Source organism: Sorangiineae bacterium MSr11367, from assembly GCA_037157805.1.
Classification (GTDB): domain Bacteria; phylum Myxococcota_A; class Polyangia; order Polyangiales; family Polyangiaceae; genus Pendulispora; species Pendulispora rubella.
This window is the reverse complement of record CP089983.1, coordinates 8,790,588-8,848,258: the sequence shown is the minus strand read 5'-3', so window position 1 is coordinate 8,848,258 and position 57,671 is coordinate 8,790,588. Positions and strand designations below refer to the sequence as shown.

The following is a 57,671-nucleotide window of genomic DNA, read 5'->3' as shown; positions in this document are numbered from 1 at the left end:
ACCCCGTGTCGCAAGGCAAGCTGGGGCTCGGCGGCGGCGAGTGCGGCGGGCAAGGCCTGTGCGGAGGCGTCGGAGCCATCGGTATCGAGAAGGCAGATGCCCCTGTCGGGATGTTCGGCGTGTGCGGAGCGCACGAGGCCCCAGAGCGGAGCATGGTGCAAATCGACGGATTCATCCTGCGTGGCGACGGCGCCCTGGGTGAGGAACACGAGGCGGCACGCCGCGAGTCGCTCGTCGGCGAGCCAGGCCTGAAGGAAGGCGAGCGCCCGGGCGGTGGCGGAGCGGGTAGCCTGCACCGCATCGTTCTCCGCGTCGGCCACCCACGGCACGATGACCATCTCTGGTGCCGGCGCCCCTCCATCCAGAGCATCCCGGAGTGCTGGCAGATCGGCATAGGCCCCGTCATGCCCCAACCAGGCCGCCGCCGGCGCGGGAGCGCGCATGGCCAAGGCGCGTGCAGCCCAATCGAGCCGGAAAAGCGCATCGTGCAGGCTCGCGGCGGCACCTTCGAGCTGCGCCCTCGACACGACCCGCGTGTGCAGCGCCTCGACGGAGGCAACCGGCTTCCCCGTGCCATCGGCGATCGCAAGCGAGATCGCGCCCTCGCGTTCCACACGAAGGCGCACGCGAAGCTCGGAAGCACCTTCCGCGTGCAACGCCACACCCGACCAGGAGAAAGGAAGGAGCACGTCGCCCACCTGCTCCGAGCGCAAGGCGGCAAGCCCATGGAGTGCGGCGTCGAGGAGCGCGGGATGGAGACCGAACCCACTCGCCTCGTGCGCGAGCATCTCCGGGAGGCGGACGTGGGCAAAAAGCTCCTCGCCGCGCACCCACGCGGCCGCAAGCCCTCGAAACGAAGGACCATAGACCAAACCGGCCTCGCCGAGGCGCTCGTAGAGGCCCTCCACGGCGAGCGGCTCGGCGTCCGCGGGAGGCCAGATGCCCATGTCGACGAACGACGGGGGAGACGCCGCGGCAGGATCCAGAATGCCCGTTGCGTGCCGCGACCAGGAGGAATCGGCCTGCTCCCGTCGCGCATGGATGGACAGCCGCCGGCGCCCGTCCGAATCGGCCGCGTCGACGACGAGCTGCAGGTGGAGTGCGCCTTCGGCCGGCACGACGAGCGGTGCCTCGAGGGTCAACTCGCCCAGCCGCTCGAGCCCCACGTGGTGCGCAGCGGCGTGCGCCATTTCCACGAAGGCCGCACCCGGAAGGAGAATCGTCCCGAACACGGCATGATCCGCGAGCCATGGGTGACTCTCGAGGGAGATGCGCCCGAGCAAGAGGGATCCATCGCCCTCGGCGAGGTGAACGGCGCCCCCGAGAAGCGGATGGTGTGCCCCGCCCAGACCGGCCGATGCCAGGTCCTCCATCTTGGGCGGTGCGAGCCAGTAGCGCTCACGCTGGAAGGCATAGGTGGGGAGCGGAATGCGCCGAGGCGCAAACGGTGCGAAGAAGGCACCCCAATCGACCTCGGAGCCTCGAGCATGCAGGCCCGCGACGGTGGCACCCAGCGTTTGCAGCTCCGGCCGCTCGTCCTGGAGCGCGCTGGAAAAGCTCGCACGGGCCTCCTCGGCGAGACCGAGTCGAGCCATCGTCGCGAGCACGGCGTCGGGCCCCAACTCGACGAACGTGGAGACGCCTTCCGCCTCCAGGGTTCGAACGCCGTCGTAGAAACGCACAGCCTCGCGCACATGCCTCACCCAGTGCTCGACCGATCCGAGCTCCTCGGCCGTGGCCCGTTGGCCGGTGAGGTTCGTGACGATGGGAATGCGCGGCGGCCCGAACGAAAGCCCGCGGACGACCTCTCGAAACGCATCCAGCATTCCATCCATGTGGGGCGAGTGAAATGCGTGTCGGACCCGTAGGCGCGCGATCTTCCGTCCCATCGCTTCGACGCGGCGCCCGAGCTCGAGGACGACCTCCTCGTCCCCGGCGATCACGGTGGACGAAGGGCCATTGACGGCCGCGATGCTCACGCGGTCCGCGTTTCCTTGCAGCAGAGGGCGCACCTCCTCTTCGGACGCCCGAAGAGCGAGCATGGCGCCGCCGGGCGGCAAGGCTTGCATGAGGCGGGCGCGCGCCGCCACCAAGGTGCACGCGTCCTTCAAGGAGAGTACGTCGGCCACGTGCAGGGCGACCAGCTCGCCGATGGAATGGCCGAGCAAGAAGTCGGGGACGATGCCCCAACCCTCGAGCAACCGAAAGAGCGCCACTTCGAGCGCGAAGAGCGCCGGCTGCGTGTACGCCGTCTCGTCGAGCCGCGCGGCATTCTCGGAGCCCGGCTCCGCGAAGAGCACGGCGCGCAGGGGAACCTCCAGGTGCGGGTCGAGCTCCGCCACGACGGCGTCGAGCGCATCGCGGAAGGTGGGAATGGCCTCGTAGAGGCCGCGGCCCATGCCAGGTCGCTGACTGCCTTGACCGGTGAAGAGGAACGCGAGCTTGCCGGCACTTCGCGTGTGGCCGAGCACCGCGCCCGGTGGGAGCCCACCTTGGGCCAGCACGCCCAAGTCATGGCCGAGCGCTTCCCGATCGAGCGCGACGACGGCGGCGCGCCGCTCGAAGTGCGAGCGCGTGGTGGCGAGCGAGTACGCCACGTCGACGAGCGAAAGATCGGGGTGCGCGTCGAGGTGCTCGCGCAGATGCCGGGCCTGCGCCTCGAGGGCCGCTTCGGATTTGGCCGAAAGGAGGAAGGGCACCGGAGCGGGCACGGGAGCGGGCGCGGGAAGAGCGCGCGGCGCCTCTTCGAGAACGACGTGCGCGTTGGTGCCGCTGATGCCAAAGGACGAAACGGCGGCGCGCCGTGGCCGGCCGTTCGCTATCCATGGAACGGGCTCGCTCGCGAGGCGGACGGCGCCGGAAGACCAGTCGACGTGGGGCGAAACCGCGTCGGCATGCAGCGTCTTGGGCAAGAGGCCGTGCTGCATGGCGAGGACCATCTTGATGACGCCGGCGACACCCGCGGCGGCCTGGGTGTGGCCGAGGTTGGACTTGATGGATCCGAGCCAGAGAGGCTGCTCGGGGGAGTGGGCCTGGCCATAGGTGGCAAGAAGGGCCTGGGCTTCGATGGGATCGCCGAGTGAGGTTCCTGTTCCATGGGCTTCGACGGCGTCGATGTCGGCGGGGGTGAGGCGAGCGTTGGCGAGGGCTTGCCGGATGACGCGCTGCTGGGCGGGGCCGTTGGGTGCGGTGAGGCCTTGGCTCTTGCCGTCTTGGTTGACGGCGGAGCCGCGGATGACGGCGAGCACGGGGTGCCCGAGGCGCGTGGCCTCGGAGAGGCGCTCGAGCAAGAGCATGCCGGCGCCCTCCGCCCAGCCCACGCCATCGGCACGCTCGGAAAAAGCTTTGCAACGGCCATCGCGGGAGAGCCCGCGTTGTCGGCTGAACTCGACGAACGCACCTGGCGTGGCCATGACGGTGACACCGCCGGCGAGGGCGAGGGAGCACTCTCCGTGGCGCAGCGCCTGGCAGGCGAGGTGAAGGCTCACGAGGGAGGAGCTGCAGGCGGTATCGAGGGTGACCGCGGGGCCTTCCAGGCCGAAGGTGTAGGCGATGCGCCCGGAGGCGACGCTGGGAGCGCTGCCGATGCCGACGAAGCCCTCGAGGTCCCCCGGTGCGCGCGAAAAGCGCGCGGCGTAATCGCTGTACATGACGCCGACGAAGACGCCGGTGAGCGAGCCATGAAGCGAAGCAGGCGGGAGCCCCGCACGCTCGAGGGCTTCCCAGGAGGTCTCGAGCAGGAGGCGCTGCTGGGGATCGATGGCCAGCGCTTCACGCGGACTGATGCCGAAGAAGGCGGGGTCGAAGTGGTGGGCGTCGTGGAGAAAGCCGCCTTCGCGGACGTAGGAGGTCCCCTTCTTGTCGGCGTCCGGGTCGGGATGGAAAAGCGCGTCGAGGTTCCAACCGCGATCGCGTGGAAAGTCGGAGACGGCGTCGGTGCCCTGGACGAGAACCTCCCAGAGCTCGGAGGGGCTTCGCACGCCGCCCGGGAAGCGGCAGCTCATGGCGACGATGGCGATGGGGTCGTCGGTGGAAAGGGAAGGCGATGGGGCGAGGGCTTGGTGCGCGGCGGCGCGGCCGAGCAACGCGTGGCTCAGTTGGCGTGCGAGTGCATCGGGGGTGGGATGATCGAAGAGAAGGGTGGCGGGCAGTTGGAGGCCGAAGGCTGCGGCGAGGCGATTGCGCAGCTCGACGGCCAAGAGGGAATCGAGTCCAATCTCGTGGAGGGGGCGAGTGGGTTCGATGGCGTTGGGCGAGGGGTGACCGAAGACGGCGGCAATCTCGCCGCGGACGAGGTCGAGCAGGAGACGTTCGCGTTCGGGGAGAGGGAGCTCGGCGAGGCGCCGGGCGAGGTTCGTGTTGGGGGCGGACTTGACGCGTGCGGGAGCGCGGACGTCGAAGCGAGCGGGGACGAGGGAGGCCTCGGGGCGGGTGAGTGCGTTGTCGAAGAGGGCGAGGCCATCGCGCTCGGAGAGCGGGCGCACGCCGAAGCGTTGCAAGCGCGCTCGCTGGGAGTCGGAGAGGTGGGAGGCCATGCCGGTGGGCTCGTCCCAGTAGCCCCAGGCGAGGGAAAGAGCAGGAAGGCCGCGAGCCCTTCGGTGGTGGGCGAGAGCGTCGAGGAAGGAGTTGGCGGCGGAGTAGCTGGCTTGTCCGGCATTGCCGAGGACGCCCGCGAGGGAGGAGAAGAGGACGAAGAAGGCGAGGTCGTGATGTTCGGTGAGCGCGTGCAGGTGCAGAGCGGCATCGACCTTGGGTCGGAGGACGAGCTCGAGGCGGTGGGTGTCGAGGTCGCGCAGGAGGGCGTCGTCGAGGGTGCCCGCGGTGTGGAGCACCCCAGTGAGCGGATGGTCGGGCGAGATGCCGGCGAGCAGGCGCTGGAGCGCGCTCTTGTCCGAGGCATCGCAGTCGGCGATGGTGACGGACGCGCCTGCGGCGGTGAGCTCGTCGCGGAGAGCTTCGGCGCCGGGGGCGGAGAGACCTCGGCGAGAGGTCAACAGCAGATGGCGCACGCCATGGTGGGCGACGAGGTGACGGGCGAAGCGCGCGCCGAGGGCCCCTGTGCCGCCGGTGACGAGGACCGTGCCGTCGGACCGAAGGGGACGTGCCTCGATGGACGCGGAAGTCGGTCGTGCGAGCTTGGGCACCAACGCGACCCCGTGTCGCAAGGCAAGCTGGGGCTCGGCGGCGGCGAGTGCGGCGGGCAAGGCCTGTGCGGAGGCGTCGGAGCCATCGGTATCGAGAAGGCAGATGCCCCTGTCGGGATGTTCGGCGTGTGCGGAGCGCACGAGGCCCCAGAGCGGAGCATGGTGCAAATCGACGGATTCATCCTGCGTGGCGACGGCGCCCTGGGTGAGGAACACGAGGCGGCACGCCGCGAGCCGCTCGTCGGCGAGCCAGGCCTGAAGAAAGGCGAGCGCCCGGGCGGTGGCGGCATGGGCGGCCTGCGCCGCATCGTCCTCCGCGTCGGCCGTCCACGGCACGATGACCATCTCTGGTGCCGGCGCTCCACCATCCAGAGCAGCGCGGAGCGCTGGCAGATCGGCATAGGCCCCGTCATGCCCCAACCAGGCCGCCGCCGGCGCGGGAGCGCGCGGGGTCAAGGCGCGTGCGGCCCAATCGAGCCGGAAAAGCGCATCGTGGAGGCTTGCGGCGGCACCTTCGAGCTGCGCCCTCGACACGGCCCGCGTGTGCAGCGCCTCGACCGATGCCACGCATCCGCCCATCGCATCGGATATCGCGAGCGAAATGGATCCCTCCCGCTCGACGCGAACGTGCACGCGAAGCTCGGAAGCCCCCGCGGCGAACAGCGACACCCCCGACCAGGAGAACGGAAGAACCACGCCGTCGTGCGATTCCGCCCCGGCGACCGCATGGAGCGCGGCATCGAGCAGCGCCGGATGGAGTCCATATCGCCCGGCATCCCCGGCCGAGCCATGCGGGAGGCGGACCTCGGCGAAGAGCTCCTCTCCACGCGTCCACACGGCGGTCAGCCCTTGAAACGACGGGCCATAGGCCAACCCGGCATCCGCGAGGCGATCGTAGAGACCCTCCACGGCCCGGGGTTCGGCGCCCGGAGGCGGCCAGTCGCTCATGCCCACCGGCGGCCGTGACACCGCGGCAGGACCCAGGACGCCCGTCGCATGCCGCGACCACGATGCGTCGGCCAGCTCGCGTCGCGAATGAATGGACAGATGCCGGCGCCCGGTCTCGTCGACCGCACCGAGCGCGAGCTGCAGCTGCACGGCTCCCTCCGCGGGGACGACCAGCGGTGCCTCCAAGGTCAACTCGTCGATCCGGTCGAGCCCCACGTGGTGCCCGGCGGCCAGCGCCAACTCGACGAACGCCGTACCCGGGAAGACCACGGCGTCGAACACGGCATGGTCGGCGAGCCATGGATGGCTCTCGCGCGCGAGGCGCCCCGTGAAGACGACGCCACCGCCCTCGGCGAGGGAAACGGCCGCACCGAGAATCGGATGCTCCATCCGGCCGAGCCCCGGCGAAGAAACGTCGGCGCTCGCGCCCTCGGTGGATTCGAGCCAGTAGCGCGCGCGCTGAAACGCATACGTGGGGAGCGGAACGACCCGCGGAGCCAAGGGGGCGAAGAAGCCCTTCCAATCCACCCCGTGCCCGCGGGCGTGCAACCCGGCCATGGTTGCCGTGAGGTTCTGGAGGTCCGATTCTTCCTTGTGGAGTGCACGCAAAAAGACCGCGCGCGCCTGGCCCGCTTCGGAAAGGCCGAGTTGGGCCATCGTCGAGAGCACGGCGCCGGGCCCCAGCTCGACGAAGGTGGCGACGCCCTCGGCCTCCAGGGTCCGAACGCCATCGAGAAACCGCACGGTCTCCCTTGCATGGCGCACCCAATACTCGGCCGACCCGAGCTCGTCGTTCGGCTTGCCGGTGAGGTTCGAGAGGATGGGGATGCGCGGCGGCTCGAAGGTGAGGCCGCGAACGACATCCCGAAACGCCTCGAGCATGCCGTCCATGTGCGGTGAGTGGAAGGCGTGGCTGACCCGCAAGCGCGAGGTGCTCCGCCCCATCGCCTGGACGTGCTGCGCGACCTCGAGGACCGCATCCTCATCGCCCGCGACCACGGTGGACGCGGGGCCGTTGACGGCGGCGATGGCTACGCGGCCTTCTCGTTCGCGGAGCAAAGGACGCACCTCGTCTTCCGAAGCGCGAAGTGAGATCATGGCGCCGCCCTTGGGCAACGATTGCATGAGACGGGCGCGCGCGGCGACCAGGGTGCACGCATCGGGAAGCGACAGCACGCCGGCCACGTGGGCAGCGACCAGCTCCCCGATGGAATGACCGAGCAAGAAATCGGGCACGACGCCCCAGCTTTCGAGAAGCCGAAAGAGCGCCACCTCGATCGCGAAGAGCGCCGGCTGCGTGAACGCCGTCTCGTCGAGGCGCGCGGCGTCTTCCGAGCCCGGTTCGGCGAAGAGAACCTCGCGCAGGGGACCCGCGTCCATCTGCTCGAGGACCGCGTCGAGCGCATCGCGGAACGCCGGAAACGTCTCGTAAAAGACGCGACCCATGCCGGGGCGCTGGCTTCCCTGACCGGTGAAGAGAAACGCGAGCTTGCCGCCCGCGTGGGCATCGGCGAGCAGGGCGCCGGGCGGAACGCTGCCTCGTTCCAACGCGCCCAGGCTCTCGCGGAGCGTTTCGCGATCGCCCGCGACGAGGGCGACGCGCCGCTCGAAGTGCGAGCGATGCTCCGCCGCGGTGTACGCGATGTCGTGCATCGACGCGTCGGGGTGCTGCCGGAGCCACTCGGCCCACCGCCCCGCCTGCGCTCGCAGCGCCGTCTCGTTGCGACCCGAGAGAACGATGGGAAAGCTCCCCCACCCCGACCCCTGCGTTGAAAGTCGGCCGCCGCGAGCGGCGGACCTCCGGCGTGGGGGGGAGGGAGCCCTTGCGGGCGCGTGTAAGGCCGACGGCACTCCAGGGCTCCCTCCCCCTCGGAGGTCCGCGGCTTGCCGCGGCCGACTTTCAACGCAGAGGGAGGGTTGGGGTGGGGGAGGCTCTTCCAAGATGACGTGGGCGTTGGTGCCGCTGATGCCGAAGGACGAAACGGCGGCACGCCGCCGCCGGCCGTGCGGGGCTTGCCACGCCGGCCCTTCGACGCCGCCGTTCGCGATCCACGGAACGGGCTCGGTGAGCAGGCGGAGCGCGCCGGACGACCAATCGACATGGGGCGAGCTCGCATCGGCATGCAGCGTCTTGGGCAAGAGGCCATGCTGCATGGCGAGCACCATCTTGATGACGCCGGCGACACCCGCGGCGGCCTGGGTGTGCCCGAGGTTGGACTTGATGGATCCCAGCCAGAGCGGCCGCTCGGAGGAACGATCTTGCCCATAGGTGGCGAGAAGCGCCTGGGCCTCGATGGGATCGCCGAGCGTGGTTCCCGTACCGTGGGCTTCGACGGCGTCGACGTCGGCGGCGTGGAGGCGAGCGTTGGCGAGCGCCTGCCGGATGACGCGCTGCTGGGCAGGCCCGTTGGGCGCCGTGAGGCCTTGGCTCTTGCCGTCCTGGTTGACGGCGGAGCCGCGGATGATGGCGAGAACGGGATGCCCGAGGCGCGCGGCGTCGGAGAGTCGCTCGAGCAAGAGCATGCCTGCGCCCTCCGCCCAGCCCACACCATCGGCGCGCTCGGAAAAGGCCTTGCAGCGGCCATCGCGCGCGAGCCCGCGCTGGCGACTGAACTCGACGAAGACCGCCGGCGTGGCCATGACGGTCACGCCACCCGCGAGGGCAAGGGAGCACTCGCCGTGGCGCAGCGCCTGGCAGGCGAGGTGAAGGCTCACCAGGGAGGAACTGCACGCGGTATCGAGCGTGACAGCGGGCCCTTCGAGGCCGAAGGTGTAAGCAATGCGCCCAGACGCGACGCTGGGAGCGCTGCCGATGCCGACGAAGCCCTCGAGCCCTTCGGGCGCGCGCGTCAGCCGGCTCGCGTAATCGCTGTACATGACGCCGACGAAGACGCCCGTGGGCGAGCCATGAAGGGAGGCAGGCGGGAGTCCCGCGCGCTCGAGCACTTCCCACGAGGTCTCGAGCAGGAGGCGCTGCTGGGGATCGATGGCCAGCGCCTCGCGTGGGCTGATGCCGAAGAAGGCGGGGTCGAAGTGATGGGCGTCGTGGAGAAAGCCACCTTCACGGACGTAGGAGGTCCCCTTCTTGTCGGCATCCGGGTCGGGATGGAAAAGCGCGTCGAGGTTCCAGCCGCGATCGCGCGGAAAGTCGGAGACGGCGTCGGTGCCCTGGACGAGAACCTCCCAGAGCTCGGAGGGGCTTTGCACGCCGCCTGGGAAGCGGCAGCCCATGGCCACGATGGCAATCGGCTCGTCGACCGACACCCCGGCATGCTGCGCCGGCAGGATCTCCGCCGAGCGGCCGAGCAACTCGGTGCCCAATTGGCGTGCGAGCGCCGCGGGCGTCGGATGATCGAACAAGAGCGTCGCTGGCAGACGCAAGCCACTGGCCGCGCCGAGACGATTGCGCAGCTCGATGGCCATCAGCGAATCGAGACCGATCTCCTGCAGCGGGCGCGCCGGCTCCACCGCGTTCGAAGAAGCATGGCCGAAAACCGTGGCAACCTCGCCGCGCACGAGATCGAGCAAGAGGCGTTCGCGCTCGTCCTCCGCCATCTTCGCGAGGCGCCGCGCGAGCGTCGACGTCGTGCGCGAGGCCTCCGGTCGTGGCGCGGTGTGGCCGACGAGCCCTCGAAACAACGGCGGCAGCGCCTCGGCCTGTGCGCGCAAGGCCGCCATGTCGAAGCGCGCGGGAACGAGCGTCACCTCGGACCGTTCGAGGGCCCGGTCGAGGAGGTCGAGCCCCTCGTCGGTCGAGAGCGCGCCGATGCCGTAACGGGCGATGCGCTTTCGGTCGGCATCGGTCAGATCGCCCGCCATGCCCCCGCCCGCGGCCCAAAAGCCCCAGGCGAGCGACGTCGCCGGCAGGCCTCTCGCTTGGCGGTAATGGGCCAGCGCATCGAGGAACGCGTTGGCGGCGGCGTAGTTGCCTTGCCCCGGACTGCCGAGGACCCCGGCGAACGACGAAAAAAGCACGAAGGCCGCCACGTCGCGTTCTCGCGTCAGTTCGTGCAGATGCACCGCCGCGTCCACCTTCGGGCGCAGCACGTGCGCGATGCGCTCGGGCGTGAGGGAGAGGACGACGCCGTCGTCGAGGACACCCGCCGCATGGACCACGGCCGTCAAGGGATGCTCGGCAGGAACGGAATCGAGCAGTCGCTCGAGCTGATCTCGGTTCGCGACGTCGCACGCGTGGAGTGTGACCTTGGCCCCTGCGGCGGATAGCTCGCGGAGCAGGGATTCGGCCCCGGGCGCATCGTGGCCTTGCCGCGACACCATGAGCAGATGCCGAACGCCGTGCTTGCCGACGAGGTGCCGCGCGACGATGGCGCCCAGCGTCCCCGTGCCGCCCGTCACGAGCACCGTGCCCTCGGGGTTCAGGGGCCGCCGCGTCTCCGAGGCCCCCGACGCCGCCGCGCGAACGAGCCTCGGAACCCACCACGCACCGTCACGCTGCGCAAGTCGAGACTCTCCGGCTGCGGGCAGACGTTGCATCGCGGCCAGCGAGAGGTCGCGATCGTCGACGTCCACCAAGACGATGGCCCGCTCGGGATGCTCCGCCTGCGCCGCCCGAACGAGGCCCGCGAGCGCCGCACCCGCCACGTCGACGACGTCCTCGCCGCTTCGGATGGCCAGCGCGCGCTGGGTCCGGAAAACGAGCTTGCACCCGGCAAAGCGCTCCTCCCGCAGCCAGGCTTGCAGCACGGCGAGCCCGCGCTGAACCGTCGCATGCACCGCCTCGATGGGACGCGACGGATCGCCGCATTCATCGACGACGATGACGTCGGGCACGCCCTCGCCCCGGGCGAGCGAGGCTTGGAGATCTGCCCAGTCGGTGTACGAACCTCCGGGCCCCACGAGGGCCCAGCCCGAGGCCGGCGCCAAAGCTTCCCGGTGGGCGAGGGGCACCCAATCGACGCGATGGAGCGCATCATGGCGCGAGGCGAGCGCGCTGCGGATCGACTCCGCCGACGCGGGCCGCAGGAGCAGACCCTCGATGGACGCCACGGGCTCGCCGGCGCCGTCGGCGAGGGCGAGGGACACGCGGCCGTCGTGGACCGAGATGCGCGCACGCAGCGCGGGAGCCGCGGTCGCGTGCAGCGTCACCCCGGTCCACGAGAACGGGAGCATCACGCCCGTCCGTCCTTCGGCGCCTCGTGCGAGAACATGCAGCGCGCCATCGAGCAACGCGGGATGAAGAAGGAATCGCGCCGCATCCGGCTCGGATCCCTCCGGCAGGCCCACCTCCGCAAACAGCGTATCGCCATGCCGGAATGCCGAACGCAGGCTGCGAAAATGAGGCCCGAAGGAGAATCCCTCCTCCTCCATGCGCCCGTAGAAGTGCTCGAGGTCGAGCACCACGGCGTCCGCCGGCGGCCACTCTCGCAGATCGAACGAGGCCGTGGCGACCGCCGGACCGAGCGTGCCCGTGGCATGGCGGGTCCACGGCGCGTCGGACACCGCACTCTCCGGCCGCGAGTACACCGCGAGGGCTCGCCGTCCATTCTCCTGCCGGGCGCCGACGGCGAGCTGGAGATGAAGGGCCGAGGTAAGAAGCAGCGGGCTCTCGATGGTCAGCTCGTCGATGTGCTCGAGCCCCGCCCGGCGTGCGGCGACGAGCGCGAGCTCGACGAACGCCGTACCGGGCAAGAGCACCGTGTCGAAGACGGTGTGATCGGCGAGCCAGCGAGGATCGTCCGGCGAAAGGCGACCGGTGAGCAGCACCGCGCCCTCGGCGGCGACCGAAATCACGGCACCGAGAAGCGGATGGTCGGCGGAGGCGAGACCCGCGGAGGCCATGTCGGTGGGCGCGGCCTTGGGCGGGTCGAGCCAATACCGTTCGCGTTGGAACGGATACGAAGGCAGCGCCGCGTGCGGCAACGCCAAGGGCCCGAAGAAGCCGGCCCAATCGACGTGATGACCGCGCACGTGCAAGCCCGCCACCGCGGCGACGAGCGTCTCGACCTCCGAACGATCCGCGCGCATCACCGACGAGAAGGCCGCGCGCTCACGGACAGCCTCGGAGACGCCGTCGTGCGCCATGGCGGAAAGAACGGCCTCGGGCCCGAGCTCGACGAACGAGGTGACGCCTTCGGCCTCGAGCGCACGAACGCCGTCCGCGAAGCGCACCGCATGCCGAACGTGACGTGCCCAGTAGTCGGGGGAGGAGAGTTCGTCGTGCCCGAGGCGCTGGCCGATCAGGTTGGAAACGATCGGAATGCGCGGCGGATGGAAGGTGGCCCGTGCGGCCGCCTCCCGAAACGCCCCGAGCATGCCGTCCATATGATGCGAATGGAACGCGTGGCTCACCACGAGCTGCTTGGTCTTGCGGCCGATGGCCTCGAAATGCCCCGCGAGCTCGAGGACCGCCTCGCGATCGCCCGAGACGACCGTGGCCAGGGGGCCATTGACGGCCGCGATCTCGATCCCCCGCCGCTCCGCGAGCCGCGCTTGGACTTCCTGCTCGGAGGCTCGAAGCGAAACCATGATCCCGCCCGTGGGCAGCGATTGCATGAGGCGCGCGCGCGCCGCCACGAGCATGCACGCGTCCTCGAGCGTGAGCACCCCGGCCACGTGTGCCGCCGAGAGCTCCCCGATGGAGTGGCCGAGCACGAAGTCTGGTTGAATGCCCCAGCTCTCCAGCAGGCGGAAGAGCGCGACCTCCAGGGCGAAGAGCGCCGGTTGCGCGAAGGCCGTTCGATCGAGCTGCGACCCTCGTGCCGCGAAAAGGACGTCGCGCAACGGATGCTCGAGGTGGGGGTCGAGCTTCGCGCAGACTCCATCGAGCGCCTCGCGAAAGACCGGGTAGGCCTCGTAAAGCGCGCGCCCCATGCCCGCTCGCTGACTCCCTTGACCGGTGAAGAGGAACGCCAACTTTCCCCGCCCCCTCGCTTCGCCGCGGACCGCGATCGAGCCTTGCCGAACGAATCGATCCAGCGCATCCCGAAGCGCTTCCCCATCCGCGACGACGAACGCCGCGCGCTGCTCGAAGTGTGTCCGCCGGGTGGCGAGGGAATAGGCCGCGCCGGTGAGCTCCTGCTCGGGATGCGACGCGAGGTGCACGCGCAGCCGCTCCGCCTGCGCACGCAGCGCGGCTTCGGACTTGGCCGAGAGAAGAATGGGCAGAGCGGGAGGGGGAGTGGGAGCGGGAGCGGGAAGATCGCGGGGAGGCTCTTCCAGAATGACGTGGGCGTTGGTGCCGCTGATGCCGAAGGAGGAAACGGCGGCGCGCCTCGGCGCTCCGTTGGCCTTCCAGGGGGCGGGCTCGGTGAGGAGGCGGAGTGCGCCGGACGACCAATCGACGTGGGGCGAGGCCGTATCGGCATGCAGCGTCTTGGGCAAGAGGCCGTGCTGCATGGCGAGGACCATCTTGATGATGCCGGCGACACCTGCGGCGGCTTGGGTATGCCCAAGGTTGGACTTGATGGTCCCGAGCCAGAGAGGCCGCTCGGCGGAACGCGCTTGCCCGTAGGTGGCGAGAAGGGCCTGGGCTTCGATGGGATCGCCGAGCGTGGTTCCCGTGCCGTGGGCTTCGACGGCATCGATGTCCGCGAGCTCGAGGTTGGCGTTGGCGAGGGCTTGCCGAATGACGCGCTGCTGGGCGGGCCCGTTGGGGGCGGTGAGACCTTGGCTCTTGCCGTCCTGGTTGACGGCGGAGCCACGGATGACCGCGAGCACGGGGTGCCCGAGGCGCGTGGCCTCGGAGAGGCGCTCGAGCAAGAGCATGCCTGCGCCCTCGGACCAACCCACGCCGTCGGCCCTCGCGGAGAAAGCTTTGCAGCGGCCATCCAGGGCGAGCCCCCGTTGCCGGCTGAACTCGATGAACGCGCCCGGCGAGGCCATGACGGTGACGCCGCCCGCGAGGGCGAGGGAGCACTCGCGATGGCGCAGCGCCTGGCAGGCGAGGTGAAGGCTCACGAGGGAGGAACTGCACGCCGTATCGATGGTGACCGCGGGCCCCTCGAGGCCGAAGGTGTAGGCGATGCGCCCGGAGGCGACGCTCGGCGCGCTGCCGATGCCGACGAAGCCCTCGAGATCTTCGGGGGCGCGCGTCAGCCGCGCGGCGTAGTCGCTGTACATGACGCCGACGAAGACGCCGGTGAGCGAGCGTTGGAGCGAGGCCGGATGGATGCCTGCGTGCTCGAGCACCTCCCACGAGGTCTCGAGCAGGAGGCGCTGCTGCGGGTCGATGGCCAGCGCCTCGCGCGGACTGATGCCGAAGAAGGCGGAATCGAAGTGGTGGGCGTCGTGGAGAAAGCCGCCTTCGCGGACGTAGGAGGTTCCCTTTTGCTCGGGGTCGGGGTGGAACAGCTCGTCGAGCTTCCAACCGCGGTCCTGGGGAAACGCGGAGATGGCGTCGGTGCCCTGGACGAGAACCTCCCAGAGCTCGGAGGGGCTTCGCACGCCGCCGGGAAAGCGACAGCTCATGGCGACGATGGCGATGGGCTCCGACGATGCGCTGGCAAGTTCGCGGTTTCGTTGCCGCAGGCGCTCGACTTCTTTGAGCGATGCCCGAAGTGCTTCGACGATTTTGTCCGAGGGGTTAGCCACTGCACGTGCTCCAATCGTGTTTCACGAAGTCGGCGTCGAAGGAGGAATCAAACTTCATCGAGTGCCATCCGAACGAGATCGTCGACGTCCATCGCATCGATGCGCGATAGGTTGTTTTCTTCGGGTGCCTGCGGTGCCGCGCTGGCCTTCGCGAGGCGCAGCAAGCCCTCGAGGAGCCCTGCCTCGCGGAGCCGCGCGATGGGGATGGACGCCATGGCCTTGCGGAGCACCACCTCGTCCGGCTCGGCGAGCGTCTCGGGTTCGCCCCAGAGATCGCTCCGCAGCCGCTCGGCGAGGGTCTCGGGGGTCGGGTGGTCGAAGAGCAGGGTCGCGGGGAGGCGCAGGCCGGTCGCCGCGCCGAGTCGATTTCGAAGCTCGACGGCCATGAGGGAGTCGAGCCCGAGCTCCTGCAGCGGACGGGCCGCCTCGATCGCGCTGGACGAGGCATGCCCGAACACGGCGGCAATTTCCCCGCACACGAGATCGAGCAACGCCTGCCGCCGCTCCGTCTCGGTGAGCGGTGCGAGGCGCTGCGCCAGGCTGGGGCCGGCGACACCGTTCGTGGCGCGCCCGCCCGTGCGAACGAGCCCGCGGAACAACGGGTGCATGGCCTCGGCGTGCCCGCGCAGCGCGCGAAGATCGAAGCGAGCCGGAACGAGCGAGGCCTCGGTGCGTGCGAGCGCCGTGTCGAAGAGGGCGAGCGCGTCGTCGGTGGAGAGCGCACCCATGCCAAGCCTCGCGATGCGCTGGAGTTCCGCGTCGCCCAGGTGTCCGGTCATGCCCGTGCGCTCGGCCCAGTAGCCCCACGCGAGGGAAAGCGCCGGCAGACCCCGTGCCCTCCGATGCTGCGCAAGGGCATCGAGGAACGAGTTGGCCGCGGCGTAGTTGCCTTGGCCCAAACTGCCGACGATGCCCGCCAGCGACGAGAACAGCACGAAGAAGGAGAGATCGAGCCCGCGCGTGAGCCGATCCAGATGGACCGCCGCATCGACTTTGGGTGCAAAAACGTGGTCGATCTTCTCGGGCGTGAGGGAGAGAAACACCCCATCCTCGAGCACACCCGCGGTGTGGATCACGCCGGTGAGCGGGTGCTCCGGAGCGATCGTGCCGAGCAACTGGCCGAGCGCACCCTCGTCGGCGACATCGCACGCCGCGATGGTCACGTGAGCCCCAGCGGCGGTGAGCTCGCGCTGGAGCGCCTCGGCCCCCGGCGCCGAGAGCCCCCGGCGCGACGTGAGAAGAAGGCGCCGCACCCCGTGCTTGGCGATGAGGTGGCGCGCGAACACGGCGCCCAGCGAGCCCGTGCCTCCGGTGATCAGCACTGTGCCTTCCGGACGGAGAGACGGCACCTCGGCGATCTCCCGAGGACGGAGCCGAGCCAGTCGGGGGACGAGCACCTCCCCGCCGCGCAGGGCCACCTGGGACTCCCGGCAGAGAATGGCCCGGGTGAGCGTCTCCCACGATGGATGCGACCCGTCCCGATCGAGCAGGGTCACCGATCGGTCGGGGTGCTCCGATTGAACCGTGCGCACGAGGCCCCAAAGGGGCGCATGCGCCAGGTCGGCGACCGCGTCGTCGGGCCGTGCCGCCACCGCATGCCGCGTGATGAACACGAGGTGGCACGCCGCGAGTCGTTCGTCGGCGAGCCACGCTCGAAGCCACGCGAGCGCCCGTGCGGTGACCTCGCGTGCGGCGGATGGCCGTGCGGTGCCTTCCACGGCACTCCACGGAACGAGCACGATGTCGGGCGCCTGGTCCCCGCGGTCCAGCGCGTCCCGGAGTGCATCGACATGAGGGTGCTCGATGAGGCGAACCGAGGACGCCTCGGGTCTCGAGAGCGCAGCATCCTCTCCGACCAAGGCCCATGTTCCGAGGAAGGGCGGCGCCGGCGGTTCGCGAAGCGTCGACCACTCGACCTGGTAAAGCCCGTCGTGCCCCGCAGCGCGCGCACCTGCAAGCTGCTCCTTGGACACCGCCCGCGTGTGGAGCGCTTCCACGAGGGCCACGGGCTCGCCCGCCGCGTCCGCGAGGGAGAGCGCCATCGAGCCGTCCGCCGCGCGCCGAAGGTGCACGCGAAGGGCCGACGCTCCGCGCGCGTGGAGCGTCACCCCCGACCAGGAGAAGGGAAGCTCCACGTCGTTCGTCTGCGCCGCCGCGGCCAGCGCGTGAAGGGCGGCGTCGAGCAGCGCGGGATGGAGACCGAAGGGATCCGCGGCTTCGTGGAGACGGACTTCGGCAAAGAGATCCTCGCCGCGTTTCCAGAGGGACAAGAGCCCCTGAAAGGCAGGCCCGTAATGGAGCCCGATGTCGGTGAGGCGATCGTAGAAGCCATCGAGCGCCACGGCCTCGGCGCCGGGCGGAGGCCAGTCCCGCAGATCGAGCCGGGGTGCCGAGGCGGCGGGACCCAAGCTGCCCGTGGCATGGCGCTGCCAGGGAGCACCCTCGTCGGAAGGCCGCGAATGCACGGTGATTCCCCGGCGCCCCTGATCGTCGGGCCCACGGAGTTCCACCTGGATCTCCACCCCGCCCTTGGGCGGCAGGACCAACGGAGCCTCGAGCGTCAGCTCGTCGAGGTGCTCCAGGTCCACGTGGCGTGCGGCCTCCAGGGCCAGCTCGACGAACGCCGTGCCGGGCAAAAGCACCTGCTCGAACACGGTATGGTCGGCGAGCCACGGATGGCTCTCGAGGGACAGGCGGCCGGTGAAGAGAACGCCATCGCCGCCCGCAAGCGAAACGGCGGCGCCCAGCAGCGGGTGGTCCGCCGCCGTCCATCCGTTGGCAACGACGTCCTTTGCCGCCGGTGAGGGGGTGAGCCAATGCCGCTCGGGTTGGAAGGCATACGTGGGCAGCGGGACCCGGCGGGTGGTGAAGGCGGCGAAGAAGTTCGTCCAATCGACCTCGTGCCCGCGGACGTGCAACCCGGCGATGGCCGCGAGGAAGGTGTCCGGATCGGATCGATCGGAGCGGAGCGCGGGAAGGAAGGCAGCGCGGTCCTGGGACGGCTCGGAGAGACCGTCGTGGGCCAGCGCCGAAAGCGTCGGGTGGGGGCCCAGCTCGAGAAAGGTGGAGACACCTTCCGCATCGAGGACGCGGACGGCATCGGCAAAGCGAACCGCGTGACGGACGTGGCGGACCCAATAGTCGGGCGAGGAGAGCTCCTCGTGGGAGAGCACCTGACCGGTGACGTTCGAAAGAATGCGCAGGCGCGGAGGATGGAAGGTGAGGCCTTCGGCCACGCGCCGGAAGTCGTCGAGCATTCCGTCCATGCGCGGGGAATGGAAGGCATGGCTGACGGCAAGGCGCTTGGTCTTGCGGCCCAGGGCTTCGACATGGTTCGCGATCTCGAGGACCGCCTCGAGCTCTCCCGATACGACGGTGGAGCGCGCGCCGTTGACCGCGGCGATGTCGACGACGTGTTCGCGGCCCGCGAGCCGGGGTCGGATCTCGGCCTCCGACGCTTGCAGCGAGACCATGGCACCGCCCGCCGGCAAGGCCTGCATGAGGCGCGCGCGCGCGGCGACGAGGCGGCACGCATCCTCGAGCGAGAGCACGCCGGCGACGTGCGCCGCGGTGAGCTCGCCGATGGAGTGCCCGAGCAAGAAGCTCGGTACGACGCCGCCGCGTTCGACGACCCGGAAGAGGGCCACTTCGAGCGCGAAGAGCGCCGGCTGGGTGAACGCCGTCTGGTGGATGCGCGCCGCGGGCTCGGGGGCCTCGGCAAAGAGGACATCGCCCAGGCGCACCTCGAGATGGGGATCGAGGTGGGCGGACACTTCGTCGAAGGCCGCGCGGAAGGGAGGCAGGCTCTCGTAGAGGCCGCGGCCCATGCCAGGGTACTGGCTTCCCTGTCCCGTGAAGAGGATGGCCAGCTTGGCCTGCTTGCCTGGCGTCCTGGCTTCGCCGAGAACGGCCCCGGGGGCACCCTGGCCTCGTGACAGAGAGTCCAGCACGCCGAGGAGTCCTTCGCGATCGCGGGCGATCATGGCCGCGCGGCGCTCGAAGTGCGAGCGGGCGGTGGCGAGGGAGAACGCGACATCGGCGATGGTCAACTCGGGATGCGCGGCGAGATGGTCGCGGAGCCGCACGGCCTGCGCGCGAAGGGCTTCGTCCGTCTTGCCCGACAGGAGAAGCGGCCATCCGGTGAGCAAGGACGCGGGGGCCTCCGTCGTTTCTCGGGGAGCCTCCTCCAGGACCACGTGGGCATTGGTCCCACTGATGCCGAACGACGAGACGCCCGCGCGCCGGGGCACGCCATCGGGGCGGCGCGGCCACGGACGCAGCGTATCGACGACGTGAACGGGGAGGGCCTCCCAATCGACGTGCGGATTGCGCGGCGACGTGTAGAGGGTCGGGGGCAGAGCCTCGCGGCGCAGGGCCGCGACCATCTTGGCGACGCCGGCGAGCCCCGCGGCGGATTCGAGGTGCCCGATGTTGGTCTTGACGGCGCCGAGCAGGAGCGGCTGCTCGGAGGAGCGGCCTTCACCGTAGACGGCGGCCAAGGCTTGCACCTCGATGGGATCGCCCAGCGACGTGCCGGTGCCATGGCACTCCACGACGTCGACATCGGTCGGGCCGAGGCCGGCGTCTTGGAGGGCTGCCCGCAAGACCTTTTGCTGCGAGGTGCCGTTGGGGGCCGTGATGCCATTGCTCGCACCATCGTGGTTGACGGCGCTGCCTCGGAGGACCGCGAGCACCTCGCGACCTTTGGCGCGGGCATCGGAGAGGCGCTCGAGGGCGAGAACGACGACGCCCTCACCGCGGCCATATCCATCGGCCCGCGCGGAGAACGTCTTGGAATGGCCATCGGCCGCGAGAGCCCGCGTGCGGGAGAGAAGCACGAAGCCTTCGGGGGCGACCATGATCTGCACACCCGCCGCGAGCGCCAGATCGCACTCGCCACGGCGGAGCGCCTGGGAGGCGAGATGAAGGGCGACCAGCGAGGACGAGCAGGCCGTGTCGACGGAGAGGGCCGGTCCTTGGAGCCCCAGCGTGAACGCCAGCCGTCCGGCCGCAAACGACGAGTGCGTCCCCAACGCCGCATACGCCTCCGCCTCGGCGCTCGAACTTTGGAGCAGTTCGTATTCGCTCGGGCCGATGCCGACGAAGACGCCCGTCGAGGAATCTCGAAGCGAGGCGGGAACGACCCCCGCGTCTTCCAGGGCGCTCCACGAGGCCTCGAGCAAGAAGCGATGCTGCGGGTCGATGTGCTTGGCCTCGCGCGGGCTGATGCCGAAGAAGGCCGCGTCGAAGAGATCGATGCGCTCGAGCAAGGCTGCGTGCTTGACGTAGCTCTTTCCCTTTGCGTCGGGATCGGCGTCGAAGAAGACGTCCGCGTCCCAGCGCTCCAGGCCAATGGGCCCCACGGCATCGAAGCCCTGCTCGAGGCGGGTCCAAAAGCCATCGAGGTCGACGATGGCGCCCGGCAAGCGCAGGCCCATGCCCACGATGGCCACCGGCTCGTCACCGCGGTCGTGCGTCATCGTCTTTGGTTTCTCTCGGGTCGAGGCCGCGCGGCCGAGCGCGGGCGTGAGCGACTCGTGCAGAAAGACGGCGAGACGGTGGGGTGAGGGGTGGTCGAAGGCCAAGGTCGCGGGCAGCGTCAATCCGCTGGCGCGCTGCAGCCGCTGGCGAAGCTCGACGGCGGTCAGCGAATCGAGTCCGAGCTCGGCGAACCCCGTGTGCGCATCGAGCCGCGATGCCTCGGCGTGGCCGAGCACCGTGGCCGTTTCGGCCAAGACGAGATCGAGCAATGCCCGATGGCGCTCCGGCTCCGTCCGCGACGCGAGGAGTTGCCCGAGCTTGCGCCGCTCGCGGGCGCGCCCCGCGTCAGCTGGCCGCGCGCCCTGCACCAACGCCGCGAACAGCGGCGGAAGGTCGTCCGCGTGGGCGCGGAGCGCCACCAGATCGAAGCGCGCCGGCACGGCCAGGGCATCGGGCCGCGCGAGGGCGAGATCGAAGAGGGCCAGGCCGTCGGCCGTGGAGAGCGCCCCCATCCCGAGGCGGGCCATGCGCTGGAGATCGGCGCCGTCGAGGTGGGCGGTCATGCCCGTGCGCTCGGCCCAGTAGCCCCAGGCCAGCGAAAGTGCGGGAAGCCCCGACGTCTTGCGGAGTTGCGCCAGGCCGTCGAGGAAGGCATTGGCGGCGGCATAGCTGCCCTGGCCCGCGTTGCCGGTGATGCCTGCAATGGAGGAGAAGAGGACGAAGAAGGAGAGATCGAGATCACGCGTGAGGTCGTGCAGATGGGAAGCGGCGTCGATCTTGGGCCGGAGGACGCGTGGGAGCCGCTCGGGGGCGAGGGAGAGCAGAAGTCCGTCGTCGAGCGCGCCGGCCGCATGAACGACGCCGGTCAGAGGATGCTCGAGGGGAATGGTCGCGAAGAGCTGCTGGAGGGCCGCCTTGTCGGCGACGTCGCACGCGGCGATGGTGACGTGGGCGCCGGCCGCCGCGAGCTCGGCTTGCAGGGCGTCGGCCCCCGGTGCTGCGGGCCCTTGCCGTGAGGCGAGCAGCAGATGGCGAACGCCATGCTCGCGCACGAGGTGCTTGGCGAAGAGTGCCCCGAGCGTTCCGGTCCCGCCGGTGACGAGCACCGTGCCTTGCGCGGAGGGCGCATGGGGCACGGAGAAGACGACTTTGCCGACGTGTCGGGCCTGTCCGAGAAAGCGGAAGGCATCCTGGGCCTGGCGGATGTCCCAGCAGGTGATGGGTAAGGCCTGGAGCTCACCGCGTTCGAAGAGTTCGACGAGGGCGGCGAACATCTGCTGGATGCGGTCGGGCCCGGCGTCGAGAAGATCGAAGGCCTGGTACGCCACACCGGGGTGGTCCGCGGCGACGATGACGGGATCGCGAACATCGGTCTTGCCCATCTCGACGAAGCGGCCACCGAGGGGGAGCAGGCGGAGCGAAGCATCGACGAACTCGCGCGCGAGCGAATCGAGGACGACGTGCATGCCGCGGCCGTCGGTGGCGCGAAGGAATTGCGGCTCGAAGTCGAGGGACCTGGAGGAAGCAATGCGTGCATCGTGCACACCGAGGGAGCGCAGCGTGCCCCACTTGCCGGGGCTAGCGGTGGCGAAGACCTCGGCGCCGAGGTGACGGGCGAGTTGGACGGCGGCCATGCCGACGCCGCCTGCGGCCGCATGGACGAGCAAGCGCTCCCCGCGCTGCAGATGGCCGAGGTCGACGAGCGCGTAGTACGCGGTGAGAAAGACGACCGGGATCGCGGCCGCCTGGGCGAAGGACCACCCGCGCGGGATGGGGGCGAGCATGCGATGGTCGGCGACGGCGATGGGGCCGAAGGCGCAGGGGAACAAGCCCATGACGCGATCGCCGGCGGCGAGGCGGGAAACGCCGGGGCCAACCTCGAGGACGATGCCGGCGCCTTCGAGCCCGAGTTCGCCGGCCTCGCCCGGATACATCCCGAGGGCGTTGAGCACATCGCGGAAATTGAGACCGGCGGCACGAACCGCCACGCGCACCTGGCCGGGCCCGAGCGGCTCGAGGGCGTGAGGCGCCGCCACGAGGGCGAGGTTCTCGAAGGTTCCCTTGCCCGAAATGTCGAGGCGCCAACCCGCGGTGCCCGGCGGAATGGTCAGGGCGTGATCGGCCCGAGGACGCGCGAGCCTTGGCACGAACGAGACTCCCTGGCGGCGCGCGCATTGCGACTCGCCCGACGCGATGGCCGCCGCCACGGTCTCGTCGGAGGCGTCCTCGTCGAGGTCCAAAAGGACGATGCCGCGCTCGGGATGCTCGGATTGAGCGGTGCGCACGAGACCCCAGAGGGCGGCTTGCGCGGCATCGAGCATGCCGTCTCCCGCCACGACGGCGACGGCGCCGCGCGTGACGAAGACGAGGCGGCGGGAGTCCGAGCGCGCTTCGGCGAGCCAGGTCTGAAGACGAACGAGGGCGCGCGCCAGGACATCGCGGACGCCACCGGAGGCATCGAGCCGGACGCACTCGACGTCGAGCGCGGGCGACGCAATCTCGGGCAACGCCGTCCAATCGAGCTGAAAGATCGCATCGTGGCGAACACCGCGAAGCTTCTGCGCGGAAGCCGGCCGCGTATGCAACGCCTCGATGGACACCACGGGCTCGCCCGTGGTGTCGGCGATCGCGAGCGAAACCGAGCCCCCAGCCCGCCGCGAAAGCCGCACCCGCAGCGAGGATGCGCCTGGACCATGCAGGCTTACTCCCGTCCAGGAAAAGGGGAGCGTCACCTCGGCTCCATCCCCGAGTGCCAGCGCATGGAGGGCCGCGTCGAGCAGCGCAGGGTGCAGGGCGAAGCGAGAGACGTCCTCGCCGTCGGGCAAGCGCGTCTCCACGAAGAGATCCTCGCCCTGCGTCCAGGCCGCCGAGAGGCCGCGAAAGAGAGGGCCGTACGACAGTCCCGCCGCGGCGAGGCGTTCATACAGGCCCTCCAGCGCGATCTCCTCGGCGCCGGCGGGAGGCCATGCGCGCATGTCGAAGGACGGCGCATCCTGGGGCCCGAGCGAGCCCGTTGCATGACGCGTCCAGGCCACGTCCGCGCGATCGGCGCGGGCGTGCAGGCTCCACGCCCTGCGCCCGCCTTCGCCGGCCGCACCGAGGGTGAGCTGCACATGGACGGCTCCTTCGGCGGGCAACGCGAGGGGGGCTTCCAAGGTGAGTTCCTCGATCCGCCCGAGCCCTACGTGACGGGCCGCGACCAGACCGAGATCGACGAACGCGGTACCCGGCAGGAGAACGGTTTCGAACACGGTATGGTCCGCGAGCCAAGGATGGCTCTCGAGGGAGAGGCGCCCGGTGAAGAGGTAGCCATCGCCGTCGGCAAGGGGCACGGCGGCGCCCAGCAGCGGATGGTCCGCCGGGGCGAGGCCCGCGGAGGCGACGTTCGCGTGTCCGTCCGGGGGAGGCTCGAGCCAATAGCGTTCGCGTTGAAACGCGTACGTGGGAAGCGGAACGGGCCGCGGCGCGCGGGGGCCGAAGAAGGCATTCCAATCGAGCGTGTGCCCGTGCACGTGAAGGCCGCCGAGCATCGCCACGAGGGTTTCCACCTCCGGCCGCCCCTCGTGCAGTGCAGGCAAGAAGGCTGCGCGGTCCTGGGCCTCTTCGGAGAGGCATGCCTGGGCCATCGCCGAGAGCACACCGTGGGGCCCCAGCTCGAGGAACGTCGAGACCCCTTCGGCCTCGAGCGTCCGCACGCCCTCGAAAAAGCGCACCGCCTGCCGCACGTGCCGCACCCAATGCTCGGGAGAACCCAGCTCCTCGGCGCGGGCGCGCAGCCCCGTGAGGTTCGAGACGATGGGAATGCGCGGTGGGTGGAACGACAGCCCGCGGACGACGCTTCGAAACGTATCGAGCATCGCATCCATGTGCGGCGAATGAAACGCGTGGCTGACCGCGAGCTCCTTGGTCCTTCGGCCCAGGGCCTCGAACTGCCTCGCCACCTCGAGCGCGGCCTCACGATCCCCGGAAATGACGGTGGCATGAGGGCCATTGACCGCCGCAATGTCGAGCAACGACGCGCGTGACTCCAGCCGCGGGCGGACCTCGTCCTCGGAGGCCTGCACCGCAATCATCGCGCCCCCGGCCGGCAGCGATTGCATGAGCCGCGCGCGCGCCGCCACGAGCGTGCACGCGTCCTTCAGCGAGAGCACACCGGCGACGTGCGCCGCGACGAGCTCGCCGATGGAGTGACCGAGCAAGAGATCCGGCACGACGCCCCAGCTCTCCATGAGTCGGAACAGCGCGGTCTCGAGTGCGAAGAGGGCCGGCTGCGCAAAACCGGTCTGGTCGAGGCAATCAGCCTCCTCGAAAAGGACATCGTGCAGCGGCCGCTCGAGATGCGGATCGAGCTCCGCACGAACGGCGTCGAGGGCGTCACGAAAGACCGGAAAGGCTTCGTAGAGCGCGCGCCCCATGCCGGCGCGCTGGCTGCCCTGCCCCGTAAAGAGCACGGCAAGCTTTCCGGCGTGCTTCGCATTCGACGCTACCAACGCTGCCAATTTCCTCTGCGCCTCGTCACGATCGCGCGCCACGAAGGCGGCCCGCACCTCGAAGTGCGAGCGCGTGGTGGCGAGCGCATGGGCGACGTCCGCGAGACGAAGATCGGGATGCGCCTCGAGGTGCACGCGGAGTCGCGCGGCCTGCGCGTCGAGCGCCGTTTCGGAGCGGGCCGAAAGAACAACGGGGAAGCACCCCCACCCCGACCCTCCCCCTGAGGGGGAGGGAGCCCTTGCGGGCTCCCCCGGTGCCTGTGAGGCAGACGGAACTCCAGGGCTCCCTCCCCCTCCGGGGGAGGGTTGGGGTGGGGGTGCCTCTTCCAAGATGACGTGGGCGTTGGTGCCGCTGATGCCGAAGGAAGAAACCGCGGCCCGCCGGGGGGATCCCTGGGGCTTCCAGGGTGCGGGCTCGGTGAGGAGGCGGAGTGCGCCGGACGACCAATCGACGTGGGGCGAGGCCGTATCGGCATGCAGCGTCTTGGGCAAGAGGCCGTGCTGCATGGCGAGGACCATCTTGATGATGCCGGCGACGCCTGCGGCGGCTTGGGTATGCCCAAAGTTGGACTTGATGGTCCCGAGCCAGAGAGGCCGCTCCGCGGAATGCGCCTGTCCGTAAGTGGCGAGAAGGGCCTGGGCTTCGATGGGATCGCCGAGCGTGGTTCCCGTGCCGTGGGCTTCGACGGCATCGATGTCCGCGAGCTCGAGGTTGGCGTTGGCGAGGGCTTGCCGAATGACGCGCTGCTGGGCGGGCCCGTTGGGGGCGGTGAGACCTTGGCTCTTGCCGTCCTGGTTGACGGCGGAGCCACGGATGACCGCGAGCACGGGGTGCCCGAGGCGCGTGGCCTCGGAGAGGCGCTCGAGCAAGAGCATGCCTGCGCCCTCGGACCAGCCCACGCCGTCGGCCTTGGCCGAGAAGGCTTTGCAGCGACCATCGAGCGACAGTCCGCGCTGCCGACTGAACTCGACGAACGCACCCGGCGAGGCCATGACGGTGACGCCGCCCGCGAGGGCGAGGGAGCATTCGCCGTGGCGCAGCGCCTGGCAGGCGAGGTGAAGGCTCACGAGGGAGGAGCTGCACGCGGTATCGATGGTAACCGCCGGCCCCTCGAGGCCGAAGGTGTAGGCGATGCGGCCCGAGGCCACGCTGGGCGAGCTCCCGATGCCGAGAAAGCCTTCGAGATCTTCGGGGGCGCGCGTCAGCCGCGCGGCGTAATCGCTGTACATGACACCGACGAAGACGCCGGTGAGCGAGCCATGAAGCGAGGCCGGATGTATGCCCGCGCGCTCGAGCACTTCCCACGAGGTCTCGAGCAGGAGGCGCTGCTGGGGGTCGATGGCCAGCGCCTCGCGCGGACTGATGCCGAAGAAGGCCGGGTCGAAATGGTGCGCGTCGTGCAGAAAGCCGCCTTCGCGGACGTAGGAGGTTCCCTTCTTGTTGGCGTCGGCGTCCGGGTGGAAAAGCTCGTCGAGCTTCCAGCCACGGTCCCGAGGAAATGCGGAGATGGTGTCGGTGCCCCGGACGAGAACCTCCCAGAGCTCGGAGGGGCTTCGTACGCCGCCCGGGAAGCGGCAACTCATGGCGACGATGGCGATGGGCTCGTCGTTGGAAAGGGCGCGTCGTGGGGCCGGGCCCGCGCCGGCGTGCACGGAATGGCCGAGCAAGTCGGCCGCCAGTTGGCGTGCGAGCGCAACGGGGGTCGGATGATCGAAGAGAAGCGTGGCTGGCAAGCGCAAGCCCGTGGCCGCGGCGATCCGATTGCGCAGCTCGATGGCCGTGAGGGAGTCGAGGCCGATCTCCTGCAGCGGCCGCGCGGGCTCGATCGTGTCGTGCGATGCGTGGCCGAACACCGTGGCGACCTCACCGCGGACGAGATCGAGGAGCACCCGCTCGCGCTCGGATTCGGAAAGCGCCGCCAGACGCTGCCGGATGGCGGAGCTCGCCGCCATCCCCGGGCGACGTGCGACCGTGCGCACGAGGCCTCGAAACAACGGTGGAAGCGCATCGCCGTGTCCGCGGAGCAAGGTGGCCTCGAAGCGCGCCGGAACCAGCGATGCTTCGGTTCGGCCGAGCGCCACGTCGAAAAGGGCAAGCCCTTCTTCGGCGGAGAGCGCGCCCATCCCCAAGCGCGCCACGCGCTGCAGGTCGACGGCACCGAGGTGCGCGGTCATGCCCGTGCCCCCGGCCCAGTGTCCCCACGCCAGCGACACCGCCGGAAGCCCTCGCGCCTTGCGGTGGTGGGCGAGCGCATCGAGGAACGCATTGGCCGCGGCATAGTTGCCTTGGCCGGAGCTGCCGATGACGCCGGCCAGCGACGAGAACGATACGAAGAACGCGAGCGCATGTCCTCGCGTGAGCTCGTGCAGATGCAACGCGGCCAGGGCCTTCGGCCGAAGAACGCGTTCGAGCCTCTCGGGGGTCAGCGCGAAAAGCACGCCGTCGTCGACGGCGCCGGCCGCATGCACGATGCCCGTGAGGGGATGCTCCGGCGGGATCGAATCGAGCAGCCGCCGGAGCGCCTCTTCGTCGCCGGCATCGCAGTCGGCCACCGTCACGCGGGCGCCCGCCGCCGTGAGCTCGGCCTCGAGCGCCTCGGCCCCCGCGGCCGAGCGCCCTCGGCGCGATGCGAGCAGGAGATGGCGCACGCCATGTTTTGCAACGAGGTGGCGTGCGAACAGGGCACCCAGCGCACCCGTCCCACCCGTGACCAGGACGGTGCCCTCGGGGTTCATCGGGACGGTTTCGCCGGCCGAGGCGCGAGCAACCCGCACCAACCGGGGAACCCGCATCTCCCCGTGCCGCAAGGCAAGCTGCGATTCACCGGAGGCGATGGCCGCCGGCAGGGCGCTCCACGAAGCCTCGGTGTCATCGAGATCGAGAAGCGCCACACTCCGATCGGGGTGCTCGGATTGTGCGGCACGCACGAGACCCCAAAGCGCCGCCCGTGCCAGATCGGGGACGTCCTCGTCGGGCCGGGCGGCGACGGCGCCGCGCGTGACGAACACGAGACGGCGGGATGCAAGCCGCTCCTCGGCCATCCACGCCCGAAGAAGCGCGAGCGCTTGGCACGTCGCATCGCGTACGGCGGCCGCCGTGGCATCCTGCGCGGTGCCTCCGAGGCTTACGGCGACGACCTCGGGAATGGGGGCCCCTGCCTCGATGGACGCCACGAGGGCAGTGGTATCGACCAGTTCGGCGAAGGAGCCCGCTGCGATCCCCGCGGCATGCTCCGGCCGTGCAACCCAATCGACACGATGGAGCGCATCATGGGATGCGGCGCTGCCGAACGAATCCCGCGAGGCGATCCGCGTGCGCAACGCCTCGATGGAGGCCACGGGCTCGCCCGAGCCATCCGCGATGGAGAGCGCGATGGCCGCCTCGTCCCTCCGGAGGTGCACGCGAAGACGGGACACCCCGGCCGTGCGCAGCGACACCCCGGCCCACGAGAACGGCAGCGGCACCTCCGTGTTCTCCGGCGACGCATCGAGTGCAAGCGCGTGGAGCGCACCGTCGAGAAGCGCGGGATGAAGCGAGAACGCGCTGGCGTCCTGCTCCAGGAGGTGAACCTCGGCAAAGAGTCCCTCGTGCGATCTCCACGCGGCGGAGAGCCCTTGGAAGCTTGGACCATAGAGAAGCCCCGCGTCGGCAAGGCGCTCGTAGAGTCCCTCGAGCGCGATTGGCTCGGCGCCCGCGGGAGGCCACGCCCGGAGGTCGAACGCGAGCTCCCGCATCTCCGCGTCGAGCGTGCCGGTGGCATGGCGGATCCAGGGGGCATCGTCCGGCTCGGCGTCTTCCCGCGAGTGCACGGTCAGGCGTCGCTGGCCCGATCCATCCGCAGCGCCGACGGCCACTTGAAGGCGGACGGCGCGTTTCGGATTCAGAACGAGCGGCGCCTCGAGGGTGAGCTCCTCGATGCCCCCCGCGCCCGTGCGATGGGCGGCGGCCAGGGCCAGCTCGACGAACGCGGCGCCCGGCAGGAGCACGGTGTCGTAGACGGCGTGATCGGCGAGCCATGGATGGCTCTCCCGCGAGAGCCGGCCGGTGAAGAGAAACTCGTCGGCCCCCGCCACGTGGACGATGGCGCCGAGAAGCGGATGCTCCGCCGCGGTAAGGCCTGCCGCGCCGACATCGCCATTCGGCGTGGGCGCGAGCCAGTAGCGCTCTCGCTGGAACGCATACGTCGGAAGCGGCACCCGGCGTGCGGCCAAGGGCTCGAAAAAGCGATTCCAATCGACGAAATGGCCGCCCCGATGCAAGTCCGCCGCGGCGGCCACGATCGCGTCCACCTCGGGCCGATCGCCCCGCAACGCGGACGCGAACACGGGATGGCCATCGCCGGATCCTGACCATGTGTCTTGCGCCATGGCCGAGAGAACGGCGCTCGGTCCGAGCTCGAGGAAGGCCGACACGCCTTCGGCCTCGAGCGTGCGCACGCCCTCCGCAAACCGCACCGCATGGCGGACGTGGCGCGCCCAATAGTCGGGCGAGGCGATCTCCTCGTCCGAAAGCCGCTGCCCGGTGAGGTTGGACAGAACGGGGATGCGCAGGGGCTGGAACGTGATGCCCGCCGCCACCCGCCGAAACGCCTCGAGCATGCCTTCGACGTGGGGCGAGTGGAACGCGTGGCTGACGCGGAGTCGTTTGGTCTTGCGCCCCATCGCTTCGACGTGAGCCCCCACCTCGAGCACTGTGTCGGCGTCGCCCGAGATGACGGTGGCGCGCGGGCCATTCACGGCGGCGATGTCGATGCGGTGTTCGCGCCCGGTGAGGAGTGGGCGGACTTCGTCCTCCGAGGCCTGGAGGGAGAGCATTGCGCCGCCGGCGGGCAAGGCTTGCAGGAGGCGGGCGCGCGCGGCGACGAGGGTGCACGCGTCCGCAAGGGAAAGCGCGCCGGCAACGTGGACGGCCACGAGCTCGCCGATGGAGTGGCCGAGCAAGACGTCGGGCGTGATGCCCCAGCGTTCGACGAGCCGGAACAGGGCCACTTCGAGGGCAAAAAGCGCGGGCTGCGTCGAACCCGTGGCGTGCAGCCGCGTGGTTTCCTCGGGGGCGAAGAGCACGTCGTGCAGCGGCGTCTCGAGGTGCGGATCGAGCTCCGCCGAGATCGCGTCGAGGGTCTCACGGAAGACCGCGAACGCCTCGTAGAGCGCGCGCCCCATGCCCGCGCGCTGGCTCCCCTGGCCCGTGAAAAGGAAGGCCAACTTGCCGGGCGCCCTGGCATCGCCGATCGGATGCTCCCCGCGCGCGAGCGCGTCGAGCGACTCCACGAGCGCGGCGCGGGTTTCGACGACGAAGGCCGCGCGCCGCTCGAGATGCGCCCGCGCGGTGGCGAGCGAGTACGCCAGATCGACGAGCGCGACCTCGGGCTCCGCCGCGAGGTGCATGCGCAGCCGATTCGCTTGCGCCGCGAGGGCCGCCTCCGACTTGGCCGAGAGAAGCACCGGCAAGGCAGCCACCGCCGCCACGGGGGCGGACGTCGGAGCGGGAGCGGGAAGGGGCGCTTCCTCGACGATGAGGTGCGCATTGGTCCCGCTGATGCCGAACGACGAGATCCCGGCCCGCCTCGGAGCGCCATTGGCTTTCCAAGGCATGCTGTCCGAGAGCAAACGGACCGTACCCGGCGTCCAATCGACGTGGGGGGAGGGCGTCTCGGCGTGCAGCGTCTTCGGCAGAAGATCATGCTGCATCGCCAGCACCATCTTGATGACCCCCGCCACGCCGGCGGCGGCCTGGGTGTGCCCCAAGTTGGACTTGATCGTACCGAGCCACAGCGGTCGCTCCTGCGAATGCGCCTCGCCGTAGGTGGCGAGCAGGGCTTGCGCTTCGATGGGATCGCCGAGGGTGGTGCCCGTGCCATGCCCCTCGACGACGTCGATGTCGGAGGGTGCCAGGCCCGCGCTGGCGAGCGCCTGCTGGATGACCCGTTGCTGTGACGGACCATTGGGGGCGGTGAGGCCCTGGCTTTTGCCATCCTGATTGACCGCGGAGCCGCGGATCACCGCGAGCACGGACCGTCCGTGGCGTCGCGCGTCGGAGAGGCGCTCGAGCAGGAGCACGCCGGCACCTTCGGACCAGCCCGCGCCATCGGCCTGCGCGGAGAAGGCTTTGCATCGGCCGTCGACGGCGAGGCCGCGCTGGCGGCTGAATTCGATGAACACGCTGGGCGTGGCCATGACGGTTACGCCACCGGCGAGCGCAAGGGCGCATTCGCCTTGGCGCAACGCCTGGCAAGCGAGGTGCAGTGCGACCAACGAGGAGCTGCACGCCGTATCGATGGTGACCGCGGGCCCTTCGAAGCCGAAGGTATAGGCAATGCGGCCCGAGGCCACGCTGGGCGAGCTGCCGATGCCGACGAAGCCCTCGAGATCGTCCGGTGCACGCGAAAGTCGCGCCGCGTAGTCGCTGTACATGACGCCGACGAAGATGCCCGTCGCGCTGCCAAGGAGGGACGAGGGCGAAACCCCCGCGTGCTCGAGCGCCTCCCACGATGTCTCCAGGAGCAGTCGCTGCTGGGGATCGATGGCCATGGCCTCGCGGCGGCTGATTCCGAAGAACGCCGGGTCGAAGTCGTGCGCATCGTGGAGAAACCCACCTTCGCGAACGTACGTGGTGCCCTTTTGGTCCGGATTGGGATGGTAAAGCTCGTCGAGCTTCCAACCGCGGTCGTCCGGAAAGGAGGAGATGGCGTCGGTCCCCTCGACCAAGAGCCTCCACAGATCGGACGGGCCGTGCACGCCGCCGGGAAAACGGCAGCCGATGCCCACGATGGCAATGGGCTCGTGGCTGGGCGCTATGCTGACGGCCACGGCATGGCCAACCGGCGTCCGCCGGCCCGAGATCTCCGCGCGCAGCCGGCCCGCGATGGCGTGGGGCGTCGGATGGTCGAAGACCAGCGTGACGGGCAAGCGCAGGCCGGTCATCGCCGTGAAGCGATTCCGCAGCTCGATGGCCAACAGCGAGTCGAGGCCGAGCTCGCGCAAGGGCCGGGCAGGGTCGATGGCCGAGGGCGAGGCATGCCCGAAGACCGTAGCGACTTCGGCGCGAACGAGGTCGAGCAGCACCCGCTCCTGCTCGGCCTCCGGCATCGCGGCCAGGCGCTGGGCGAGGAGCCTCGCCGAAGCCGCCTTGGCTCTCGGCAGAGCGCGCACGAGCCCCCGAAGCAACGGGGGCAAGCTGTCGGCCTGCCGGCGAAGGGCATCCCGATCGAAGTGCGCGGGAACGAGCGTGGCGTCGGATCGTTCGAGGGCGGCGTCGAAGAGCTCGAGCCCTTCCTCCGGCGTGAGCGCACCCATGCCGAGGCGCGACATCCGCTGCACGTCCGCCGCGGTCAAGTGCGCCGTCATGCCCGTGCGATCGCTCCAGTAGCCCCACGCGAGCGAAAGCGCCGGCAGGCCCTGGGACGTGCGATGATGGGCCAGGGCGTCCAGAAAGGTGTTCGCCGCGGCATAGTTGGCTTGCCCCAGGCTGCCAAGGAGACCGGCGAGCGACGAGAAGAGCACGAAGAAGGACAGATCGAGCTCGCGCGTGAGCGCGTGCAGATGCAGGGCAGCGTCCACCTTGGGCGAGAAGACGCGCTCGAGCCTCTCGGCGGTGAGCGCGAGAACGACGCCATCGTCGAGCGCCCCGGCGGCGTGAACGACACCGGTGAGCGGGTGCTCGGCCGGAATGGACGCGAGCAGCGTTTGGAGCGCGCTTCGGTCGGCGACGTCGCACGCGGCCACGTCCACGTGGGCTCCGGCGGTGGTCAGGTCGTGCACGAGGGCGTCGACGCCGGCCGCCGAAGGACCCTGGCGCGATGCCAGCAGAAGACGGCGGACACCGTGCTTGCTGACCAAGTGCCGAGCAAAGACACCGCCGAGGCTCCCCGTTCCACCGGTGATGAGGACGGTGCCGTTCGGGCGAATCGGGGCAAGGGCCGGCGAGCCCGCGGCCCCGGCCCGGACGAGCCGTGGCGTTCGGAGCGTCCCGTTGCGCAAGGCGAGCTGCGCTTCGGAGGCTGCGAGGGCCGCCATCGCATCGCGCGCCGAGACGTCCCCGTCGACGTCGAGCAGGCCGAGGGCTCGATCGGGATGCTCGGATTGGGCCGTGCGCACGAGCCCCCAAAGGGGAGCATGCGGCAAATCGAGGACGTCCTCCCCGGGCCCCGCGGCGACGGCGCGGCGCGTGAGAACGACGAGCCGGCCGGATGCGAACCGCTCGTCGCCGAGCCATGCCCGAAGGAGCTCGAGCCCGCGAGCCGCCGCCTCGTGGGCGGCCCGTGCAATGTCGGTCGCGGCCTCGCCCGTCCACGCGGCGATGAGAACCTCGGGGGCCGGCTCGCCGCGATCGAGCGCGGCGCGGAGATCCCCGACGTCGGCGAATCGCACCGTGGCGTTCTCCAGCTCGGGTCCGAACGCGCCTCCCTCACCGAGCAGCGCCCAGCGAAGCTCCGGCGCCGCCGCCGGCTTGGCGAGTGCAACCCACTCGACGTGGAAGAGCGGTCGCCCGCGAAGGTCCGCCGGTTGCGGCAGCCGCTCCGCCGAAATCGGTCGCGTGATCAGCCCCTCGATGCTCGCGATGGGTTCACCGGCCGCATCGGCGACGGCCATGGCAATGGATCGCCCGTCGCCTTCGGGGCGGGAAAAGCGCACGCGCAGGGACGAGGCCCCCACGGCATGCAGGCTCACCCCCGTCCACGAGAAGGGAAGCGCGATGCCCTGGGCGTCCGTCGCTCGATGGAGCGTGAGCGCATGCAAGGCCGCGTCGAGCAGCGCGGGGTGGAGGCCGAACGCGCCTGCCTGGGCGGCGAGCGCCTCCGGCAGGTGGACTTCCGCGAACAGCTCCTCGCCGCGCGTCCAAACCGCAGAAAGACCCTGGAACAGAGGGCCGTAGAAGAGCCCTCCGCGGGCCAAGCGCTCGTAATGGCCCTCCGTCGCCAGCGGCTCCGCACCCGCCGGGGGCCACGTGCGCAGGTCGAACCCGGACCCAGGGACGGCCGGCCCGAGCACGCCCGCGGCATGGCGCGTCCATGCGACGCCGGGCTCGATGTCGTCGGCCGAAGACCCGGATGGCCGCGCGTGAACGATCAGCGGCCTGCGCCCCGTCGCGTCGCGGGCGCCGAGCACCATTTGAAGCTCGACGGCGCCCTTGGCCGGAAGCGTGAGGGGCACCTCGATGGTCAGCTCCTCGATCCGATCGAGGCCGACCTTCCGCGCCCCGAGGAGCGCGAGCTCGACGAACGCGGTTCCCGGCAGAAGGACGGTGTCGAAGACCGCGTGGTCCGCGAGCCAAGGCTGGCTCTGCACCGACAGCCGCCCGGTGAAGAGCACCTCGTCCGCGTGCGCCGAGCTCACCACCGCACCGAGGATCGGGTGTTCGGCCGAGGCCAGACCGGCCGCCGCGACGCCGGCACGCGCACCCGCGGGCTTGGCCCCGTCGAGCCAATGCCGTTCGCGCCGAAACGCGTACGTGGGCAGCGGCACATGCGGGCCTTTGGGCAAAAGCTTCGTCCAATCGAGCTCCAAGCCGTTCGCCCAGAGCTCCGAGAGCGAGAGCAGGAGGCGCCCGAGATCTCCTTCGTCCTGCCAGAGAGAACCGACGGTCACGGCGGCCCGTCCCGAGGCCTCGACGTTCTCCTGCAAGGGAAGCATCAGCACCGGGTGGGGGCTCACCTCGACGAAGAAGCCATGTCCACGCGACAGAAGCGCCTGCGTGACCTCGGCGAATCGAACCGGCTGCCGCAGGTTGCGGTACCAATACTCGGCGTCGAGCTTGGACCCATCGAGCTCGTCGGCCGTCACCGTGGAGTAGAACGGAACCACGCCCGCCCGCGGTTCGACGGACGCAAGGTCCGCCACGATCTGCGCGCGAAGAACCTCCACCTCGGTGCCGTGCGAGGCCACCCTGGCCCCCAGCTCGAGGGCGAAAATGCCGTCGTCGGCGAGCTCCTGCAGCAGTCGCCCGACGGCCTCGGGCGCACCGGAGATCGCGGTGGACCGAGGGCCATTGATGGCGGCGATGGACACCTGGTCCTTCCAGGGCGTGAGCCGCTCCGCGAGCTCGGCGGCCGAGAGCTCGACGGCGGCCATCGCACCTCGGCCCGCGAGCCCTGCGAGCGCGCGGCTTCGCAGTGCGACGACCTTGGCGGCGTCTTCGAGCGTGAGCGCGCCCGCCACGTAGGCGGCCGCGATCTCACCTTGGCTGTGGCCGACGACGGCGTCGGGCTCGACGCCCATCGAGCGCCACACGGCCGCGAGCGACACCATGACCGCGAACAGCACCGGCTGCACGACGTCGATGCGATCCAGCGAGGGCGCGTCCTCTTCGCCTCGGAGCACGGCGAGGAGTGACCAATCGACATGGGGCGCGAGTGCCTCGGCGCACGCCTCGATCCGTTCGCGGAAGACCGGCGATCCCTCCAGCAGCGCCCGCGCCATTTCGGCCCACTGCGAGCCTTGCCCGGGAAACACGAAGACGAGCTCCCCGTGCTTCTCGGCGTCGCCCACCATCGTGACGTCGAGCTGGGGATCGCCCGCGGCAAGCGCGTCCAGCGCACGCAGCGCTTCGTCGCGATCGCGGGCGACGATGGCCGCGCGGCGCTCGAAATGGGTGCGGGTGATGGCCAGGGACGACGCGACGTCGGCAAGCGACAGATCGGGATGCGCCGTGAAATGGTCGCGCAGTCGTTCTGCCTGTGCGTGCAGGACCTCCTCCGTCTTGCCCGACAGAAGAAGCGGCCACACGGCCCGCGTGCTCGAAGGTGCGGGGCGCGGAGCCGGCGCCTCTTCGAGGAGGACATGGGCATTGGTGCCGCTGATGCCGAAGGAGGAGACACCGGCGCGGCGCGGCGTATCCCCGTCGCGTCGCGGCCATGGGCGTAGCGCATCGACGACATGGACGGGAAGAGCATCCCAGTCGATGTGCGGATTGCGCGGGGACGTGTGCAGCGTCCGAGGGATGGCCTCGTGGTGCAAGGCCGCCATCATTTTCGCGACGCCGGCGAGGCCCGCGGCCGATTCGAGGTGCCCGATGTTGGTCTTCAGGGCGCCGAGCAAGAGGGGGCTCCCTGCCGGGCGGTCCTCGCCGTAGACGGCGGCCAGGGCTTGAACCTCGATGGGATCGCCGAGCGAGGTGCCGGTACCGTGGCACTCGACGACGTCGATCTCGGTGGCGAGGAGCCCCGCATCCTGGAGCGCCGCGCGCACGACCTTCTGCTGCGACGTGCCGTTGGGCGCGGTGATGCCGTTGCTGGTGCCGTCGTGGTTGACCGCGCTCCCGCGAACGACGGCCAGGATCCGGCGATCCGCGGCCAGGGCATCGGCGAGGCGCTCGAGGGCGAGGACGACGACGCCTTCGCCGCGCCCGTATCCATCGGCGAGGGCGGAGAAGGTCTTGCAGCGGCCGTCGGGCGCGAGGGCCCGCATGCGCGAGAGGAGAACGAATCCCTCCGCGACCGTCATGATCTGCACCCCCGCGGCGAGCGCGAGGTGGCACTCGCCGCGTCGGAGCGCCTGGCACGCGAGATGAAGGGCGACGAGCGAGGAGGAGCAGGCGGTATCGACGGAAAGCGCCGGCCCTTGAAGGCCGAGCGTGAACGCGAGCCGCCCGGCTGCGAACGAGGCGTGCGTTCCCAAAACGCCGTACGCGTCGGTATCGTCCGAGCTTTGAAGCAGCTCGTAGTCGCTGGGGCCGATGCCGACGAATACGCCGGCGGCCGAGTCCCGGAGCGTGGCGGGAACGACCCCCGCATCTTCGAGTGCGTTCCAGGATGCCTCGAGCAGAAGGCGGTGCTGCGGATCGATGTGCCGGGCCTCGCGCGGACTGATGCCGAAGAAGGCGGCGTCGAATCGATCGACGCGATCGAGCAGCGCGGCGTGTCGGACGTAGCTCTTTCCTTTGGCGTCGGGATCGGGATCGAAGGTGGCGTCGGCGTCCCATCGGTCGCTGTCGATGGGTTGCACGGCATCGAAGCCGTTAGCCAGCTGGGTCCAGAAGCCATCCAGGTCGGCGACGCCGCCCGGCAGGCGCAGGCCCACGCCGACGATGGCGATGGGCTCGCGTCCCCGTTCCGCGCTCGACGCAAGCTGCTGCTCCTCGCGCTCGCGCGAGATCCGCCCGAGCGAGGGGGCGAGCCTATCGCGCAAGAAGGTGGCGACGTGGTGCGGCGACGGGTGATCGAAGGCGAGCGTCACGGGCAGACTCAATCCCGTCGCGCGCCCGAGGCGCCGTCGGAGCTCCACCGCCATCATGGAGTCGAGGCCGAGGTGGGCGAATCCACTGTGGGGATCGAGCCGCGTCCCCTCGGCATGGCCCAGGATCATGGCCGTCTCCGAGAGGACGGCGCCGACGAGGTGGCGCAGGCGCTCCGGTTCGGAGAGCGGCTCGAGTCGGCCGAGAAGTGTGGCATCGCTCGCCGTCGACGCACGATCGGCCCACGCGGTGCGGGCCTCGGGCAGTTCGCTCAGCAGCGGTCGCGGGGTGGCCGCGAAGAGCCTCACCACGCGCGCCCAGTCCACATCGGTCACCGTCAAGGTGGTCTCGCGGCGGTCGAGCGCTTGCTGGAGCGCCACGATGGCAAGGGACGGATCCATCGCCGACATGCCGCGTCGTTGCAGCAGCTCGCGCAACGCCCGATCTTCGGCCATGCCGCTGCCGGACCACGGGCCCCACGCGATCGACGTCGCCGTGAGTCCCTCACCTCGCCGCTGCTCGGCGAGCGCATCGAGGTACGCGTTTGCGGCCGCGTAGGCGCCTTGGTGCACGTTGCCGAGCACGGCGGCGCTCGACGAGAAGAGGACGAAGGCGTCGAGGTCGCGATGGCGGAGGAGGTCGTGAAGGTTGCGAGCGCCGAGGGCCTTGCCGGCGACGACGGCATGGAGCTCGGAGGAGGAGAGCTTCTCGAGCGGCGTTTGATGGGTGACGCCTGCGGCGTGGAAGACGGAGCGAATCACATCGCCGTCGCGCTCGATGGAGGCGAGGAGGGAGGCGAGTGCAACGCGATCGGAGGTATCGCAGGGCGCGAGGGTGACGCGAGTTCCGAGTGCGGAGAGCTCGGCCTGGAGGTCGGAGGCGCCAGGCGCGAGGGGTCCGCGGCGGCTGGAGAGGACGAGGTGCTCGGCGCCCTGACGTGCGAGCCATCGGGCGACGTGGGCGCCAAGGCCGCCGGTACCGCCGGTGACGAGGATGGTGCCGCGTGGGAGGAAGGGTCGCTGGGGAGCGCTGTGGGCGAGGGGAGCGCGAACGAGCCTTCGAGCGAAGAGACCGGAGGGCCGAAGGGCGAGTTGATCTTCGCCGTCGCGGGCAATGAAGGAGGAAACGAGGGTGTCGAAGGCGGCGGTGTCGAGGTCGAGGTGGAGGTCGACGAGGCCGCCCCATCGCTCGGGGCTTTCGAGGGCGAGGACGCGCCCGAGGCCCCAGAGCATGGCTTGGGCAGGGTGGGTGAGCGGATCGTCGGAATCGACGGAGACGGCACCGCGTGTGAGGAACCAGAGCGGAGCGTCGAGGGGAGCCTGGACGAGGTCGAGCGCATCGTGTTCGTCGGCGAGCGCGAGGAGGGAAACGATGCCGGCGGGTGTGGCTCCCGCGAGGGCATCGCGCAGTTGGTCGGCGAGGGGAAGGGAGTCTTCGACGGGGACGAGAAGGATGGAGGCGCCGCGCCGGGCGAGTGCGCAGGAGAGCGCCTCGACGAGGGCGGCTTCGCGCGCGACGGGATGCACGAGCACCCACGTGCCGGCGACGTCGGCATCGGCGTTCCGTGCGATGGGCTTCCAGATCACCCGGTAGCGCCACGCATCCACGACGCTCTCGGTCCCCGCTTCCCCAGGGATCTCGAACCAATAGCGCGCGCGTTGGAAAGCATAGGTGGGCAGCGGCACCCGGCGCGCCGCGAAGGGCGCGAAAAAGCGCGTCCAATCGAGATCGTACCCTCGGACATGCAGGCCGCCGAGCAGCTCGCCCATGGTCTGCAGCTCGGTGCGGGCGTCGTGGAGCGCCGGCAGAAAGACCGCGCGATCCTGCGCCTCGTCCGAAAGGCACGCGTGTGCCATGGCCGAGAGAACGGCGTGGGGCCCGAGTTCGACGAACGTGGAGACGCCTTCGGCCTCGAGCGTCCGCACACCCTCGAAGAAGCGAACCGTCTGGCGCACGTGCGCGACCCAATACTCGGGCGAGCTCATTTCCTCGCCCTTGCATCGGCCGCTCCGATTCGAAACGATGGGGATGCGCGGCGGGCGGAAGGAAAGCCCGCGGACCACGGCCCGAAAGGCCTCGAGCATTCCGTCCATGTGCGGCGAATGGAACGCATGGCTCACGCGCAAGCGGGACGTCTTTCGTCCCATGGCCTCGAAGTGACGCGCGACCTCGAGCACCGCATCTTCATCGCCCGCGACGACCGCCGAGAGCGGCCCGTTCACCGCGGCGAGGGCCACGCGATCCCCACGACCGCGGAGCAGAGGAAGAATCTCGTCCTCCGAAGCGCGCAGGGAGACCATCGCGCCGCCCCCCGGCAGCTCCTGCATCAGCCGCGCGCGGGCCGCGACCAAGGTGCAGGCATCCTCGAGCGACAGCACGCCGCCGACGTGCGCGGCGACGATTTCGCCCACGGAATGGCCGAGCAAGAAGTCGGGGGTGACCCCCCAGCTTTCGAGGAGCCGGAAGAGCGCCACCTCCAAGGCGAAGAGGGCCGTCTGCGTGTGGCCCGTGGCATCGAGCCGCGCGGCCGCCTCCGAGCCTTCGGGGGCGAACACCACGTCGAGCAGCGGCCCGAATCGCGCCGAAACGCGATCGAGGGCCTCGCGGAAAATAGGAAAGCTCTCGTAGAGAGCCCTGCCCATTCCCAGACGCTGGCTGCCCTGGCCGGTGAAAAGGATCGCGAGCTTGCCGCTGCTTCGCGTGTCGCCGCGCACCACGTCGCGGCCGAGAATCCCGAGCGCGTCCAGCACGGCCGCGCGATCGCGGGCCAGCACCACGGCCCGATGTTCGAAGTGGGCGCGCGTCGTGGCGAGCGAATGGGCGACGTCGACGAGCGAAAGGCTCGAACGCGGCTCGAGGTACGACCGAAGCCGCTCCGCCTGAGCGACCAGCGCCTGCTCGGACTTGCCCGACAGGACGAGCGGCACGAGGGGTGGCACGGCGCCCGGCGCGCTCTCGGTTTCGGCCTCAAGGGCAGGCGCTTCCTCGAGCAGCACGTGGGCGTTGGTGCCGCTGATGCCGAAGGACGAAACGGCCGCGCGCCGGGGCCGCCCGCTCCGTTCCCAGGGCACCGCTTCCTGGAGAAGCCGGACGGTGCCGGGCGACCAATCGACGTGCGGCGAGGGCGCCTCGGCGTGCAGCGTCTTGGGCAACAGCCCATGCTGCATGGCGAGAACCATCTTGATGATCCCCGCCGCGCCGGCGGCCGCCTGCGTGTGGCCGATGTTCGATTTGATCGTGCCGAGCCAGAGCGGTCGCTCCTTGGTGTGACCCTGCCCATAGGTGGCGAGCAGCGCCCTGGCTTCGATGGGATCCCCCAGGGCCGTGCCCGTGCCGTGGGCTTCGACGGCGTCGACTTCGGCGGGCGACACCTGCGCGAGCTCCAAGACGCGTCGGATCACCCGCTCTTGGGAAGGGCCGTGCGGTGCGGTGAGCCCCTGGCTCTTTCCGTCTTGATTCAACGCCGAGCCGCGGACCAGCGCGAGGATGGGGTGCCCGTTGCGGCGGGCATCGGAGACGCGCTCGAGGAGAAGCATCCCCACGCCCTCGCCCCACCCGGTGCCATCGGCGTCGGCGGAGAAGGCTTTGCATCGGCCGTCGGGCGCGAGCCCGCGCTGGCGGCTGAATTCGACGAAAACCGTCGGTGTCGCCATCACCGAAACACCGCCCGCGAGGGCTAGGGTGCACTCCCCATGACGCAGCGCTTGGCAGGCCAGGTGGAGCGCGACGAGCGACGAACTGCACGCCGTGTCGACGGTGACCGCAGGTCCCTCCAGCCCGAGGGTGTAGGCGACGCGCCCCGATGCGATGCTGGCGCCGCTGCCGATGGCCACGTAGCCCTCGAGATCTTCGGGCGCGCGAAGCACGCGCGAGCCGTAGTCGCTGTACATCACACCGACGAAGACGCCGGTCGGGCTTCCCGTGAGCGACGCCGGATCGATGCACGCGCGCTCGATGCTCTCCCAGCACGCCTCGAGCAGGAGCCGCTGCTGGGGATCGATGGCCAAGACCTCGCGCGGGCTGATGCCGAAGAACGCGGGATCGAAGGCCGCGGCATCGTGGAGGAACCCGCCCTCGCGCACGTAGCTCTTGCCCCGTTGGTCCGGATCGGGATCGTAGAGTTCGGCGACGTTCCAGCCGCGGTCGGACGGAAACGCCGAGATGGCGTCCTTGCCGGCGCGCAGCAGCTCCCAGAGATCCTCGGGCGAGTGGATGCCACCCGGATAGCGGCAGCTCATCGACACGATGGCGATGGGCTCTTGCCACTTGTCTTCGAGCTCGCGCACCCGCTCGCGGGACTGCCGCAGGGCCGACGTGACTCGCTCGAGGTACGCGCGAAACTTGTGGTCTTCCGTCGTCATGGTTTCAGGTCTTCGAATTCCCGGTCGATCAGGGTGAAGAGTTCGTCGTCGGACACCGCCCGCAGATCTGCCGCCTCGTCGGCCGGCGCTCGCGCCGTGGTCCATTTGGCCAGCAGCGACTTCAAGCGCGCCGTGACGGTGGTCACGTCGTTCGGCCCCATGGTGGACAGTGCGGCGTCGAGCTTGTCGATCTCCGCGAAGGCTGGCGCCGGCGCCGGTGCTTCGTCCGGAAGGATCCGTCGGCGGAGCCAGCGTGCGAGGGCTGCGGGGGTCGGATGCTCGAAGAGCAGCGTGGCCGGCAGGCGCACCCCCGTGGCCATGCCGAGGCGACTCTGCAGCTCGACGGCCATGAGCGAGTCGAGGCCGAGCTCCTGCAAGGGGCGCCCCGGCTCGATGGCGCGCAGACCGAGCCCGAGGACCGACGCGATCTCCGCGGTCACCAGGTCGCGGAGCGCGCGCTCGCGGCCCTCGTCCGAAAGCGCGGCGAGGCGCCGCTCGAGCGCGGGCGGCGTCTCGGCGTTTGCGACGGGCTGCGGCGTGGTCCGCACGAGTCCCCGAAGCATGCCTGGCACGGCGGCGCCTTGCGCGCCCCACACCGCCGCCTCGAGGCGCGCCGGCGCAATGGCCGCCTCGGTTCGTTCGAGGGCTGCGTCGAAGAGCGCCAGACCGTCGGGCGCCGCGATCGCGTGCACCCCGAGGCGTGCCATGCGCGTGCGATCGGCCTCCGTCAGATGCGCCGTCATCCCGCCGGCATCGAGCCAGGGCCCCCACGCCAACGAAAGGGCCGGCAGCCCCTGCGCTTTGCGGTGGTGGGCCAAAGCATCGAGCAGTGCGTTGGCGGCGGCATAGTTGGCTTGCCCAAGCCCGCCCAGCACGCCGCTCAGCGACGAGAAGAGGACGAAGGCCGAGAGAGGCAGCTCGCGCGTGAGCTCGTGCAGGTGCAGGGCCGCATCGAACTTGGGCCGCAAGACCCGATCGAGCCGCTCCGGTGTCAGCGAATCGAAGATGCCGTCATCGAGCACGCCCGCCGCGTGAACCACTCCGCGCAAGGGGCGCTCCGGCGGGATCCGTTCGAGAAGCTGCCGCAAGGCGCTCTTGTCGGCCACGTCGCATGCGGCGATCTCGACGCGCGCCCCCGCGGCCTCGAGCTCGGTCTGCAGCGTTTCGGCGATGGGGGCGGCCGAGCCCCGCCGGGAGGCGATGAGCAGGTGCCGCACCCCATGTTTGGCCACCAGGTGCCGGACGAGCAACGCCCCCAGCGCGCCGGTGGCGCCCGTGACGAGGAGCGTCCCCTCGGAGGAGAATCCCGCGGCCGATGCCGAGGAGGGCCCGGACAGCCGCGCGAGCCTCGCCATGTAGGCGATCCCGTTGCGCAGCGCGAGCTGCGTCTCGCCAGATGCCACGGCGGCCGCCAAGGCGCGCAGCGATGCCGCGTCGTCATCGACATCGACCAAGACGATGCCGCGATCCGGGTGCTCGGACTGCGCGGCGCGCACGAGGCCCCAAATGCCGGCCGCGGCCAAGTCCTGGACGTCCTCGCCCGGGCGCGCCGCGATCGCACGGCGCGTGATCATGACGAGCTTGGACGCTGCGAGCTGGCCATTCGCGAGCCAATGCTGGACGAGCGCCAGTGCCCGCGCGGTCGCGTCATGGGCGGCCCGCACCCCGTCACCGTTGCCTGCGCACCGGATCGCGATCACCGGGGGGCTGGTCTCGAGCGCGTCGAGTTCGGAGGTCGCCTCGACGTACGTCCACGCCGGCTGCTCCGGAGCCGCCGGCAGGGTGGCCTCCGGCCATGCCACGGCGTACAGGTCACGGTTCTTCTCCGAGGCTCCGAGGAACCGGTCCGCGGGGGCTCGGCGGGTGGTGAAGCCTTCGATGTGCGCGACCGGCATTCCGCTCGCGTCCCAGTACGCGAGATCGAAAACGGCGGTGTCCCCCTCGCGGGCCGCAGGATCGCGGGCCACGTGTTCCGCCCAATGGGGGGCCGTGCGGCGGCCGTACCAAACCAGCCGCTCGATGGCGAAGGGAAGGCGGGGTACGCCGTCGCCCGTGCCCTGGTTCGAAGGTCCCGCCGTGCCATGGGACCACAGCTCGAGTGCAAACGAGTTGTCCACGAGCCCCGCGGGCAGCGGGGCATCGTCGGTGGGGACCCCCTCCGGGGCTTCGAATCGACCCATCGCCGCGCCGCGACGCAGAGGCACGGCGCGCCGGAGCCACCACCACGCCCCACCCCAGTCGATGTGCACCGATCGCAGAACGTCATCGACGGTCGCGGCCAGCGTGTCCTCGGAATCCGCCGGCTGGAGGAACGCACGGGGTTCCTCGCTTTCGGATGCCGCGTCCAAAACGGCGCTGGCGTGGGCCGTCCACACGCCCTCGCGCTGCGTCGACAAGGTGATCGCGAATCCGGCGCCCGCCCGGGCGAGCTGAACGTAGAGCACCGTGCGCGCGGAAGCCTTCTCGAAGGTCAAGGCCCGCAGGAACCGAACGTCGCGCAGCTCGATGGCGCGATGAGGCCAGTGCGACTCGCCCACGGCGACCATGACGGCCACGTAGAACGCGCCGGGGACGACGATGCGCTCGAAGACCCTGTGGCTGGCGAGGTAGGCCTGGACACCGGGACCCATCTCGAGCGTGTGCAAAACGGATCCGTCGGGAAGGTCGAACCTTCGGCCCGCCAGCGGGTAGTGCCCCGCGGGCGGACCTTGCATCATGGGCGAGCGCCGCGGCGCATCGAGCCAATGACGCTCGTCCCGAAACGCGTACAGCGGCAGCGCCATGCGTTGCGGGGCGAAGGGGGCGAAGAACGCGCGCCAATCGAGTGGGTACCCGGCGACGTGCAGCCCGCCGATGGCCGCGGACACCGTTTGCATCTCCGGTGCCCCTTCGCGCAGCGCCGAGAGGAAGACGGCACGGCCCCGCGCGTCGTCGGAGAGGCAGCCATGGGCCATGGCGGAAAGGATGCCGTGGGGGCCCAGCTCCAGGAAGCCGGTCACGCCCTCGCGCTCGAGCGTTTGGACGCCATCGAGAAAGCGCACGCCCTCCCTCACGTGCCGCACCCAATGGTCCGGCGCGCAGAGCTCCTCGGCCGTGGCCCTGCGACCGGTGACGTTGGAGACAATGGGGATGCGCGGCGGTGCAAACGACAGCGTGCGAACGACGCTTCCGAAGGCCTCGAGCATTCCGTCGACGTGCGGCGAGTGAAAGGCGTGACGGACCCGCAGCCGTACGACCTTTCGTCCCCGGGCCTGGAAATGGCCTGCCAGCTCGAGCACCGCCTCCTCGTCGCCGGCGAGGACGCTCGATTGAGGGCCGTTGAGCGCGGCGATGGCGACGGAAGCTTCGCGGCCCGCGAGCCGCGGTCGCAGCTCGTCCTCGGAGGCTTGCACGGAGACCATGGCTCCCCCCGTTGGGAGTGCCTGCATGAGGCGGGCGCGCGCGGCCACGAGCGTGCAGGCATCGTCGAGCGAGAGGACGCCCGCGACATGCGCGGCGACGACTTCGCCGATGGAGTGGCCGATCAAAAAGTCGGGCTCGAGGCCGCAATGTTCGAACAGCCGAAAGAGGGCCACCTCGAGGGCGAACAGTGCCGGCTGGGTGAACTCCGTCTGGTCGAGCCGTTCGGCCTCGTCGCTTCCCTCGGGCGCGAAGACCACCTCGCGCAGCGGCGTATCGAAGCGGGCGCATACGGCATCGAACGCGTCGCGGAAGACGGGGAAGTCCTCGTAAAGGGCGCGCCCCATGGCCGGGCGCTGGCTTCCTTGCCCGGTGAAGAGCACGGCGAGCGGCCCGCGTGCGCCGGCGGTTCCGACGATGGCATTTCTCGGGGGCGTGCCTGCGGCCAGCCCATCGAGCGCATCGAGCAGGCTTTCGGCATCGGATGCGATCAGCGCTGCACGGTGCTCGAAGTGCGACCGCGTGGAGGCGAGCGAATGCGCGAGGTCCACCAGCCGGGGCGTTGGCCCTGAGGCGAGCCGCAGCCGCAATTGCTTTGCCTGCGTGGAGAGCGCGTCTTTGGTCTTGGCCGAGACCAGCAGCGGCAGTGCAGGCGGAGTCCGCGCCGCCGTGTCCATTGCCTCGCGCGCGGGCGCTTCTTCAAGGATCACGTGCGCATTGGTGCCGGACAGACCGAACGCTGAGACGCCGGCGCGCCGAGGCCGGTCGGAGGTGCGGTGGCGGCGGGGCCAGGGGTGCGGAGCATCGACGACGCGAATGGGCAGTCGCTCCCAGTCGATGTGCGGATTGCGTGGCCAGGTGTGAAGCGTCGTCGGCAGGCCCTCGTGGCGCAGCGCCGCGACGATCTTCGCAACGCCCGCGAGGCCTGCGGCGGCCTCGAGGTGCCCGATGTTGGTCTTGACGGCGCCCACCAGGAGCGGCTGCTCGGCCGGGCGATCGCGTCCATAGACGGCGGCCAAGGCCTGGACCTCGATGGGATCGCCGAGCGAAGTGCCCGTGCCATGGCATTCGACGACGTCGACATCGGCCGGTTCGAGGTGCGCATCGAACAGGGCCGCGCGCAGGACCTGCTGTTGGGCCGTGCCGTTGGGCGCCGTGATCCCGCTGCTCGCGCCATCGTGGTTGACGGCACTGCCGCGGACGACGGCGAGCACCTCGCGTCCGCCGGCGCGCGCATCGGAGAGCCGCTCGAGCACGAGGACGACACTGCCCTCGCCGCGGCCGTACCCATCGGCGTGTGCGGAGAAGGTCTTCGAGCGCCCATCCGGCGCGAGCGCTTGCGTGCGCGAGAGAAGCACGAAGCTCTCGGCCGCCGTCATGATCTGGACGCCCGCGGCGAGGGCCACATCGCATTCGCGCCGGCGCAGTGCCTGGCACGCCAGATGGAGCGCGACGAGCGACGAGGAGCACGCCGTGTCGACGGAGAGCGCAGGCCCGTGCAGGCCTAGCGAGAAGGCGAGCCGCCCTGCCGCGAAGGACGATTGCGTCCCTGTCATGGCGTACGCCTCGGTGTCGCCCGCGGCGGTCTGGAGGAAGCCGTAGTCGCCCGAGCCAATGCCCACGTACACACCGGTTCGCGAGTCGCGCAGCGAGTCCGGGGCCACACCGGCGTCCTCGAGCGCGTGCCATGCGGTTTCGAGCAGCACGCGGTGCTGCGGGTCGATGTGCTTCGCCTCGTGGGGACTGATCCCGAAGAAGCCGGCGTCGAACCGATCGACGCGCTCGAGGAAGGCGCCCTCGCGAACGTAGCTTTTGCCCTTGGCGGTGACGTCGGGGTCGTAGCTTTCGTCGAGGTCGAGATCGCGCCCTTCGGGGACGCGGCCCACCGCATCGACGCCGCGCGCGAGAACGTTCCAAAGCTGGTCCAAGTCCCGGGCGCCGCCCGGCAGGCGCAGCCCCACACCGACGATGGCGACGGGACCGTCGTTCGACACCGCGCCGGTGGCCGCAGGGTCACCCGGTGAGGCGGGTGCAGGCTCGAGCGATGCGCACACGAAGGCGGCCACACGCTCCGGCGATGGATGATCGAAGGCGAGGGTCGACGGCAGCGCGAGTCCGGTGGCGTGCTGCAGCCGCTTGCGCAGCTCGAGGGCCATCAACGAGTCGAGGCCGAGGTCGATGAATCCCGTGCTGGCGCGGATTCGGGATGCGTCGGCGTGCCCGAGCACGATGGACGTCTCCGCCAGGACGAGGGTCGTCACATGGCGCAGGCGCTCGGGGCCTGCGAGGGTTCGCAGCTGCGAAAGCGTCCCCGTTTCGACGCTGCCTTTCGACAGGGCGTCCTCGGCGCGTCGGGCTTCGGGGAGCTCGTGCAGCAGCGGGCGCGTTCGCGCGGAGGCAAACGGAGGAACGAAGGCGGCCCAATCGACGTCGACGACGGTGAGCGCCGTTTCGCCGCGACCCAGCGCATGCTCGAGGGCCGCGAGGGCGTGCGCGGGGGCCATGGCGAAGAGTCCGCGCTTTCGGAGTTGCTCTTGTTCGGCCGGGCTGACCATTCCGCCGCTCGCCCAGGGCCCCCACGCGATGGCCGTGGCCGCGAGGCCTCGTGCACGTCGCTCTTCGGCGAGCGCATCGAGGTAGGCATTCGCCGCCGCATACGCACCCTGCTGCCCACCGCCCAGAACGCCCGCCACCGACGAGAAGAGGACGAAGGCATCGAGGTCGCGGCGGCCGAGGAGGTCGTGAAGGTTGCGAGCGCCGAGGGCCTTGCCGGCGACGACGGCATGGAGCTCGGAGGAGGAGAGCTTCTCGAGCGGCGTTTGATGGGTGACGCCTGCGGCGTGGAAGACGGAGCGAATCACATCGCCGTCGCGCTCGATGGAGGCGAGGAGGGAGGCGAGTGCAACGCGATCGGAGGTATCGCAGGGCGCGAGGGTGACGCGAGTTCCGAGTGCGGAGAGTTCAGCCTGGAGGTCGGAGGCGCCCGGAGCGAGGGGTCCGCGGCGGCTGGAGAGGACGAGGTGCTCGGCGCCGTGACGTGCGAGCCATCGGGCGACATGGGCGCCAAGGCCGCCGGTACCGCCGGTGACGAGGATGGTGCCGCGTGGGAGGAAGGGTCGCTGGGGAGCGCCATGGGCGAGAGGCGCACGAACGAGCCTTCGCGCGAAGAGGCCTGAGGGACGAAGCGCGAGTTGGTCTTCGCCGTCGCGGGCAATGAAGGAAGAAACGAGTGTGTCGAAGGCGGCGGTGTCGAGGTCGAGGTGGAGGTCGACGAGGCCGCCCCATCGCTCGGGGCTTTCGAGGGCGAGGACGCGCCCGAGGCCCCAGAGCATGGCTTGTGCGGGGTGGGTGAGCGGATCGTCGGGATCGACGGAGACGGCACCGCGTGTGAGGAACCAGAGCGGAGCGTCGAGGGGAGCCTGGACGAGGTCGAGCGCATCGTGTTCGTCGGCGAGCGCGAGGAGGGAAACGATGCCGGCGGGTGTGGCTCCCGCGAGAGCATCGCGCAGTTGGTGGGCGAGGGGAAGGGAGTCTTCGACGGGGACGAGAAGGACGGAGGCGCCGCGCCGGGCGAGTGCGCGGGAGAGCGCCTCGACGAGGGCGGCTTCGCGCGCGACGGGATGCACGAGCACCCATGTGCCGGCGACGTCGGCATCGGCGTTCCGTGCGATGGGCTTCCAGCTCACCCGGTAGCACCACGCGTCCACGGTACGTTCGACCCGGCGTTCGCCGGCACCCTCGATCCAATGGCGTTCGCCTTGGAAGGCGTAGGACGGCAGCGGCACGCGGCGCGCCCCGCGGAGCTGGAAAAAGGCCGCCCAGTCCACCGGCAGACCGCGCGTGTGAAGCTCGGCAAGCGACGCGAGGAACCGTTCGAGGCCACCGTCCTCGCGGCGGAGCGTACCGGCGATCGCCGCATCCACGCCGGCGCCCTCGGATATTTCGTTCAGAGCGAGGGTAAGCACGGGGTGGGCGCTCACCTCGACGAAGAAGCGATGCCCGTCCTCGAGCATCTTCGCGGCCGCCTCCGCAAAGCGAACCGGCTGTCGGAGATTCCGATACCAGTAGTCGGCACCGAGCTCGCCCTCGAGCCGCGCGCCCGTGACCGTCGAATACAGAGGCGTCGTGCACGGACCTGTCTCGACGCCGCCCAGCAAGGCGAGCAGCTCGTGCTGCACGGCCTCGACGTGCGCGGTGTGCGAGGCATAATCGATGCGCACCTTGCGGGCGAAGATGCCCGAGGCCTCGAGCTCGCGGAGGAGCGCCTCGATGGCGTCCGAATCGCCCGAGACCAGCGTGGTGCGAGGCCCATTGATGGCCGCCACCGAGAGACGCTCGGCGAACGACGCCAAGCGCGCTCGAAGCTCGTCGACCCCGAGCTCGACGGCCGCCATGGCTCCTCGGCCCGCAAGCTGGAGCACCAAGCGACTGCGCAGCGCCACGGTTTTTGCGGCATCCTCCAGCGAAAGGGCGCCCGCAACGCAGGCGGCGGCCATCTCTCCCTGACTGTGGCCGATGACCGCATCGGGCTGGACGCCCGCCTCGCGCCACAGCGCGGCCAGCGAAACCATCACCGCGAAAAGCGCGGGCTGCACCACATCGTCGCGGTCCAGCGCGGGTTGCCCCGCGTCGCCCCGAAGCACCCCTTGCAACGACCAGCCGACATGCGGGGCAAGCGCGCGCTCGCACGCCTCGATCCGTTCTCGGAAGACGGCCGACGTTGCGAGCAGCGACGAGGCCATGCCCTGCCACTGCGAACCCTGCCCGGGGAAGACGAACACCACCTTGCCCTCGCCGCCGCGCCGGCCGACCAGCGTGCCCGCACGAGGGCGTCCTTCGGCGAGCGATTCGAGGCTGGCCACGAGTTTGCGTCGGTCGCTGGCGAGGATGACCGCGCGATGCTCGAAGTGCGTGCGCGCGATGGCGAGCGAGTACGCCACGTCGTCGAGCTCGAGGTCGGGATGGGCACGGAGGTGCGCCGCGAGCCGCATGGCTTGCTCATGCAACGCCGCTTCGCTTTTGGCCGAGAGCAGCACGGGCACCGTGGCAGGCACTTCCCGCCTCTCCGGCGCAGAAGCCATCTCGGGCGCTTCCTCGAGGACAACATGGGCATTGGTGCCACTGATGCCGAAGGAGGAGACGCCGGCGCGTCGTGGCGCATCGACGGGTCGCGGCCATGGCCGCAGCGCATCGACGACGTGGACGGGAAGACGATCCCAGTCGATGTGCGGATTGCGCGGGGACGCGTGCAGTGTCGGGGGCAAGCTCCCGTGCCGCAGAGCCGCCACGATTTTCGCAACCCCGGCGAGGCCTGCCGCCGACTCGAGGTGCCCGATGTTGGTCTTGACGGCGCCGAGCAAGAGGGGCCGCTCGGCGGGGCGCCCCTGTCCGTAGACGGCGGCCAAGGCCTGAACCTCGATGGGATCGCCGAGCGAGGTACCGGTGCCATGGCACTCGACGACGTCGACCTCGGCGGGTGCGAGTCGGGCATCGTGGAGTGCGGCGCGCACGACCTTCTGCTGGGACGTGCCATTGGGGGCGGTGATGCCGTTGCTGGCCCCGTCATGGTTGACGGCGCTGCCTCGGACGATGGCCAGCACGTCATGCCCCTTGGCCCGAGCATCGGAGAGTCGCTCGAGGGCCACGACGACCACCCCTTCGCCGCGGCCATACCCGTCGGCCTGGGCGGAGAATGTCTTGGATCGCCCATCGGGGGCGAGCGCTCGCGTGCGCGACAGCAGCACGAACCCTTCGGGGACGACCATGAGTTGCACGCCACCGGCGAGCGCCAGATCGCACTCGCGACGGCGCAGGGACTGGGCGGCCAGATGAAGGGCGACGAGCGACGACGAGCAGGCCGTGTCGACGGAGAGCGCCGGACCCTGCAGCCCCAGGGTGAACGCGAGCCGCCCCGCACCGAACGCGGAATGCGTTCCCGTCATCACGTAGGCCTCGGCCTCCGCGCTGGAGCTTTGGAGCAGCTCGTATTCGCTGGGGCCGATGCCGATGAAGACCCCCGTGGACGAGTCTCGGAGCGACGAAGGAAGGATGCCCGCGTCCTCGAGCGCGCTCCAGGATGCCTCGAGCAAAAGACGATGCTGCGGGTCGATGTGCTTGGCCTCGCGCGGGCTGATGCCAAAGAACTCGGCATCGAAGAGATCGATCCGCTCGAGCAAGGCCGCGCGGTTGACGTAGCTCTTTCCCTTTGCGTCGGGATCGGGATCGTAGAAGGCGTCGGCGTCCCAGCGATCCTGCCCGATCGGCCTCACCGCATCGAAGCCCTCGGCAAGCCGAGCCCAGAATCCCTCGAGGTCGACCACGCCGCCGGGCAAGCGCAGACCCATGCCGACGATGGCGACGCCGTCGTCGGCCGGCTCGCCGAGGCTGGGGGATTTCCCTGGTCTCGTGGCGCTGGGCGACTCCCGGTCGAGCGAGGGCGCGAGCGAATCGCGCAAGAAGGCGGCCACGTGATGGGGCGAGGGGTGGTCGAAGGCCAAGGTCGCGGGAAGGCTCAACCCCGTTGCGCGTCCAAGCCGCTGGCGGAGCTCGACGGCGGTCAGGGAGTCGAGTCCAAGCTTGGCGAAGCCCGTGTGGGGATCGAGGCGCCCGGCATCGCCGTGCCCGAGCACGGTGGCCGTTTCGGCCAACACGAGCTCGAGCAGGTTTCGCGCGGTCACGGTGGCCGTGCGACGAGCCGCGACCGGTGTGCCCGGGCCACCGGCGAGTCCGCGGAACGGGGCCGGCAGATCGTGAGCGCGCGCGCGAAGCGTCGCAGTGTGCAACCGCGCGGGCACCAGGTAGGCATCGGGCCGCGCGAGGGCGAGATCGAAGAGGGCCCGCCCGTCGGCTGTCGAGAGCGCGCCCATCCCGAGCCTCGCCATGCGCTGGAGCGCGGCATCGCCGAGGTGGGCGGTCATGCCCGTGCGCTCGGCCCAATAGCCCCAGGCAAGAGAAAGCGCCGGGAGACCGAGCGCCTGTCGATGCTGGGCCAGGGCATCGAGAAAGGCATTGGCGGCGGCATAGCTGCCCTGGCCCGCGTTGCCGGCGATGCCCGCAATGGAGGAGAAGAGGACGAAGAAGGAGAGATCGAGATCGCGCGTGAGGTCGTGGAGATGGGAGGCGGCGTCGATCTTGGGCCGGAGGACGCGCGGGAGTCGCTCGGGGGCGAGGGAGAGCAGAAGTCCGTCGTCGAGCGCGCCGGCGGCGTGAACGATGCCGGTCAGAGGATGCTCGAGGGGAATGGTCGCGAAGAGCTGCTGGAGGGCCGCCTTGTCGGCGACATCGCAGGCAGCGACGGTGACGCGGGCGCCGGCCGCCGCGAGCTCGGTTTGCAGGGCGTCGGCCCCCGGAGCTGCGGGCCCTTGCCGTGAGGCGAGAAGCAGATGGCGAATGCCATGGTCGCGCACGAGGTGCTTGGCGAAAAGCGCCCCGAGCGTTCCAGTCCCGCCGGTGACGAGCACCGTTCCTTGCGCGGAGGGCGCATGGGGCACGGAGAAGACGACTTTGCCGACGTGTCGGGCCTGTCCGAGAAAGCGGAAAGCATCCTGGGCCTGGCGGATGTCCCAGCACGTCGTGGGCAGGGCCTGGAGCTCACCGCGTTCGAAGAGTTCGACGAGGGCGGCGAACATCTGCTGGATGCGATCGGGCCCGGCGTCGAGAAGATCGAAGGCCTGGTACGTCACACCGGGGTGGTCGCCGGCGACGACGTCGGGATCGCGAACATCGATCTTGCCCATCTCGACGAAGCGGCCACCGAGGGGGAGCAGGCGGAGCGAAGCATCGACGAACTCGCGCGCGAGCGAATCGAGGACGACGTGCATGCCGCGGCCGTCGGTGGCGCGAAGGAAGTGGTCCTCGAAGTCGAGGGACCTGGAGGAAGCGATGCGTGCATCGTGCACACCGAGGGAGCGCAGCGTGTCCCACTTGCCGGGGCTGGCGGTGGCGAAGACCTCGGCGCCGAGGTGACGGGCAAGTTGGACGGCGGCCATGCCGACACCACCGGCAGCCGCATGGACGAGCAAGCGCTCCCCGGGCTGCAGATGGGCGAGGTCGACGAGCGCGTAATACGCGGTGAGAAACACGATGGGAACCGCCGCCGCCTGGGCGAAGGACCACCCGCGCGGGATGGGGGCGAGCATGCGATGGTCGGCGACGGCGACGGGGCCGAAGGCGCAGGGGAACAAGCCCATGACGCGATCGCCGGCGGTGAGGAGAGAAACGCCGGGGCCAACCTCGAGGACGACGCCGGCGCCTTCGAGTCCGAGTTCGCCGGCCTCGCCCGGATACATCCCGAGGGCATTGAGCACATCGCGGAAGTTGAGACCGGCGGCACGAACCGCCACGCGCACTTGGCCGGGCCCGAGCGGTTCGAGGGCGTGAGGTGCCGGCACGAGGGCGAGGTTCTCGAAGGTCCCTTTGCCCGAAATATCGAGGCGCCAACCCGCCGTGTCCGAGGGGATGGCCAGGGCTTGATCGCCACGGGCGCGCACGAGCCTTGGCACGAACGAGACGCCCTGGCGGTGGGCGAGTTGCGATTCGCCCGAGGCAATGGCCGCCGCCACCGTCTCATCGGAGGCGTCCTCATCGAGATCCAAAAGGACGATGCCGCGCTCGGGATGCTCGGATTGGGCGGTGCGCACGAGACCCCAGAGGGCAGCTTGTGCGGGATCGACGATGCCATCGCCGACCACGACGGCGACGGCGCCGCGCGTGACGAAGACGAGGCGGCGGGAGTCCGAGCGCGCTTCGGCGAGCCATGTCTGGAGACGAACGAGCGCGCGCGCCAGGACGTCGTGGGCGCCACCGGAGGCATCGAGCCGGACGCACTCGACATCGGGCGCGCGCGACGAGGTCTCGGGCAGCGCCGCCCAATCGACACGCAAGAGCGCGTCCCGGAGGTGCCCGGCGGAGACGGGGCGCGTGTGCAACGCCTCGATGGACGCCACCGGCTTGCCCGCACCGTCGGCCACGACGAGCGAAAACGATCCCGTCCGACGCGGGGAGACGTGCACGCGCAGCGAGTCCGCGCCCGTCGCGTGAAGGCTCACCCCCGACCACGAAAAGGGAAGCGTGACCTCCCGCGAGCCGTGAAAGGACAGCGCATGGAGGGCCGCATCGAGCAGCGCCGGGTGAAGCTCGAAACGAGACGCTTCCGCCGCCTCCGGAAGGCGAACCTCGGCGAAGAGCTCCTCGCCATCCTTCCACGCCGCCACGAGCCCTCGAAAGAGCGGACCGTAAGGAAGCCCGGCATCGGTGAGGCGCGCGTAGAGCCCCTCCACCTCGAGCGGTTCGGCCCCCTGCGGCGGCCACGGACGCACGTCGAACGATGGCGCGTCCGCCGCCGGCCCGAGGACGCCGATCGCATGGCGCGTCCAGGAGATCTCCGTCCCGTCCGACACGGAGGGACACGAATAGAGCGTCAGCTTCCGCCGAGTGGTCTCGTCGGCGGCACCGAGAACGAGTTGAATGCGGACCGCGCCCTCGGATGGCAGCACGAGGGGCGCCTCCAAGGTCAGCTCGTCGATGCGCGCGAGGCCGACGCGCCGTGCGGCGGCGAGGCCGAGCTCCACGAACGCCGTTCCTGGCAAGAGGACCGCGTCGAAGACGACATGCTCGGCCAACCAAGGGTGGCTCTCGAGCGAGAGGCTGCTGGTGAAAACGATGCCATCGCCATCGGCCAAGGCGACCTTGGCGCCGAGAAGGGGATGATCGCCCGCGCCCAGGTCTGCCAACGCGGCATGCGCGCCAGCCCGAGGCTCCAACCAATAGCGCTGGCGTTGGAAGGCGTACGTCGGTAGCGAAACCCGTCGAGGTGCGAAGGGGGCGAAGAACGCTTTCCAATCGAGCCGATGCCCGCGAACGTGCAACCCTTCGATCGCGGCAACGAGCGACGCGTCCTCCGGGCGTCCGCTGCGAAGCGCAGGCAAGAAGGCGGCGCGGGCTCGGCCTTGCTCCGACGAGGCTTCGTAGGCCAGGGCCGAGAGCACGCCCTGGGGCCCGAGCTCCAGAAAGATCGAGACGCCTTCGGCTTCGAGCAGGCGAACCGCATCGCCGAAGCGGACGGCGTGGCGGACATGATTGGCCCAATAATCGGGCGAGGAAATCTCCTCGTCCCGAAGCCGCTGCCCCGTCACATTGGAAACGATGGCGATGCGCGGCGCGTGAAACGTAAGCCCCGCGGCGAGCCGTCGAAACTCCTCGAGCATGCCATCCATGTGGGGCGAGTGGAATGCATGGCTCACGGCGAGGCGCTTGGTTTTGCGGCCGAGCGCCTCGAAGTGTTTCGCAACCTTCAGCGCGGCCTCGAGATCGCCCGACACCACCGTGGAGAGAGGCCCATTGACGGCGGCGACATCGACGGATCGTTCGCGGCCGGCGAGCACCGCACGGACCTCGTCCTCGGAGGCCTGTACGGAAACCATGGCGCCGCCCTCGGGCGACGCTTGCATGAGGCGCGCGCGCCCTGCGACCAGCGTGCAGGCATCTTCCAGCGACAGCGCGCCGGCGACGTGCACGGCGACGAGCTCCCCGATGGAGTGGCCGACGAGCACGTCGGGCTCGAAGCCCCAATGGGTGACGAGTCGAAAAAGCGCGACCTCGAGGGCAAAGAGCGCCGGCTGCGTCCACGCCGTGCGATCGATCCGAGCCGCGTGCTCGGAGCCCTCGGCCGCGAACAAGACGTCGCGGAGGGACGGCCCATCGCCGAAATGGCGATCCATCTCCGCGCACACCGCATCGAGCGCCTCGCGAAAGACCGGATGGACCTCGTAGAGTCCCTTGCCCATGCCCGCGCGCTGGCTGCCCTGCCCGGAGAAGAGCACCGCCCGGGAGCCCCTGGCACCCGCCGGCGAGGCGTCGAGCGGGGTCGCGCCCTCGGCGAGGTTCGCCAAGCCCTCGAGCAGCGCACCGCGATGGCTCGCCGTCACCACCGCGCGCCGCTCGAACTGGGTTCGCTCGGCCAAGGAGGCGGCCACGTCGACGAGCCCGAGCTCCGGGTGCGACGCCACGTGCGCATGAATCGCTCGGGCCTGCGCGCGCACCGCTGCATCGTCGATGCCCGACACGAGGAAGGGCAGCGCCGTCACCGTTTCGGGTGCGCTAGCCCGAGACGTGGCGGCGAGCGCCGGGGCTTCCTCCAGAATGACGTGCGCATTGGTGCCGCTGATGCCGAACGACGAAACGCCGGCGCGTCGAAGGCGCCCGTTCGACGTCCATGGAACCGGCTCGGTCAAAAGGCGGACGGTGCCCGGCGACCAATCGACGTGCGGCGAGGGCGTATGCGCGTGCAGCGTCTTGGGTAGAAGCCCGTGCTGCATCGCAAGCACCATTTTGATGATTCCCGCCACGCCGGCGGCAGCTTGGGTGTGCCCGATGTTGGACTTGATGCTGCCGAGCCAGAGTGGTTCGGTGTTGGAGCGGTCCCGCCCATAGGCGCCGAGCAATGCCTCCGCTTCGATGGGATCGCCGAGTGACGTGCCGGTGCCGTGGGCCTCGACGGCGTCGATGTCCCGCGGTGAAAGCCCTGCACCCGCGAGTGCCCGCTGAATGACCCGCTGTTGCGACGGCCCGTTCGGAGCGGTGAGGCCTTGGCTCCGTCCATCTTGGTTCACGGCCGACCCGCGCACGAGCGCCAGCACGGTGCGCCCATTCTGCCGCGCATCGGAGAGCCGCTCGAGAAGCAGCATGCCCGCCCCCTCGGCCCAACCCGTTCCATCGGCCTGGGCGGAGAAGGCCTTGCAGCGCCCGTCGGGTGCAAGCCCGCGCTGGCGACTGAACTCGATGAAGGTGGCCGGTGTGGCCATGACGGTGACGCCGCCCGCGAGGGCCAACGAGCACTCGCGCCGGCGCAGCGCCTCGCACGCGAAGTGCAGCGCCACGAGCGAGGAGCTGCACGCGGTGTCGATGCTGACCGCCGGACCCTCGAGCCCGAAGGTGTAGGCGATGCGCCCGGAGGCCACGCTCGGGGCGCTCCCGATGCCCAAATGCCCGTCGAACGCGTCCAGCGTCTGGAACAGCCGCGCGCCGTAGCCTTGATCGGCGATGCCGACGAAGACGCCTGCGTCGCTGCCATGCAACGACGAGGGCGCGATCCCCGCGCGCTCGATGGCCTCCCAGGAGACCTCGAGCAGCAGGCGCTGTTGCGGATCCATGGCCGCGGCCTCGCGCGGGCTGATCTCGAAGAATGCGCGGTCGAAGCGATCGGCCTCGTGGAGAAAGCCGCCCTCGCGGACGTACGATTTCCCCTTGGCGTCGGGGTCGGGATCGTAGAGCTGCTCGATGCGCCAGCCGCGCCCGCTCGGAAAGGCCGAGATGGCGTCGGTTCCATCCGCGACGAGCCGCCAGAGATCGTCGGGGGTGTTCACCCCGCCGGGGTAGCGGCAGCTCATTGCCACGATGGCGATGGGCTCTTGCGGATCGATCTCTCGCGGATCCGGAAACGACTCCGCCGCTCTCTCCGCGGGGAGCATGCCCGCCGACAACCGCGCGGCCAGGGCCGCGGGGGTCGGATGATCGAACAACAAGGTGGTGGGCAGCCGCAAGCCCGTGGCCGCGCCGAGGCGATTGCGCAGCTCGATGGCCATGAGCGAATCGAGCCCGAGCTCGTGGAGCGCCCGTTCGGCCTTGATGGTGTTCGGCGCCGCGATCGCAAGCACCGTGGCCACCTCCGTGCGCACCAGGTCGAGCAGCAGGCGATCGCGCTCGGTCTCGGAGAGCCGCGCGAGGCGGTGCCCGAGGTCGGATTTGGAGCTCGAGTGCGTTCGCGCCGCGCGCAGGAGCCCTCGAAAGACGGCGGGGAGATCGCTTGCCCGCTCGCTCAGCGTCGAAAGGCCGAAGCGGGCGGGGACGAGCAGCGGGTCCGAGCATGCAAGCGCGCGATCGAAGAGGGCAAGCCCGTCGCCGTTCGAGAGTCCACCCATCCCGAGACGCGCCATGCGCTGGAGATCGGCGTCCTCCAAATGCGCGGTCATGCCGGTGCGCTCGGCCCAGTAGCCCCACGCCAGCGACTGAGCGGGCAGGCCCTGCGCCCGTCGATGATGGGCCAGCGCGTCGAGGAAGGCGTTCGCGGCCGCGTAGTTGCTCTGGCCCGGGCTTCCGGCAACCCCGGCGAGCGACGAGAACAGCACGA

General features: G+C 70.3%; 3 protein-coding genes (2 of these 3 cut by a window edge). All 3 read right to left on the bottom strand.

The genetic code is table 11. The features are described from left to right. Tightly spaced (at most 47 nt apart), the 3 genes in view from LVJ94_33860 to LVJ94_33850 form a layout consistent with a single transcriptional unit that may run on beyond the window. Positions 1–14,642, bottom strand: the 5' portion of a protein-coding gene (locus tag LVJ94_33860; GenBank protein ID WXB01890.1) for an SDR family NAD(P)-dependent oxidoreductase. It extends 7,243 nt beyond the left edge of the window; 14,642 of the gene's 21,885 nt are visible here — the first part of the coding sequence; the start codon lies at positions 14,640–14,642; its stop codon lies off the left edge, out of view. Positions 14,643–14,689: 47 nt separating this feature from the next. After that, positions 14,690–41,146 carry an SDR family NAD(P)-dependent oxidoreductase gene (locus LVJ94_33855; GenBank protein ID WXB01889.1) on the bottom strand — a complete coding sequence of 8,819 codons (26,457 nt, stop codon included), beginning with the start codon at positions 41,144–41,146 and terminating at the stop codon, positions 14,690–14,692. Continuing rightward, on the bottom strand, positions 41,143–57,671 hold the 3' portion of the coding sequence (locus LVJ94_33850; protein ID WXB10771.1) for an SDR family NAD(P)-dependent oxidoreductase. It continues 1,978 nt past the right edge of the window; 16,529 of the gene's 18,507 nt are visible here — the last part of the coding sequence; the start codon falls outside the window, past its right edge — the gene reads right to left on this strand; the stop codon is at positions 41,143–41,145. The genes LVJ94_33855 and LVJ94_33850 overlap by 4 nt, the downstream gene beginning before the upstream one ends.

Excerpts from the sequence above, each read along its gene's own strand:
- LVJ94_33855 (WXB01889.1), bottom strand. The coding sequence starts at position 41,146 with ATGACGACGGAAGACCACAAGTTTCGCGCGTACCTCGAGCGAGTCACG.